The organism is Streptomyces scabiei 87.22 (genome assembly GCF_000091305.1).
Lineage (GTDB): Bacteria > Actinomycetota > Actinomycetes > Streptomycetales > Streptomycetaceae > Streptomyces > Streptomyces scabiei.
In genome coordinates this window covers 7,108,546-7,163,698 of record NC_013929.1, presented here as the reverse complement: position 1 = coordinate 7,163,698, position 55,153 = coordinate 7,108,546, and the positions used below count along the sequence as shown (strand labels likewise).

Here is a 55,153-nt window from a genome sequence, read left to right as displayed (position 1 = left end):
GCGGTCGGCCAGCTGCCACTCCCGAGCGGCCTCACCGAGGGCGCGGACGCTGTCCGTCAGGTGCTCGAACCAGGGCGCGCCCTTGGGCGCCAGGTTGTACGTCACTTCGCACCCCCGTCGTGCACGACGCGGCCGTCGCGGACGATCGTCAGCCGATGCGGTTTGGCCTCGAACCAGGGGGCGTACAGCGGGTCATCGGCGGCCTCGGCCTCGTAGCAGCCCGTCAGGTTCTTGACGTCGTCCTCGGGCGTGGAGTCGGGCAGGGTGTGCGCGAGCAGCACCATGCTCAGCAGCCGCGGCACGGGGTCGCCGGGCGTGCCGGCGTCTCCGACGATGTACGTCTCGCCGAACGCGGCCGGCACGCCGGCCAGGCCCGCCTCGTAGTGGATGTGGACCAGATCGCCCGGGCGCAGCGGGTACCAGCGGGCAGACGGCATCCAATCCGTCTCGGCCGGGTCCAGCGGGCTGACCTCGGTCTCGGTGCGGGGGCGGCCGTACAGGGCGGTGAACTGGCGCTCGGCGACCTCGTCGGGGCGGCCGGTCCAGGTGTGCTTGTGGGGTTGTCCGTCGTGGCCGGCGGTGCCGGGCAGCGTCTCGGTGACCGTGACGGTCAGGAATGCCGGCGTCGAGCCGGGGACCAGGCTCTCGATGGCCTTGGTCATGGTCTCAAGGCGTGGGTCGGTACGACGCACGGTGGGGCGACGCATGGTGTCTCCATGTCGGTGGTGGGTGGCCGGGCGGGCGGGACGGGTGTCAGGTCACGTCCGCCCGCCCGGCGGATCGAGGGCGGGTCAGGCCGGGTCGTCGACGGCGTCCGGGAGGGCGCGGTGGGTGCCGCAGAGCACGCAGGTCGCGCCGCCGTCGCCGGTGATCTCGTGCGCTTTCCTGCCGGGGCAGTGGCCCTCGCACTCCAGCTGCACGAACTCCCCCGTACCGGCGTCACGGGCGCCGGACTGGAAACCCGCGTACGGCTCCTCGGACGGCGGGCGCTGGTAGCGGTGGCGCCGGAGGATGCTCAGGGCCGCGATGACGGCCACGCCGACCGCCAGGCCGAGGAGGACGTTCACGATCTGCACGCTGGGGTCGGTCGTCATGCGCTGTCACCTCCGTCGGCGGCCCGCGGGCGGATCCACCCGGCGGCCACCGCCAGGGCGACCGCGTGGGTGATGTTCAGGGCACCCAGCCGGTCCAGGGCCCGGGCCCGGGTGCTTCTGAGCGTGCCGAGGGGCATGTCCAGGCGGGCGGCGGTCTCCTCCGGCCGCTCACCGATCGCGGCGCCCGCCAGCACAGCGAGCTGGCCGCCGCTCAGCGGACAGTCGGCGGCGTGGCGCTGCACGGCCCGCACCGCGGCCTTCCGGACCTCGCGGGCGGTCCGGTGAGGCGTCCCGTGGCGCATGCGGCCCAGCTCGGCGAGCAGCTGCTGCCGCGCACGGTCCAACCGGCGGGACTCGGCCAGGAGATGGGTCTCCGCGTCGGTGCGCGGCGCCCACGGACGGCCCGGGTAGGGGCCGCGCGGCAGCACCAGGCCCGCGGTACGCAGCTGCGCCAGCACCTGGGCCGTGAGCGCCGGCGCCGGGTGAACTCCGCCCGCCGCGGTCGGCTGGCCGCCGCCCGCGTGGGTGTCCTTCCCGGCCTCGGCGGCCGCGGTCGTCTCCTCGATGGCGCTCACTCGCCAACCCCCGCCGTCTGCGCCTCGGCCTCGACGGCCTGGCCCTGCTCAGCGCGCCAGACGGCCGCCTCGTCATCGGTGAGCCGGGTGTAGCCGCGCACGGAGACCTCGATGTCAGCACCGAGGCGACCCTTGGCCTTGGCGTGTTCCACAACGGCGCCGTACGGACCGGGTGTGTCACTGTGGCGGGAGGTGAACTCGGCGCCGATGCCGGCCGCGACCTCACGCACAGCGTCCGCGCTGGCGGCCTGGATCTCCAGCTGGGTGCTGCCGTCGGTCTCGGCGTAGGCGATACAGACGATGCTGGAAATCGTCAGGCCGGCGTCCGGGTGCCGGGACATCAGACGCCGGAACAGGCGGGACACGTCCCAGGTGCGGGCGTCCAGAGCCTCGGACGCCGCGAGCGGTCCCGGCCCGGGCTGTCCGGCGGGGTCCGGGTCCGGGTGGGGTTCCTGGTGGAGGAGTTCGCCGAGGTGGAACAGGCCGGTCACGGGTGACACACGGTCGGTGCCGCAGGCGAAACAGGGCTGGACCAGGTCGAAGGCCACCTCGACGGATTCGACGGAGTGGTCCAGGCGGTAGCGCAGATAGTCGGGGCGCCCCGGGGCAAGGACCGCGCGCGCTTCCTCCACCTGGTCCGGCAGGCCCTCGGTGACGTACTGCCAGACCAGTTCGCCGGCGGCCTCGGACAGGGTCATGGCCGCGTGCGACCGGGCGTACTGCAGGAACCGCTCCCTCTCCTCCGCGGCGGTGCCGTTGTCCGGGTCCGCCAGGGCAGCGGTGCCCTCGGTGAAGGTGGCCAGGGCGAGCTGGACCAGGTTCATCGCCTCGCTCATCGGGCACCGCCCATCCAGCGGCGGCCGTGGGCCTGGCCGTCGAGGAGGTAGGCCACGAGCGCGAACAGCACCCAGCCGCCGAGCATCCCGAGAATGAGAGTGATCACGCGTCGGCCCCCTGCCCGCCCTGCGGCCGGGACGCGCCGTACGCCAGCTCCTGGGGCGACGCGCAGGACGAGCACACGACGATCAGGGCGGCATTGAGCACCCAGTAGCAGCCGCCCGGGCACCGCTGCCGCGCGGAGCAGCCGCACCGCGCGCAGTGCGCCTCGCCGTCGTCGGCCATCCCCTCGGCCTCGGCGGGCACGGCGGGGGCCTGCTGGGCGGGGTCGACCGCGCTCAGCTGGTCGGCGGCCGCCAGCCCGGCGCCGGCGGTGTTCATCGCGGCGATCGCGCAGGCCGGGGAGCACCACCAGCACCTGCCGCCGGTGGTGCCGACGACGTCGAGGACGATGCCACCCCACAACTTCGGGTCGGACTCGACCAGGTCGCGGGTCGGGGTCCCGCAGCACGTGTTGCCGCAGCGCACGGCAGCGGGCACCGTGGCGAGGAGCCGCACCGCGAGGTCTACGCGCTGGTCGTCGTCGAGGGCCAGGACCGCGGACCCGCCGAGCGCGGCGGTGCAGCCCACGAGCGTGGCCTCACCCGGCCGGTCCTCTTCGGAGCCGGACACCTGGCCGTCCCAGGTGACGGTGAGCGGAACCGAAGCGGGCGCCTTGCCCTCGACCGCCCGCAGGACCTCGGACACGGACAGCCAGTCATCGAGGCGGCGGCCCGCGATCAGCTGTCGCACGGCCCGGTAGCCCTCCTGCAGGGGCGCGGTGGCAAGCCAGGCGGCGTGGAACCAGTCCCCCGCCTCCGCGGCCTCGGCGGCGTTGCTGAGTTCGGCACGCATCTCGGCGCGCTCCTGGGCGCGAGCCGACTGCGCGATCGCCTCGACGGTCGCCGCGTCGTACGTGCGGGCCACGTCCGCCTCGGGCGCCGGCGTGACCGGCGGCCGGGGCTGCGCGGCCGGAGGGCCGGCCAGCAACGCGGGCTCCAGCGGGCCGGGCGTGCAGTCACGGGAGGCACAGATGAGGACCTCCGCGCCGAAGTCGTACAGGTCACCGCGCGGGACGAGGGGGCCGCGCCTGCCGCCGCAGGTCACGCACACGGGCAGCGGCTCCCGGTGGATAGGCGGGGTGGCGACCGGTACGGCCACGGCGGCCTGCGCGGCCGGGGCCTGGTGCAGCGGTACCGGTGCCGGCATCGGGCCGGGCATGTGGAACCCGAACGGATGGGAAGATGTGGTCAAGGTGATCCACTCCTGAGAAGGGTTTTGGGTGTGGATGTGCCGTAGGGGTCGTGCTCCGGGTAGGGCCGGGGCCGGCCCCGACTTGCTGTACTCAGGCGGCCTTGGCGGGCGAGGCGATCTCGTCCGCAGCGATCGCCTTGGCGGCGGGGGCGAGAATCGGCCGGAGCCTGTCGATCAGCTCCCGCGGGATACCGACCGTGCTCACCGCCCGCCGGGCCTGGCCCTGGGCGTCCGCGATCTCAGCGGGGCTGAGGATGCGGTGCCGCTCCTCGCGCGTCACGCCGCGCTCCCGGACATGGCATCCGGCTGCATGACGTGCCCGAAGTCGCTGACGTCAAGCTCAAGGAGCTCCGCCAGGAGGGCACGCAGCTTGGGACGCGGCGTATAGATCCCGCGTTCGATTCGGCTGATGTGCGACTCGTCCACGTGCACGCCAGCCTCCGCGCACTTATCGGCCAGATCCTGCTGAGTCATCCCCCGCATCAGCCGCTGCTGCTTCACTCGACTTGTGGTTCCACTGGGCATGAACCACAAGTTAGCGCAGGTTTACGCAGACGCACAAGCCTCCGAACGCAGGTTTACACAAGTTGAGGCAAGTGCAGGCTGGCGACGGGTTGCGCTATCCTGCGTTTCGCTGGTCAGAAGGGGTGCCAATGCCGGAACCGCACGAGCGGCTGGACGAGGCGATGAATCAGCGCCGCCTCGAACTGCGGCTGAAGTGGCGTGACCTCGCGGAAGCCGCGGGCATCACGTACGAGGCACTGCGCGCAATCCGTCGTGGTGAATCGCGACCGACCGAGTTCACCGCGAGGGCACTCGATGCCGTTCTCAAGTGGGCCCCGGGGAGCGTCTACGCCATCCTCGCCGGGGGCGATCCCAGCTCCCTTCAGCCAGCCACCGGTGAAGGCCAGGCAGAGACGCCGCTGGCAGCCGAGGCGCTTTCCCCCAGCGAGGCCCTGCGTCGCGTGGTGCGCTCCTCAGCGAGGGAACTCGGCGTCAGCCCCGAGGGCTTCGATGAAGCCATGCGCCTCGCGCGCCAGGACCTCGAAGAGGCTGCGCCGCCCGCCGACGCCACGCGCACGGACCTCTCCGACTTGCTGCGCGCCCGTCGCACCGAGGTGGGGTTGAGCCTGGAGGCCGTAGCGGCGGCCACGGTCGACCCTCGCCGCGAGGAACGGCTCGTCGAGGCCGATTGGCTGGACCGTCTGGAGCGGGCCGCGCTGGACCCGTCGGAGCATCCGGAGTATCCGCAATTGGAGGCACTCGCCAACGCCCTGGACCTGGACCCCGGCGAGGTCCAAGAGGCGGCCGGCGCCCAGTTCATGGATGTCCATACGGTCTGGAGCGAGGACGGTCAGGTGAGAGCGGTTGTCACCGGCGAGCTGGACGCCGAGGACATGGCGAAGGTGCAGAACCTGATGCGCCTGTACCGCCAGGCCCCACGGCGCTGATGGCGGAAATTCGTCCGTAGCGCAACTACCCGCGCGCATAAGGCCAGTTGAAAGACCCGTCATCTGCTCCCAGTGACTAGACTGTGGCCAAAAGTAACCGCCCTGTGCATGATGGTTCCTCGCCTGGCAGCGACGGACGCAACATAGGAAAGCGCTGCCCGCACTCGGGCAGTGGCGCAGGGGGTGGACCGCCGTGTCCTACACGCCACAGCAGCAGCACGCGCTCTACAGGCTGGCGAAGCCTGGGGAACTGGACGAGGGCAGGCTGGCCGACATCAGGGACCAGCCGGGCCAGCCGGGAGAGCCGGGCCGCATCGAGTTCATCCTCCACCCGGATCACGCCGAGGAGCCGCTCCTCGACCAGTTCACCAGGGTCACCAACCACTGCGTCGTGCATGGGCTGTGGCGACAGCGGTGGACTGATGACGGGCGTATGGCACGGCCCGCGCAGGGCCTCCGGCTATGCGTCCTGCGCTGGGAGACCGTGCCCGCGGACCTGATGCCCTCGGGGCGCGCGGTCATGCCGACCGAGGACGACGGCTGGTGCATACACCTGGTCAGCGACCGCTACTGCACCAGCCAGCTGCGGGACGCCATGAACGACCTGTTGCTACGTCTCGGCGGCGACGGGCTCTGGATTCAGATCTGGTTCAAGCGCCGCCCGTTCCCTCCCGCGCCGGCCCCCGACCCGCTGCTCGCGGCGCCGACGCTCCCCATGGCGCTGGCGTAGCTACTGCTTGGCCCGGTTGCCGCCGACCGGCTTGAAGCCGGGCTCGCCGACGTACGACAGCGTGATCCGGCCCGGCTCTATGGCGCGAACTCCTCGGCTGCCGGCCTTGAAGAGGCGGATGGTCACGACCATGCGCAGGATCATGCGGCGCTGCGGCAGCGTGAGCGCCTCGTTCCAGGCCCGGTCGACGTCGGCCCGGGGCTTGCCGAGGAGATCCCGCAGCAGGGCCGGCACGTGCAGGGACCGGGATTCCTGCCTGGCCTTGTCGATCTGGGGGGTGAGTTCGGCTTCGAGGCCCGCGAGGGAGTCGATGGACAGCAGCATGCCCATGCCGTCAGGGCGCAGCGTTCTGGCTTGCTTCTGGGCCGCCTCCAGCTGCTCCTCCAGGACCTTCAGCCGGATCCGGGCCTTACGGGTCCTCTCGTCGTCGGTGTTGTCCTCGAACGCGGCCACGGCTTCGTCCGAGGCGAGCCAGGTGATGACCGACTCCTCGACGAACGCGTCCATCCGGTCCTCGCGCATCGCGACGTCGTACCGGGTCGAGCAGTTGTAGTTGGTGCGGCCGCGGACCGTGACCGACCGCAAGGGCGGTTCGTCGGGGTGCTCGCCGCACAGGGCGATGCCGGTCTGGAGATGCTGGGCCTCGGGCCCGGGGGAGAGCTGGCGGCCGGGGAGCGACAGGATCTCCTGGACGGCCTGGAAGGTCTCGGCGAAGTCCTCGTCGTCGCAGATGGGTGCCCACATGCCCTTGCCCGTGTCGACACCCAGATGCCGGCGGTGGCCGATGTAGGCGGGGTTGCGCAGGATGGCGTGCAGGTGGTGCCGCTGCCACGCCTTGCCGCGGTGCGTGGTCTCGCCGCGCTCGTTGAGGTCACGGCAGATGGCGGCCAGGGGTTCAGCCGCAGCGGCGCGCCGGAAGATCTCCGTGATCAGTCCGGCGCGGTCGGGGTGGGGGATCTGGTCGACCAGGTCGCCGGAGTCGGGATCGTAGCGGCGTTTGTAGCCGTCCGGGACGGGCCCGTGGGCGCCGCCGCGCTTGGCGTTCAGGCGAGTCGTGCGCAGATTCCGCTCGCGGATGTCGTCGGCTTCACCCTCTGCGTTGACCGCGTCCTGGGCCGTGGCCTTGCGGTCCGCGCTCTTGGAGAGGTCGTAGACCTGGCCGTTGTAGCAGAGCAGCACGCCGGCCTCTCTGCAGACGCGGCGCAATCGTACGTACGCCTCCAGATCGCGGTAGTACCTGCTCGCCTCGAAGGCGACGAGGATGCGGCACTCGCCGGCCTGTATGCCTGCGATCATCTCCTCGAACTCGTCGCGCGTCCGGCGGGCGTACGCCGAGGCCGATCGGTCGACGTCCTTGAACTCGCCGGCGATCGGCCAGCCGGCGTCGAGGCACGTGGCTCGGCCCTCGTCGAGTTGGGACTGGACGCTGCGGCCTTTGCGCTTCGGGTCGCGGGAGGCGCGGCCGTACAGGTAGGCGGGGAACTCCTGACCTGGGTAGGCGAGGCTCAGGAACTCAGGCGCGATGGGCATGCCGAGACCATAGCCAAGAGCAGTGCCTTGCAGAAGTTCTCGGGCGAAGAGCTACTCCCCTTCTGCGCCGTCCATAGTACGCGGCGCAGAATCGGGACGGCCGCACGGGTGACGCAACGCCCTCGGAGCGGCCGCGCGGGCGGCGAAGCGCCAGAACGGCCGAAACGGGTGGCGAAGCGCTCTCGGGGCGGCCGCACGGATGGCGAAGCACCCACAGGGCGCTGGCTCGGGCGGCAAGGATCCGCGGGGCGCCGCACGGGGGGCAAGCATCCGTGGGGCGGCTGCACGGGCGGCGAAGCACCCTCAGGGCGCTCGCTCGGGCGGCAGGCATCCTCGGGGGCGCTCGCTCCGTCAACAAGCATCTGAGACACACCCGCACGGGCGGCGAAACCGGAGGCGGCGCGACCGGCAGCCGCTTCCCGGCCCACAGGACCCGACCCCTCAGGGGCGCGGGGAACTGCGCGACCGACCCCCACCGGACCCGCGGCCACAGAACACCCCCGCACGGGCGGCGAACCGGAAGCGGCGCGACCCGCAGCCGCTACCCGGCCCACAGGACCCGACCCCTCAGGGGCGCGGGGAACTGCGCGACCGACCCCCACCGGACCCGCGGCCGCAGGACAGACCCGCCCGCCCGGAGGCCCCCGGCGGCACAATCACCGCCACACCCCTTGTCCTGTCATGCCCACGTCACTAGCTTCTCACCAGACGCACATCCGCCGGTAACACGACGACGCGACCCTTCATTCGCGCGCCCCCAACGCCCCGCCCAACACCCCCGGCCCCACAAGGAGTTCACATGCGCAGGTTCTACGCGCGTCGACGAGTCAGCATACTCGCGACGCTCAGCGGATTGATAGCCTCCGTCGCGCTCTTCAACGCCCCCACCGCCTCCGCCGCGCTCCCGACCCCCGTCAGCGCCGCCACCGCCCGCTCCTACCTCGCCACCCTCACCGTGGCGACCGAGGACCGCACCGGGTACGACCGGGACCTGTTCAACCACTGGATCACCATCAGCGGCACCTGCAACACCCGCGAGACGGTCCTCAAGCGCGACGGCACGAACGTCGTCACCAGCTCCGCCTGTGCCGCCACCAGCGGCAGCTGGTACTCCCCGTACGACGGCGCCACCTGGACCGCCGCCTCCGACCTGGACATCGACCACCTGGTGCCGCTGGCCGAGGCGTGGGACTCCGGCGCGGACGGCTGGACCAGCGCCCAGCGCCAGAACTTCGCCAACGACCTCACCCGCCCGCAGCTCATCGCCGTCACGGACAACGTGAACCAGGCCAAGAGCGACCAGGACCCGGCCGAGTGGATGCCGTCGCGCACGGCGTACCGCTGCACCTACGTCCGCGCCTGGGTCCAGGTGAAGTACTACTACGACCTCTCCGTCGACTCCGCCGAGAAGAGCGCCCTCACCAGCTATCTGGCGAGCTGCTGAACCGTCCGCCCGGCGAGTCGCCCGCCCCGCCCGGACAATATGGTCCGGAACCTCGCCGATCGCCTCCGTCGTTCCGTACCGTACGGGGCGACGGAGGAAGGTGATCGCGATGACCGGGCTTCGCCTGGGACCCCTGCTTCGCTATGTGGACGGCTCGTCCGCGACCGTGTGGATCGAGGCGAGCCGTCCGTGCGCCGCCGAGGTGCGGTGCGCCGGCGGCGGGCGCGGCGAGGCCCGCACGTTCCAGATCGCCGGGCACCACTACGCCCTGGTCACGGTGACGGGCCTCGCGCCGGGCACGGCGTCGGCGTACGAGGTCCTGCTGGACGGCACGCCCGTATGGCCGGAGCCCGGCTCCCCCTTCCCGCCCCCGGAGATCCGCACCCCGTCCGAGGGCGACACCGTCCGGGTCGCCTTCGGTTCCTGCCGCTGGGCCGCGCCGCCCGCCGGGGAGCCCGACCCGGTCGGCCCCGACGCGCTGGACACCCTGGCGGTCCGGCTGGCCGCCGAACCGGACGCCGAGCGCCCCGACGTCCTCCTCCTGCTGGGCGACCAGGTCTACGCGGACGAGACCTCCAAGGCCACCCGCCGCTGGCTCGCCGCCCGCCGCGACCTGACGGAGCCGCCGGGCGACCAGGTGGCGGACTACGAGGAGTACACCCACCTCTACTACGAGTCCTGGCTCGACCCCCAGATCCGCTGGCTGCTCTCCACCGTCCCCAGCTGCATGATCTTCGACGACCACGATGTCATCGACGACTGGAACACCAGCGAGTCCTGGCTCGCCGACATGCGGGCCACGCCCTGGTGGCGCGAGCGGATCCTGAGCGGCCTGATGTCGTACTGGGTGCACCAGCACCTCGGCAACCTCTCCCCCGCCGAACTGGCCGCCGACCCCCTCCACGCCGCCGTGCGCGCCACCCCCGACGGTACGGACGCGCTGCGCGCCCACGCCGACGCGGCCGACCGGGACCCCGCCTCGGTCCGCTGGAGCTACCGGCGGGACTTCGGGCGCGTCCGCGTCCTGATGCTCGACAGCCGGGCCGCCCGCGTCCTCGACGAGCGGAACCGCTCGATGCTGGACCCGGGCGAGGCGCAGTGGCTGCGCACCCAGGCGCTCGACGCCCGCGGGTCGTACGACCATCTGCTCATCGGCACCTCGCTGCCCTGGCTGCTGCCCCACCTCGTGCACGACGCCGAGGCGTGGAGCGCGGCACTGTGCCGGGGCGAGCGCGGTGAGCGCTGGGCGCGGTTCGGGGAGAAGCTGCGCCGGGGCGCCGACCTGGAGCACTGGGCGGCCTTCCCCTCCTCCTTCGAGGACCTGACCCGGCTGATCGCCGAGGCCGGTTCGGGGGCCGACGCCCCGGCGACGGTGCTGGTGCTCTCCGGGGACGTGCACCACGCGTACGTCGCCGAACCGTCGTGGCCGAAGGACACCCGCGACGGCGTTCCGGGGCGTCCGGCGGTCCCCGACGCGCGCGTCCTCCAGCTCACCTGCTCCCCCGTGCACAACTCCATCCCGCTCACGATAAAGCTGGGTTTCCGCTTCGGCTGGAGCGGGACGGGGCGGGCGCTCGGCCGGTGGTTCGGGCGGCACGGGCGGGGCGCGCGGCCGTCGATCGACTGGCGCCGGACGGACGGCCCCTGGTTCGGCAACCACCTCATGACGCTGACGCTGCGCGGCCGTTCGGCACGGCTGCGGCTCGACCGCGCGCGGGCCGGGCGGAACGGCGGGGCACGGATGGAGACGGGATCGGATTCCGCCCTCACCCCTTGAACCCTCCTTGGGCCCTTCTGGGGCCCTCCCGGAGCCCTCGTCGGACCCTCCTGGTTCCCCAATCGACCGTTTCCGGGCGGTTGTTGCCCCTGTTGCCCGAGATGCTCGTGAGGCATCCCACACCTGGCGTGCCCGAGGGGCCAGGAGCCCTGTTCCCGTGTCGTCCGGCGGCATGATGAGGCGGACCGTCCGCTTCCCGGCGGGCGGTCCGCCGCGCCGCGCCCCACCAATGCGCCCCACACGCACGGGAGTTGCCCCCTTGCCGGACATTCCAGGTTTCCCAGGGACCAGCGACATCGGCATCGCTCTCGTCGGCGCCGGCCCGCGCGGCACCAGCGTCCTGGAACGCCTCTGCGCCTCCGCCCCCGAACTGCTCGGCCCCGGCACCCGGCTGACCGTCCACGTCGTGGACCCGGCACCGCCCGGTCCCGGCCAGGTCTGGCGCACCGCCCAGTCCCCGCACCTGCTGATGAACACGGTGGCCTCCCAGGTCACCCTCTTCACCGACGACAGCGTGGACTGTTCGGGCCCGATCCGTCCGGGCCCGAGCCTGTACGAGTGGGTCACCTCCCGGGTACGGGACACGGACGGAGCGGGTGAGCCGGGCGGGCGGGAGGCCCTGGGTCCCGACGACTATCCGACGCGGGCGCTGTACGGGCGTTATCTGGAGTGGGTCTTCGCCGAGGTGGTGCGCGGCGCCCCGCCCGGGATCCGGGTCGAGGTGCACCGCACCCGCGCGGTCGGTCTCGACGACGACCCCGGGGACGCGAGCGGCGGACAGCGGCTCACGCTCGCCGGCGGGCGCGTGCTCACCGGCCTCGCCGCGGTGGTCCTCGCCCAGGGCCATCTGCCCACCGTCCCGGACCGGCCGGAACGGGAGACGGCCGGGTACGCCGCCCGCCACGGCCTGCGCCACGTCCCGCCGGCCAACCCGGCCGACCTCGACCTCTCCCCCGTCGCTCCCGGCGAACCGGTCCTCCTGCGGGGTCTCGGCCTCAACTTCTTCGACCACATGGCGCTGTTCACGACCGGTCGGGGCGGCCGCTTCGCGCCCGACGCCGGCCGAGGGGGTCTGCGGTACGTCCGCTCCGGCCGGGAGCCGCGGCTGTACGCCGGTTCCCGGCGCGGTGTCCCGTACCAGGCACGCGGGGACAACGCCAAGGGCCCCTACGGCCGCCACACCCCGCTCGTCCTGACACCGGAGGTCGTCGCCTCGTTCCGCAAGCGCGCGGACTCCGGCGAGGCGCCCGACTTCCTGGCGGAGATATGGCCGCTGGTGGCGAAGGAGGTCGAAACGGTCTACTACGAGGGGCTGTTGAGGGCGTCGGACCGGCGGGGGGCGCTCGGCTCGCCCGCGTACGGCCCGTCCCCCCTCCCCTTCCGCGACCGGTTCCTCGCCGCACCCCACTGCTCGGCCCGGGAGGCGGCCGTTCTGGACGAGTTCGGGGTCGCGGAGGCGGACCGGTGGTCGTGGGAGCGGATCGCGCGGCCGTATACGGGACGGGAGTTCGCGGACCCCGCGGAGTGGGAGCGCTGGCTGCTGGAGTACCTGCGCGAGGACGCGGCGCGGGCCGCCCTCGGGAACGTCCACGGGCCGGTGAAGGCCGCCCTGGACGTCCTGCGGGACCTGCGCAACGAACTGAGGCTGATCGTGGACCACGGCGGGCTGGCGGGAGTGTCTCGCCGCGACCATCTGGACCGCTGGTACACGCCGTTGAACGCCTTCCTCTCGATCGGTCCGCCCCGCAGCCGTGTCGAGGAGATGTCCGCGCTGATCGAGGCGGGCGTGCTGACCGTGCTCGGCCCCCGGCTCGACGTACGGCCGCACGACGGGGCCTGGCTGGCCCGCTCCCCCGACGTGCCGGGGTCGGCGGTCCGGGTGACGACGGTCGTCGAGGCCCGGCTCCCCGAGGCGGATCTGCGCAGGACCGCCGACGAACTGCTCGCCGGACTGCTCGCGACCGGAGCATGCCGCCCGCACCGGACGGACGGGTACGAGACGGGCGGACTGGACGTGACGCCTCGGCCCTACCGGCTGATGGACCGTCAAGGTTGCGCGCACGCACGGAGGTTCGCGTTCGGTGTGCCCACGGAGGGAGTGCACTGGGTGACGGCGGCGGGCGCCCGGCCGGGCGTTGATTCGGTCACACTTTCGGACGCGGATGCCGTGGCGCGAGCGGTTCTACGTGCGGCGACACCACCTGGAAGGGCCGGCGGACCCGTTCAGAGCTGGCCAGATGTTGAACTTGTAAGTATCGAGCGGCCCTGCCTACCGTGGGTGACTCACCGGTAAGAACCGTCCCCACTGGTCCCACAAGGACCGGGTCACTACCGAAGGAGTCCCCCACATGACCGGACGCCTCAACCGCGCCCAGCCATACGTGCTCGGACTGTTCCGCATCGTCATCGGCCTGCTGTTCGCCTGCCACGGAGCCAAGAGCCTCTTCGGCGTCCTGGGCGGCGTGGACGGGCAGGGCGCCACCGCCGCCGCGGGCAGCTGGCCCGGCTGGTACGCGGCCGTCATCCAACTGGTCGGCGGCACACTGGTCCTGCTCGGCCTGGGCACCCGCGCGGCGGCGTTCATCGCCTCCGGCTCCATGGCGTACGCGTACTTCAAGGTCCACCAGCCACAGGCCCTGTGGCCGTCCCAGAACGGCGGCGAGGCCGCGGCCCTCTACTGCTGGGCCATGTTCCTGCTGCTCTTCACCGGCTCCGGCGGTCTCGGCCTCGACCAGCTGCTCACCCGGCGCCAGCGCGCGTCCGAGGGCAGGACCAGCTCGGGCAAGGCCCCCGTGGCCGCCTGATCCACCCGTCACCACCGGCACGACGGGCCGCCGGAGGATGCCACGCACCCCCGGCGGCCCCACCCGCTCCCTCCCCACCCGCTCCCGCCCCGCTCCCTCCCCGCACCCCCCACTCCCGCCTCGCCCGCTCCCATCCCGCACACCACCCGAACCAACACGGTGTGACGGACACATGAGCCCCAGGGGTCCTTCCGTGCCACCCGGGGCGTACGCTGTTCGGCTGTCACGGGTTACGTGACACCGGGGGAAAACAGGAGAGTGCGCGGTGCTGGAGAGTCTGGGCTGGCTGGCCGTCGGCCCATGGATCTATGCCGTCGTGGGCGTGTCCATCGTGCTGGACGTGTTCCTCCCCGTGCTGCCGAGCGGAGTCCTGGTCGTCGCGGTGGCCACGGCCGCCGCGGCCGAGACGGCGGCGGGCGCGATGGCCCGCGAGGTCCCCGACATCCTGGTGCTGATGCTCTCGGCGGCGACCGCGTCCGTACTCGGCGACCTGGTGGCCTACCGGCTCGCCTGGCGGGGCAGCGCCTGGCTCGACCGCGCCGTGGCCCGTTCCCGACGCCTGACCACGGCGCAGGAACGTCTCGGCGCCGCGCTCGCCCGGGGCGGCGGTCTGCTGGTCGTCGTCGCCCGGTTCGCCCCGGCCGGCCGTTCCGTCGTCTCTCTCGGCGCCGGCGCCGCCCGTCGCCGCGTCCGCGACTTCCTGCCCTGGTCCGCCGTCGCCGGCCTCGCCTGGGCCGCCTACAGCGTCGCCCTCGGCTGGCTCGGCGCGCAGTGGCTCGGCGCGACCTGGCTCGCGACGGCGGTGTCCCTGGCGGCCCTGTTCGGCGCCGGAGCCGCGGCGGCGTACTTCATGCGCCACCCTCGCGCCGCGGACTGACGCCCGGCCGCCGACGGACACGGGACAGCAGGGCTACCCGGCCCGTCGCGGGACGCCCCGCACCTCCAGGCCGTCCAGCAGCTCCGTCGTGGCCGCCGCGATCGCCTCCACCGCATGGTCGAAGACCTCGCGGTTGTGGGCGGCGGGCGCGCGGAAGCCGGAGACCTTGCGGACGTACTGCAGGGCGGCGGCACGGATGTCGTCCTCGGTGGCCTCTTCGGGCAGGACGGGCGGGCGAAGGGTCTTGATGCTGCGGCACATGCCCCCAGTCTCGCGCGTACGACCGCGCAACCCCGGGCCGACCGCCCAGGTCACCGCCTCTCCCCAGCATTCCCTTGGGTATCGGCAAGGTCACCCGAGGATTGACTCCCCCTCCACACCTTGTGATCATCACCGGGCCGCTGCGAACCGCCCGGCAGAAACGAGGGACCATGACGAACGATCGGCTCACGGTGGCGGTACTGGGCCCCGGCGGCGTGGGCGGTCTGCTCGCCGCGCTGCTGGCCCGTGCCGGGAACCGGGTGATCTGTCTGGCCGGGGAGGCCACCGCACAGGTCCTGGACCGGGACGGCATCGAGGTGAGGAGCGCCCGCTTCGGCGAGTTCACCGCCCGCGTGGAGACCGCGCCGCGACTCGCCGAACCCGTCGACGCGGCCCTGGTCGCGGTGAAGCACACCACCCTGGCGGCCGCCCTGGACCGGCTCCCGGCAAAGACCCTGGGCCCGGGCACCCTGGTCGTGCCGTTCCTGAACGGCGTCGAGCACCCGGCGTTCCTGCGTGCCCACTACGGCGACGCCGTCCCGGTCGCCCCCGCCACCGTCCGCGTCGAGTCCACCCGCGTGGCCCCGGGCGTCATCGAACACGGCAGCCCCTTCGCGGAGGTCGACCTGACCGGCGACGCGGTCCCCCCGGGCCGTCTCAACTCCCTCGCCGGCGCCCTGGAATGGTCCGGCGTGAGCGCCCGTGTCCTGGCGGGCGAGACGGCGGTGCTGTGGGCGAAGATGTCGTTCCTGGCCCCGTTCGCCCTGCTGACGACCCGTCACGGTCTGCCCCTGGGCGAGGTCCGCGCGCACCACCGCGCGCGACTGGCCGCGCTGGTGGAGGAGACGGCGGCGGTGGCCACGGCGGCCGGCGCCCCCGTGGACCCGGCCGAGGTGCTCGCCCGCTACGACGCGTTCCCGCCGGCCACCAAGTCATCCATGCAGCGCGACGCCGAGGCAGGCCGCCCCCTCGAACTGGACGCGATCGGAGGCGCGCTGCTCCGCGCGGCCGAGCGGCACGGCGTCCCCGTCCCCGTGGCGGCCGAGGTGGTGGCGGACCTGCGGGCGGCAGGTCACTGAACGGCACCCGCCCCGCGTCCGTCCCGCCGGGAGCCGGGGTTCCTACACGCCCCGCACCCCGCCGCCCACCCGCACCGCGTGCCGGGCCACCGTGTCGGCGAAGGCGCGGGCCGGAGGGGACAGTGCCTCCCAGCGCCGGACGGCCCATCCGACGGTGAGCGGCGGCAGGTCGGGGACCGGGACGAAGCGCAGCCCGGGCCGGCCGGGGCCCGTCCAGCCCGGGAGCGCGGGGACCACGGCGGGTCCGACGCCCAGTTCGGCGAGGAGGATCGCGGTGTCCCAGTCGGCGACCCCGGCACCGGAGGAGCTGACGGAGATGTCCAACTCCCGGTAGGCGGCGTGAAGATGGGCGTAGGAGGTGGAGTTCTCCGGCAGTCCGATGAGCCGCATCCCGTTCAGGTCCGCACCCTCGACCCGCTCCCGTGCGGCGAGTTCGTCGTCGGCGCGCACCGCGAGCACCCAGGGCAGCTCCGCCACGGCCCGCTGCTCGATGCCGCGCACGGCGGGTCCGAGGGTCAGCCAGGACAGGTCGAGGTCCCGCGCCGGGTCGGCCAGCGCGTCCCGGCACCCGGCGCTGGACCGCACGGTCTGGAACTCCAGGCCCACGTCCGGGTACGTGCGCCGGAAGTCGACGATGCCCTGGGCCATGAAGTGCCGCACGGTCGTGCCGCCGGTGGCGATCCGTACGACACCGCCGTCGCCCCGCACCATTTCGGCCAGCCGGCGCAGCGCGAGGTCGAGGCCGGTGATGCCCTCGGCCGCCGCTTCCTGGAGCACCCGTCCGGCCCGGGTGGGCACGACCCCGCGGGCCTGCCGCTCCACGAGTCCGACGCCGGTCTCGCGCTCCAGCCGCCGTACGTGCTGACTCACCGCCGACTGGGTGCAGCCCAGGTCACGGGCCACCGCGCTGAGGCTCCCGGCCCGGCAGACGGCGACGAAGACGCGCAGATCGTCGAGGGTCACACGGGCACCGTACCCAAGGCCGGACTTGGGTACGAAGCCCGGTCCTTGAGGTTCCGCTTCGTCGCGTCACCCGTCCGCGTGAAGCCCGCCCCGAAGTGCCGGAAGGAACTCGCATCCCAAAATCGAACAGGCGTAGCATTGCCGCGTGGCTAAGACCTATGACTTCCCCAGCGACCTCCTCGCCGGTCAGGAGGAGCTGCATCAGGTCCGGGCCGAGCTCCTGGCACTGCTGAAGCGGCTGCCCTGGTCGGTCGAACCCCTGGACGGTTTCAGTGACGACAACGGCTGGCGGAAGATCGAGCGTCCCGCCTCCCCGGGCTGGACTCCCGACGAACAGGCCGAGGTGGAGAAGCTCCGCGAGCGCGAGCGCGAACTCGCGGTCTTCGTGAGCTGCCACCGCTTCTGGGCGGAGGTCGCCACGGAGGAGAAGGTCGACGCCCGGACCCGGCTGAAGCACACCCGCGAGTCCTGAACACGACGAAGACCCCGGCCGGTCGGCCGGGGTCTTCGTCGTCCGCGGTGGGCATGGACGGTTTCGAACCGCCGACATCCTGCTTGTAAGGCAGGCGCTCTACCCCTGAGCTACACGCCCGAGTACGAGTCGACAGCCTACATCGCGCGAGGCAGTGCCCCGCAAACCGATTGCCGGGGGTTATCCCCACCCTCGTTCCGGGAGCCGCCCGGATCCCGGCGAGGACGCCCGCTCCGTACGGTCGAAGGACGACGGAGGTCCGGAAACCCCAGGGGGAGATCGTCATGACACGCACCGCGCGCACGGCCCGTACGGATCGCGGCTCACGCAGGGGCACGGCGGTCGTCGCCGGCCTCGCCGTCGCGCTCATGGCGTCCGTCGCCGCGTGCGGGGCCGACGCCGGGGAGGACAGGGACCCCGAACACCGCAGCTTCGCCCTGGAAGGGAAGACGCTCACGGTCGACTCGGACGACTCGGCGCTCGAACTGGTCCCGTCGGACGGGGACGAGGTGGAGGTGACCCGCTGGTTCGAGGGCCGGGTCGTGGTCGGCGGAAAGCCGCGGGTGACCTGGGCGATGAAGGACGACCGGCTGAAGCTGCGGCTGGAGTGCTCGGGCATGGTCGCCGACTGCGCGGCCAGGCACCGCATCGAGGTGCCGCGCGGGGTCGCCGTCAGCGTGACGAGCGACGACGGCAGCGTGACCGCCGAGGGCTTCGCGGACCCGCTGGAGGTCCGGTCGGCCGACGGCGGTGTACGGGTGACCGACGCCACCGGGCCGCTGGAGCTGCACACCGACGACGGTTCGGTGCGCGCGCTCGGGATCGGGTCACGGAGCGTCAGGGTGAGCACGAAGGACGGTTCCGTCGCGCTCGAACTCGGCGTCGTACCGGACCTGGTGGAGTCCCGCAGCGACGACGGCTCGATCAGCATCGGGCTGCCGCGCGAGGCGTCGTACCGCGTGGAGACCGGCAGCGATGACGGCTCCGTGAAGGTGTCGGTGCCCCGTGACCGGGACAGCTCCCACGTGGTGAGCGCCCACACCGAGGACGGCTCGGTGACGGTGCGGAACTCGGACTGAACCGGGCCCGGGAAGCCCGAACCGAACGCCCCGTGTTTTCGTCCTCGACGGGTGGGAGAATGGCAACCGGTCAGGGTGGATGACAGCACGGGAGAGGGAAGTGACGGCGACACCTGCAGAGCCGTACACACCGATGGTGCCGGGCGCACCACAACCCCGCAGCCGTGCACCACGACCGGCCGGAGCGCGGTCGGCCGGCCGGGACGCGCTCGCCCTGATCGCCCTCCCCCTCCTCGCCGTGCTCGTGCTGCCCGGCGCCTTCGCCGGCGGCGGTACCCGCCGGTGGTTCGGAGGACGCGCCGAGGGACAGCGGGCCGAGGCGCAGGCGGCGAAGGACGCGGCGGCGGCCGCGTTCTACGAGCTGGACACCGCCCAGCGCGACCTGCGGATCTCGATAGAGACGATCACGGCGGTGGACGACTCGCCCGGCGCCCGCCGGGCCGTCGACGGCTTCGAGGCGCTGGGGCGGCGCATCAACGAGGTCAGCCAGCAGTACATCAACGCCGTGGACGCCCACGACCTGGACCGGGACGACCTGGAGGCGTCCGTCGCCGCCCGGGCCCGGACCGAGCTGACCGCCGCCAGGGACGAGCTGGGGCGGGTCAAGCAGGAGCTGGACCGGTTCGCCCAGGGGCTCGGGCCGCTGCTCGGCACGGCCGAGACCCAGCTGGCCCGGCTGGTCCCGGCGGTGGAGCGCGCCCGGCAGGGTCTGCGCGCCGCGTCCGACGCCCTGGACGCCGTACGGGCCTCGGAGCTGAAGGCGGACGACCTCGCCGCCCGGCTGGCGGCGCTCGCGCCGGAGCTGACCAAGCTCAACCAGGGCGCGGGGCAGCACGGCGTGCGCGAGACGCTGGAGCGGGCCGACCGGGTGGTGCGCGAGGCGGAGGCCGTGCGGGCGGAGGCCGAGCGGCTGCCGGAGCGGGCCGCCGAGATCGATCACCGGCTGGTGTCGCTGCGGACCCGCGCGGAGGCGCTGGGCACCCGGGCGGAGCAGGTGCCGCAGGTGCTGAGCGAGCTGCGGCGGCGGTTCGTGGCGGCCTGCTGGCAGGACCTCCAGCAGGTGCCGGACCAGGCCGCCCGGGACGTCGGGCAGGCCCAGGCGAAGCTGCGCGAGGCGCGGGCCGCGCGGGACGCCCAGCGCTGGCCGGACGCGACCTCGCTGCTGTCGACGGTACGGGCGCTGCTGAACCACACCGACGAGGCCGTCTCGGCGGCCGGGGACCGGCTGCGGCGGCTGAACGCCGTGCAGAAGGATCCTCAGCAGGAGATCGACCGGACCCGGTTCGCGATCCGGGACGCCCAGCGGCTCGCCATGACCGGCCGCTCCACCCCGGACCCGCGCCACGCCCGCCCCCTGGACGACTCCGTGGGCCGGCTGGACCGCGCGATCGCCTCCCTGGAGGGCCGCCACCCCGACTACTGGCACTTCCTGACCGAGACCGAGGCCGTGCGGCAGAACGTGGCCCGGGTCGTCGACCAGATCCGCAAGGAGCGCGGCGCGGGCACCGGCTGAGGCGTCCGGCCCCTCGCGCGGGGCCTAGGTTGCCCGGCGCCCCCGTGCGACGGATGCTGAAGGAGTACGCAGGCCACCGCTCACACCGGATGGAGGCGGACATGGCCACGCACGCCACGCACACGCTGCGTCCGAAGGGCCGGCACGCGGGTCCCCGGCGGCGGATCAGCATCGACGAGCATCTGCCCGTCGACCACCGGCTCAGCCGGGTCTACCGGTTCGGGGCGGGCCTGATGGGTCTGTTCCTGCTCGTCTTCGGCATCCTGGGCCTCATCGACAAGGTGGGCTGGTTCGACACCCGGGGCGACCATGTCGTGGGGCTGAACACCAACGGCACGCTGAGCGTCCTGTCGATCGCCGTGGGGCTGCTGCTGCTCGTCGGCATGGTGATCGGCGGCAACTTCGCCTCCACCCTGAACATGACCCTGGGCGTGCTGTTCATCCTGAGCGGCTTCGGCAACCTGGCCCTGCTGGACACCGGCTCCAACTTCCTGGCGTTCCGCATCCAGAACGTCCTGTTCAGCTTTGTCGTCGGCGTCCTGCTGATGACGTTCGGGATGTACGGCAGGGTCGGCTCGGCGCTGCCGCACGACAGCCCGTACTGGCGGGCCCGCCACCCGGAGGAGGCCGAGCGCGAGATGCGGCGCAAGGCCGGTGTGGGGATGGCGAAGCTGGAACGCGCCGACGCCCTCCCCGGGTCCGGGCCGGGATCCGCATCGGGATCCGCGTCGGACGGGAAGGGCGCCGGCTGACACCTGCTGAGGCCCGGGGGCCGTGGATCAGGTGCGGTACGCGTAGTAGTACGAGTTCGGGTACGAGGCGATGATGCTCTGCACCGAACGGCGGTACGTGTCCGCGTCGTGGTACGTCAGGTACGGGACGCCGCTCGGGCTGCGGTAGGTCGTCATCATCGAGTGGTCCTTGTCGCCATCCCGGTTGAAGTCGACCTGGAGCACGTCACCGACGTCCATCTGGTAGACGTTCGCCAGCGGGGTGGTGCGCTTGGCGGTCTGGGTGAACCAGGACCACTCGTTGACACCGATCCACGCGTCCGCCGTACCGTTGGAGGCGTAGTACCAGGTGTCGTACTCCTCCGGCGTGACCTTCGATATCTGCGTCCAGCCGCCCGCCAGGAGGCCCTGGCTGAGATAGTTGGTGCAGTCGCCGCCGAGCGAGTTGTACTTGCGGTACGCCGGGTTGTAGTTCTTCCAGTACTTCTCGGTGTACGCGGCCATCGCCGTGTAGTTGTACTTGCCGCCGTTGATCGTCTTCGGCGCGGCGGCCGCGGGCCAGCTGGTGGCCGCCTTCGGCGCCTGGTAGACGGCCATCGGCGAACGGCCCAGCTTGGCGTCCGCCGCGGGGACCGCCGGGTCGTTGATGCGCGAGGCACCGCCGTCGGTGGAGCGCATGGCGGTCAGCTGCCACGTGCCACCGGCCTGGGCGGTGAAGGTCAGCACGTGGTGCGCGTCGAAGCCCGTCGAGGAGGGCTCGTCGCCGCGGATCTTCTTGTACTTGAGGCTCGTGGTCTCGGTGATCTTGACCGTGGCCTTCTTGCCCTTGAGCGTGGAGCTGTCGACGCTGACCTTGGTGTCGGCCGAGCTGTAGGCCTCACCGAGGGCGTCGAGACGGGCCTTGGTGCCCTTCAGGGCGGACAGCTTGCCGTCCTCGGCCTTCTTCTGGCCGGACGACAGCGACACACCGCCGGTGGGCTTCAGCGCCTTGCGGGCGGTCTTGCCGCCGAGCAGCACGGCCGTACGGTCGGTCAGCACGTTGTCCGCGACGCGGCCGAAGGCGTCCTTGGTCGCCTTGGTGACCTTGGGCGTCGACGCGGCGGCGTTCGCGGCGGCGACGGGCAGCAGCGCGGAGGCCACCACGGCCGCTGCGAGGGTCGAGCCTGCGAGGCTCAACGTCCTTCTTCTCACTGGGAATCTCCTTGACCCCGAGTTGGACTTACCCGGGAACGAATCTTTACATGACCTCCTCAACCGAAGTGAGGTCGGGGGGTGTAACAAGTGAGCAACGTGGGTATCTGTGGGGCTATTTCACGACCGAGGCCCAGTCGGACGGTGCCTGCGCGGGGTCGAGGCCGCGCAGGTTCGCCAGGGTCTGCGGCGACTGGACGTCCATCCAGTCGGCCAGCTCCTCGAAGGACACGCACTTGACGTCCTTCTTCACGCACACGTTCTTGATGACCTCGTCGACGGCGTTCATGTAGATGCCGCCGTTCCACTGCTCGAAGTGGTTGCCGATGAGCAGGGGTGCCCGGCTGCCGTAGTAGACGCGGTTGAAGCCGGCCATGTAGGTGTCGATGGTCTTCTGCTGCCACGTCGGGTACATGGCGGGGTCGCCCTCGGTGGAACCCTTGGACTGGTTGTGGAGGAAGTTGAAGTCCATCGACAGCGCCTGGTACTCGTCGCTGTACGGGAGCAGTTGCAGCGGGAAGTCCCAGATGCCGTTCTTCTTGCCGGGCCAGACCTGGAAGGCGCCCGGAGAGCTGGCGTCGTAGCGGTAACCGAAGTCCTTGACGGCCTTCAGCAGGTTGTCCTGGCCCTCCAGACAGGGGGCCCGGCCGCCCTTGACGGCGTCGACGGTGAAGGGCAGCGGGTCGAGGTCGGTGTCCCCGGTGTTCGTCTTCCAGTTGGCGAGGAAGTCGTTGAACTCCTTGATCTCCTGCTTCCACTCCGCGACACTCCAGTCGCCGCCGCCCTTCGGGCCGCAGAAGTGTCCGTTGAAGTGGGTGCCTATCTCGTTCCCCTCCTTCCACGCCTTGCCGAGTTCCTCCAGCGTGGTGCGGACGTGCTCGTCGGTGGGGTAACTGATCGCGGCGGCGCCCTTGTCGTGCTGGGGCGGGTCGTACAGGTCCCGCTTGGACTTGGGCAGCAGGTAGATGCCGGTCAGGAAGAACGTCATGTGGGCGTCGTACTTCTTCGCCATCTGCCGGTAGTGGTCGAAGAGGTTGTCGTCGCCCGCGAGCGCGCCGTCCCAGGAGAAGACGACGAACTGCGGCGGCTTCTCACCCTTCTTGAGCGGTACGGCCTTCAGCCGCCCCTTCTGCGGGCCGGTGTAGGAGGTGGAGCCGTCCCCGACCACCTTGGTCTTCCCGTCCCACACGAACTCCTTCTTCGTGGACCCCTTGGTGTTCCCGCTGCCGGCCGAGGAGGCCGTCGGCGCGGTGCCGCCCGTGCGGTTGAGCACCATGTACCCGCCGACGAGCGAGGCGACGACGAGGAGCGCGGCCAGGGTCAGGAACTGCGGGCGCGTGGTGCGGCGGCGCTGCGGGCGCGCCTTGCGTCGGCGGCCCTTGTGCGGCTTGCTGCCAGAGGTCATGTGCGGCTCATTCTGCGAGGGTGGCGGGTGCGGATGCTCATCGGTGGTCAGCCGATATTCATCGCACGGGACCAGATGTCGTAGGGGACGCCGGAATTGGGTGTTCCGGCGATCCCGCCGAGCCGCAGCGGCTCCAGGCTCTTGGTGAGGTCGATGCGGTAGACGACCACGGCGGTCGACACGTTGGCGGCCGTACCGACGTACCAGGCGGCCTTGTCGTCCTGGGTGGTCCCGCCCTTGGCGGCCACCTCGTAGGACGCGGCACCGGGCGAGTCGGGATGGGCCGTGCGGAAGGCGTCCGTGAGCGCCGAGGTGACCTCGGCGGCCACGTCGGCGCCCACCGCGCGCTCGGGCCCGGGGGTCTTCAGGGGGACCCGGTACCCGTTGTGGGTCATCTTGCGCACGGAGTACGGCTCGGTGTGCTTGCCCTGGGCGGCGAAGGTGCTGTAGCCGCTGGCCATGCGGATCGCGCTGGGCGTGGCGCTGCCCACGGAGAACGCGGGCACCTGGGCCCCGAAGCTGGAGGGCAGGAACCCGGCCGCCTCGGCGGTCTTGCGCACCTTGGCCAGCCCGGTGTCCATGCCGAGCTGCATGAAGGGCGTGTTCACCGATCCGGCGAGGGCGTTGTGCAGGCTGATCGGGCCCCAGGACTTCTTGCCGTCGTTGTGGGCGGAGACCCGGTCGCCGTCCCGGTCCCAGTACGGCCCCTCGGGGGTCGTCACCGGGACGGCGTCGTTGCCGTCGTAGACCGTCTGCGGGGTGACAGGTGTAGCCGCGCCGCCGCGCTCCTTGACGACCCCGTGTTCCAGCCCGGCGGCGTACACGAACGGCAGGAAGGCCGAGCCGGACGGGACGGTGGTCGCGTTCGACTCGTTGTAGCCCTGTCTGCGGTGGTCGGGGCCGCCGTAGACGGCCAGGATCCGCCCCTTGGAGTCGACCGAGGAGGCGCCGAAGTGGGCGGTCTTCGCCTTCTTCGGGTTCTTCTCGGTCACTTCCCTGCGCGCCTTGGTGACGGCATCGGTCAGCTCGGTCTGCCGGTCCTTGTCGAAGGTCGTGTAGATCTGGTAGCCGCCCCGGTCGAACTCCTGGGCGGTGATGTTCGCGGCCTTCTTCGCGTACTGGGAGGCCAGCTCCACCAGGTAGTCGCTCTGCTTGCCCGTGTCGTACTGGTTGGACGGGTCGAGCGGCTCGGGGAACTTCGTGTACTTGGCGCGCTCGGCCTTGGACAGCTTCTTGATGGCCACCATGCGGTCCAGGATCCACTCCCAGCGCACGACCGTCCGCGCGTGGTTGGCCCTGCTGAGGGAGGGGTCGTAGAGGCCGGCGCCCTTGAGGAGGGAGGCGAGGGCGGCGGCCTCGCTGACGTTCAGCTCGCTGACGTCCTTGCCGTAGTACGCCTGGGAGGCGCGCTGGATGCCGTAGGTGCCGCGGCCGAACCAGCTGGTGTTGAGGTAGCCCTCCAGGATCTCGTCCTTGCTCATCTGGTTGTCGAGCTTGAGGGCGATCATCGCCTCGTCGAACTTGCGGCCGAGCGAGCGGTCCTGGGAGAGGTAGACGTTCTTGACGTACTGCTGGGTGATCGTCGAGCCACCCTGGGTGTCGCCCTCGCCCACCGTGCGGACCAGGGCGCGGGTGATGCCGCTGAAGGATATGCCGGGGTCGGAGTAGAAGCTCGAGTTCTCCGCGGCGAGCACCGCCCAGCGGACGTCCTCGGGGACGTCCTTCAACGGCATCGCCTGCCGCCGCACCCAGCCGGTACGGGCCATGGGAGTGCCGTCGGACCAGAAGTACACGTTGTCCTGCTGGGTGGCGAAGGTGTTGAGGTCGGCGGGTATGTCCGTGGCGGCGTAGGCGACGGTGAGGAACATGCCGCTGGCGCCCACGGCCAGACCGGCGGCGCCCAGCGACTGCCGCCAGGACGGCACCCAGCGGCGCCAGTCCGTCCGGCCCGGACGCGGGTATTCCGGACGCATCCGGCTGACGAACGGCGCGAAAGGCGCCAGCCGCGCCCCCGCGGCGGCGGTGAATCTGGCCAGAACCGACGGCCTCGGCGCCTTGCGCCGGCCGCGTCCGCCCGTTTTCGGCTGCTCCTCCGGCAGGTCGAACGTACCCGGCTCGGGCAGCCGCAGCTGCATGGTCTCGTCCGGCGGGGCAGGCGGGAGCTTCAGCTGCATGGTGAGGTCGGACTCCCGGACCTCCTCCGTCCGTCCCTCTCCCGGGGCGCGCGGGGCACGCCGACGGCGTGCGCGGTCCTCGCCCTCGGAACCGGCCGGGTTGCCCTGGCTAGTCAAGACGGACCCCCTCGTACGGGCGGTCCGGGCGATGCGCGGCAACGATGCGGCGGTGCGCGGCAACCTTTCGCCCACGCACGGCAACTGTTCGACCGGGAGACGTGGCTCCCGATCGGCAAAGGACAGCGGTCATGACTGTCCCCCCTCCCCACTTGGCATCGCCCGTGTGGTAGGTCACAGCCGCCACTCGCGCGACCATGAGCCCCCTCTTCCCCCAGCCTTACCGGCCTCCACACAGCGACCACAAATTATCAGTCACTTTCACAACTGCTTCTGTCAGGAGCGTGAAAATCTGGCCAGTGTGACCGACCAGCCATTGTGCAGGCTCCTTGCCACGGCACGGACGGCGGTTAGCCTGGGCCCATGCCTCGCTACGAATACCGCTGCCGGACCTGCGGCGACACCTTCGAACTGAGCCGCCCGATGGCCGAGTCGTCCGCCCCCGCGGACTGCCCCGACGGCCACTCCGACACGGTCAAACTCCTGTCGACGGTCGCCGTCGGAGGCTCGGCCGCCGCGTCCGCACCCGCGCCCCGGGCGGGCGGTGGTGGCGGATGCTGCGGCGGCGGATGCTGCGGTTGATCAACACACTCCGATCAACGGCCGCCACCCCGGAAGCGTTCATCGGACCCCCGCGGCACGGGCCCGTTTAAGCATACTTTCAGCCAGGACCCCGGGGGCCCACCGCCCCCTCAGGCTCTCTTCAGCTTCGCTCACCTAGCGTGCCCCCATGACAGCCATGCACGAGGAGTCGATGAGCGGCGCGCCCCTGTGGATCGTCGGTCTGATGGATCTGCTGGGCGCGCCGGGCGCCGGCATCGCCGTCGCGCTGGAGAACCTCTTCCCGCCGATCCCCAGCGAGGTCATCCTCCCCCTCGCCGGGTTCGCCGCGAGCACCGGGCAGATCAGCCTCCTGGCGGCCCTGCTGTGGACCACCGCGGGTTCCGTCGTGGGCGCCCTCGCCCTCTACGGCGTCGGCGCCCTCCTCGGCCGCGACCGCACGGTCGCCCTCGCCGTCAGGCTGCCCCTCGTCAAGGTCGCGGACATCGAGAGGACGGAGGCGTGGTTCCTCCGGCACGGCACCAAGGCGATCTTCTTCGGCCGGATGGTCCCCGTCTTCCGCAGCCTGATCTCCGTGCCGGCCGGCGTGGAACGCATGCCCCTGCCCGTCTTCACCCTGCTCACCACCCTGGGCAGCGCCCTGTGGAACACGGCCTTCGTCCTGGGCGGCTACTTCCTCGGAGCGAACTGGACCGAGGTGACGGCGATCGCCTCGACGTACTCGAAGATCGTCCTGGCTGGGGCGGCCCTTGCGGTCCTGGCATGCGCACTGGTCCGCTTCCTGAGAAAGGACCGCGGCAGCCAGGGTCAAGGGGCGCGGGGCGCTGACACATGCGGCTCCGCCGCGCGGGCGCGACAAGCCACGGACGACCCGCGGCCCGAAACGCACCGCACCCCCGCCCCCTGACCGGCACGGCCGACAGCCTCACCGCTCGCGCGCGGCCCTCAGGAACTCCCGAAGAATCCGCTCCCCGGCCAGCACCCCCCGCTCGGGCAGCGCGCTGACCCCGGGCCCCATGAACCCCTCGTCCGCCAGCTCCCCGTGCCCCGGCCGCCAGGCCCGGTCCGCCGCGAGCAGCAGATCCGCGTCCAGCAGCGAGTCCCCCGCGGCCAGGGTCAGCTCCACCCCGGTTCGCCGCGCGACCTCCCGCATCGCCGCCGACTTGGTGAGCGGCTTCGGCACGGCGTAGATCTTGCGTCCCTGGAGGGAGACGGTCCATCCCCGGTTCTCGGCCCAGACCGCGAGATCCTTCACCCATTCCTCGGGCAGCAGCTCACGCTCGACGACGAGGTAGACGAACAGGTCCTCCGCGACCCGGTGCTTGCGGACCCACACCGGGTCCGCCGTGGCCTCCAGATGGGCCCGCACCTCGGCGAGCGGCGCGCACTCGTCCGCGAGCCGGGCGGTGACCCGCCCGTGCCAGGCGGCGTCCGTCACCCCGTCCACGAGGAGATGGCCGCCGTTGGCGCAGATCGCGTAGGCGGGTTGCGGCCCCGGCAGACTGATCCGCTGGTACTGCTTGCGCGTCCGGGTCGTCGTCGGCACGAACACCGCCGCGTCCCCCAGCTCGGCGAGCAGCCCCGCGGCCGTCTCCGTCATGTACGACAGGGGTCTGCTCTCGTGCACCTCGACGGTGAGCAGCCGGGGCGCCCGCGCGTCCGGCATGGTCAGCGCGAGCGCGGCGGCCGAGTAGATGAGCGTGCGGTCGAGATCGCTCGCGACGAGAACGCGGGGACCGGGCATCAGACCGTCACCGCCCTGCCGTCGGCGCCGGTCGCGCCCCGCGTGTACTGCGGGTGGATCAACCCCACGCATGTGTACGGCAGTTCGGCCACCTCTTCCACCGGTACCCCTCTCTGTTCGGCGAGCAGACGTACGTGGTCGAGGTCCGCGCCCGCCCCGGCCCGCGCGAGGATCTTCCACGGTACCCGGCGCAGCAGCACCCGAGTGGTCTCGCCGACACCGGGCTTGACCAGGTTCACGTCGTGGATGCCGTACTCCTCGCTGATGCGCTCGACGGCCGCCCAGCCCTCCCAGGTGGGCGTGCGGTCGGCGGCGAGCAGTTCCCCCACCCGGGCGTCCACGGTGTCCGTGACGTCCCCGAAGCGGTCGGAGACGGCGTCCAGGAAGGCCACCGACACATCGGCGCCGGCCAGCTCCCGGTAGAACTTGGCCCCGTGGAAGTCGTCGGGCCCGACCAGGTCCGCGCGCAGCACGGTCCGCGATATCAGCCCGGAGACGGTGGAGTTGAGGCAGGCGGACGGGATGAGGAAGTCCTCCCGGGTGCCGTACGTCCGCACGCACGAGCCCGGGTCGGCGAGCACGGCGATCTCCGGGTCGAAGCCGGTGATGCCGTCGGACTTCTCGAACTCCAGCAGTGCGGCGGCGAGTTCACGGGTGATCGCGCCCTTGCCGGTCCAGCCGTCGACGAACACGACGTCGGCGGGGTCGTGACGGGCCGCCAGCCAGCGCAGCGCGTTGGCGTCGATGCCGCGCCCGCGCACGATGGACACGGCGTAGTGCGGCACGTCGATGCCGTGCCGGTACCGCGCCCACCGCCGCATCAGCACGCCGACCGGGGTCCCGGCCCGGGCCAGCGACACCAGCACGGGCCGAGGGGACCGCTCGGCGAGCACGGACTCGGTCACCACGCCCACGGCCGCCGCGATGCGTTCGGCGGAGGTGTCGAGGGCGCTGTGGAAGAGGGCCTGGTAGTGCTCGCTCGGCTGGTACTCGACCGGCAGGGACTCCGCGTAGTGCGCGCCCCCGCTCTGGATCGCCTCCTCCCGCTCCTCGGTGGGCGCCTCCAGCGTCACGTCCGAGAGGTCCCGCAGCAGCCAGCCCACCTCGTCGGCCGCGTAGGAGGAGAAGTCGGGACCACGCAGGGGGTCGGGGAGCATGGAGGGCCTTTCGGTGAGATGCGGGGCCGGCGGGACGTACGACGGCACCACGGCGAGCAGCACGGCGGGGGTGTGGGCGGCGAGGGCGGCCAGCAGGCCGTCGGGGGCGTGCAGGGCGGGTGTGTCGGCCACCGAGTCGACGACGGCGACCACGGCGTCGAAGCCGCCGCCGGCCACGTTGTAGGCGTACCGCTCCCCCGGCCCGTCCGCGGGGTCGTCGTGGGCGGGGAAGACGAGGCGGCTGCGTATCGCGTAGCCGGGGTCGTCGACGGCCAGGACGGGGGAGCGCGTGGTGGTGGAGAACCGGACCTCCGTCCCGTCCTCCCGTTCCCGCACCAGGAGTTCCAGTTCGCGGGCGAGTGCCAGCGGCGCGTACATCAGCTCCTCGAAGCCGAGCACGAGCACCCGCCGGGCCGTGGGCGGCAGGGCCCCGGCCAGGCGTGCGGCCATGCCGGGCAGCGCGCTCTCCAGGCGGGCGCGGTGCGCCGGGGTGAAGCCGTGCCGCCCGCCGTCGGGCACGCCCTCGGGCCATCCCAGCCCGACGCGGGTGACCCGTGAGGCGCCGTCCGTGCCGGCCGGGCCGGGGGCGGCGGTCTCGTACCGCGCGACCAGCGCCTGCCCCTTCTCCAGGACGCCGTCCGGCAGCCGCACCGTCCCCTTCGCCGCGGTCACCAGGTCCACCCGGGCGCCGATCTCCCGGGCGAACTCCGTCAGCCGCCCCTGGTCGGCGGCCGAGCGCATGTCGACCAGCGCCACGACGACGTACCGCTCACGGGGATAGCGGTCGTGCAGCGCACGGATGGTGTTGAGGACCGTGTTGCCGGTGGAGAACTCGTCGTCCACGAGCACCAGCGGCCCCCGTCCCGCGAGCAGGGCGGGGTCCTCCGGCAGCAGCAGGTGCGAGGTCGCGTGGGAGTGGGACTCCTCGAAACCGCCCGCCCGGTCCACGCCCTCGACCGGGCGCCGGGTGGAGTGGAGATAGGGCGCCTCGCCGAGCCCGTCCGCGACCGAGTGCCCGAGACCGGTGGCCGTCTCGGCGTACCCGAGGACGACCGCGGTCCGCGCCCCGCCCTCCCCCAGCAGCTCCCGCACCCGGCGGCCCAGCGTGAACCCGTGCCCGTGGACGACGGCCGGCGACTGCGGCACGTGCTTGCCGAGCACGTTCGACACCAGCAGATGGGCCCGCTTGGGGTTGCGGCGCAGCGCCAGGCCCAGCAGCCCGCTCAGCTCCTCGTCCCCGACCAGGTCGACCCCGAGCCGGGCGCGGACCCAGGCCCCGGACCAGACCCCGCCGGACGGGCCGGGCGTACCTGTCGTGTCGTTCGCTGCGTTGATCATCGATTCCTCAGTCGTGGCGGTCACTCGGGCAGGCCCGCGGCCAGCAGGTCCACGAACCCGATGTCCTCGTTGGCGACACCGAACACCTCGGCACGCTGCAGAACCCTTTCTGCCCAGGCGCGGTGCGGTTTGACCTCGTTCATCTTGTTCCGGGACGCGGACCGCAGGACACCGCCCCCGTGCCGGTCGGGCCGCACGATGTCCTGGGCGTCGTGGAACTCCTCGTGGCTGACCACGGACAGCGCGTGCACGGGCAGCACGTGCGAGGGGTGGATGCAGGTCTTGCCGAGCAGCCCGTTGGCCTGGTCCAGGGAGATCTCGCGCAGCAGACCGTCCAGCGCGTGCTCGATGAGCGACTCCCGCAGCTCCCCGGCCCGGTTCGCCAGGAAGGGACTGGTGCGCAGCTGCGGCTTGAACATGCGCTCCTGTACTCGAAAGTACTCCCACACCGGCCCGGTCACCGTGAATCCGGTGCCGTCGGCCCGTCCGAGCACGTTCACCACGTCCGCGATCACGGAGGCGACGATCTGGACGTCGTAGGCGGTCATGTCGGGGGCCCGGCGCAGGGCGTAGGAGGAGCAGAAGTCGGTGACGCCGAGGCGCAGCGCGAGGACCCGGTCGCGGTACTTGTCGACGGTGTGGGCGATGCCCTGGAGCGCCTCTACGCGCGTCTCCCTGTACATCAGCTCGGGTGACTCCAGCACCGGCATGCCGAACAGCCGCCGGCCGCTCGTGGCCTCGGCGGCGGTGAGCGCCTCCAGGAACGCCACACCCCGCTCCTCGGTGAACTTGGGGAAGACGAACCCCGACAGCAGGCGCGCGGCCGGGCCGAAGCGGCGCACCAGGTCGGGTATCTGCTCGGGGAGGCGGACCCGGATGAACAGCAGCGGAAGGTCCACATCCGGCCGCTCGGCGAGGTCGGCGAACTGGCGGACGAGATTCTCCTCGGCGCCCGGAACCTCCGCGTCGCCGATGGAGTCCTCCAGGCACAGCACCATGGAGACCACACCGCGTCCGGCCTGCTTCACGACGTCGTCGGCCAGCCGTTCCCGGGTGGCCGGGCTGTAGAGCGTGGCACCGAGCGCGGCGGCGAGGATCCGGGCCGGGGAGTCCGCGTGGAAGGCTTCCGGCTCCCGGTAGAAGAGACGCCGGCGCTGCTCAGGGGCGATGTGCCCGAAATGACGCATGTGGTTCCCCCGTGGCTGCTGGGCGTCCGGTCACGATCGTGGCCGGTAATAGTACGTACAAATGTGTGACATCAGTTCCCACCGGGCGTGAAGTTCTGGTAACCCGGCCGTGTCGGGTGCTGAACGTTTCCACCGGCGGTTCACCGCCCCCGCGTTGTCGTGATCAGGACCGAGAGGGCAGGATGACCGCATGACGCACGCGATGCTGAAGGGGTCGAACATCCCGATCGAAGCCACGGCGGTCCGCGCCGTGCTGCGCTGGGCGCCCGGGCAGGGCGTCCCGGTGGTCGACGCCTCGGCGCTGCTCCTCGGTCCCGACGGCCGCGTACGGTCCGACGAGGACTTCGTCTTCTACAACCAGCCCCGCCACCCCTCCGGCAAGGTGTGGCGGCTCGGCCAGAAGCGGGTGGCCGAGGGCCCCACCGACACCATCCAGACCGACCTGGCCGGTGTCGAGTCAGCCGTCGGCCAGATTCTCCTGGTGGCCTCCGCGGGGGACGTCACCTTCGACCGCGTTCCGTCCCTGCGCATCCTGCTGTACGACGCCACGGTCGCGGACGCCGAACCGCTGGCGTACTTCGACGTCAAGCCCGAGACCGGCGAGGAGACCGCCCTGATCTGCGGCGAGCTGTACCGCCGCGGCGGCGGCTGGAAGTTCCGTGCCCTCGGCGAGGGATACGTCAACGGCCTGGAGGGCCTCGCCACGAACTTCGGCATCATGGTCGACGAGTCGACCGCCGCCGGGGCCGACCAGAACGCCACCACGCGGACCCCGTCCCCCGAGACCTCCGCGCCGCTGCCTCCCGAGCGGCCCCCGGCCGGCGTCCCGGCCCAGCCCGGGTACGGCTACCCCCCGGCGGCCGTCACACAGCAGTCCGGCTACGGCTATCCGCACCCCCAGCCGACCCCGGCCACCACCAACGGGCCGGCGTACGGCTACCCCCAGCCCACGGCGGCGGCCCTGGACCCCGACTTCCGCCTGCCGCCGCAGGGACCGCAGTTCATCGGCCGCTGAGCGGCGGAGGCGTCAGGAACGCTCGGCCTTGCTCTTGTACCCCCGCCCCCACTGCAGCCCCCACCCGTACAGGCGGTCGAGTTCGGCCTGGAAGCCGTAGACGAACTTCACCTCCCGGCGGACGGTGATCTCCCCCTTGATGTTCTCGATCATCACCACGGCGCACGACCGGGCCTGCGGGTGCCGCTCGTCCAGACCTATCTCGATCCGCGGGCCGTTGCTGGGGTACAGGGTCACGATCGCGTGCGTACGGTCGAACGCGGGCGTCTGGTCGTAGATGTAGACGAACACCAGCATCCGCCGGAACGCCTCGCGGTGGTCCAGGTTGATGTACATCGTCTCGCCGGACCCCGACCCGAACCGGTCGTCCCCGCTGAGCCGCATGTACGGCGGCTCGTTGATGTCCCCGAGGAAGCCGCCCAGCGGCTGCACGACCCCCTTCGTCCCGTCGGCCAGCTCGTACAGACAGCCGAGGTCGAGGTCGACGTTCACCATGCTCTGGCTGTGCGCCTGGACCTCCTCCGGCCGGAGCGCCCTGAAGGGGTGCCGCAGCACGCTCTGCCGCTTGGGTCCGCCGATGTCGGAGGTCCGCATCCGCCAGGACAGATTGACGCGCAGATGGCCCGCCGCCGCGTTCTGCTTGGACAGGGACACCTTCTGGTGCCGCTTGGTCAGCTCGATCGCGTTGGTCGCCGCGTTGCCCGCGTCGAACTCCGAGGCCCGCCCCCGCCAGAGGTTGTCCAGGAAACTCATGCCCGCCCCACACCCGCCGTCTCGTCGCGTCAACCACCAGCGGGGCGGCCGACGAGGACGCATCCTCGTCGGCCGCCCCGCTCAGAGCCTGCCCTCACCCCACGGGTGGTCACACCCCGGAGGAGACCTCCGCCTTGTCGGCGGCGTCAGCTTTTCCCTCCTCCGCCTCCAGCGCCTTGTTGCGGCGGACGGAGGACCAGAAGGACCAGGCGATCAGGATGACACCGATGGAGCCGGTGATGAACTCGTTGATCTCGTACTGGATGGTGACGAGGAGGATCGCCGCGAGCGCGCCGATCGCGTAGTGCGCGCCGTGCTCCAGGTAGACGTAGTCGTCGAGGGTGCCCTGACGGACCAGGTACACGGTCAGCGACCGGACGTACATGGCGCCGATGCCGAGGCCCAGCGCCATCAGGACGATGTCGTTGGTGATGGCGAAGGCGCCGATGACACCGTCGAAGGAGAAGGACGCGTCCAGGACCTCCAGGTAGAGGAACATGAAGAACGCGGCCTTGCCGGCGAGGGCCACGGCCGAACGCGGCTTGCCCGCGCGCTCCGCCGCCTCCTCCTCCTCGTGCTCGCGCTCCTCTTCCTCCTCCAGCTTGTTCTCGAAGAAGCCGGAGAGACCACCCACGATGAGATAGGTGATGAGACCCGCGAGTCCGGAGATCAGGACCGTCTGCGCCTTGTCGACATGGGCGCCGCCGTGCTGGTGGGCGTTGGTGGCGAAGGTCATCGAGGTGACCAGCAGAACGATCATCGCGATGCAGGCCGACAGCATGTCGACCTTGCCGAGCTTGGCCAGCGGACGCTCCAGCCAGCTCAGCCACTTGATGTCCCGGTCCTCGAAGATGAAGTCCAGGAAGATCATCAGCAGGAACATACCGCCGAAGGCCGCGATCGACGGGTGGGCGTCGGTCACGTACTGCTGGTACTGGTCCTTGTCGGTGAGCGCGAGGTCGACGGCCTCGATGGGGCTCACCTTGGCGCTGATGGCGACGATGACGACGGGGAAGACCAGCCGCATACCGAAGACGGCGATCAGGATGCCGACGGTGAGGAAGATCTTCTGCCAGAAGGCATTCATCTTCTTCAGGATCCCGGCGTTGACCACCGCGTTGTCGAACGACAGCGAGATCTCCAGGACGGACAGGATCGCGACTACACCGAACGCCGTCCATCCGTCGTAGAGAACCGCTGCTACCAAGCCGAGCGCGGTGACCGCGAACGACCAGCCGAAGGTTTTCAGAACCACTGGCTACCCAATCGTGTGTGTACGGGGTTCCCCCGCGCCGCGCGCGGCTTTGCGAAACTTTGAACCCGAAGTGTAGTCGGGCACCCCGCGCGCCCCACACGGCCCCGGTTTTTGCGCATAAAGCGCTACGACACGTTCACACCGAAGTCGAGTGCGATGCCCCGAAGACCGGACGCGTACCCCTGCCCCACCGCCCGGAACTTCCATTCCCCGCCATAGCGGTAGACCTCACCGAAGATCATCGCGGTCTCGGTGGAGGCATCCTCGGAAAGGTCGTAACGAGCGAGTTCCTGACCGTCGGCCTGGTTGACGACGCGGATGAACGCATTGCTGACCTGGCCGAACGCCTGGCCGCGGTTCTCGGCGTCATGGATGGAGACCGGAAAGACGATCTTGTCGACGGTGACCGGCACCCGGGAGAGGTCGATGATCAGCGACTCGTCGTCGCCGTCGCCCTCACCGGTGAGGTTGTCGCCGGTGTGCTCGACCGAGCCGTCGGGGCTCTTGAGGTTGTTGTAGAAGACGAACCACTCGTCGCCCAGCACCCGGCCGCCCTGGCACAGCAGAGCGCTGGCGTCGAGGTCGAAGGGTGCTCCGGTGGTGGTTCTGACGTCCCAGCCGAGACCGACCAACACGTGCGTGAGGTTCGGCGCGGCCTTGGAGAGGGAGACATTGCCTCCCTTGGCGAGTGTGACGCCCATGGTGCTGGTCCTCCCCGATTTTCGAGCTTCAGTGGCTCAACTGTTCAGTTGTGTGCGGACGCGCCGGTGGTGTGCGTACGCGTCGGAGCGCCCGCCCCCGTCGTACGAGCGCGTCCGGCGCCGCCGTCGGTGACGACAGCGGCGCCGGACGTGGTGAGTCGGCAGGTCCAGGGGGCTACTTCCCCCGTGACTCAGACGTTCACACCGAAGTCCTGGGCGATGCCGCGCAGACCCGAGGCGTAGCCCTGGCCGATGGCGCGGAACTTCCACTCGGCGCCGTGGCGGTACAGCTCGCCGAAGACCATGGCCGTCTCGGTGGAGGCGTCCTCGGAGAGGTCGTAGCGGGCGATCTCCGCCTCGCCGGCCTGGTTCACCACGCGGATGAAGGCGTTGCGGACCTGGCCGAAGGACTGCTGGCGGTTCTCGGCGTCGTAGATCGAGACCGGGAAGACGATCTTCTCGATCTCGGCCGGGACGGTCGCGAGGTTGACCTTGATCTGCTCGTCGTCGCCCTCGCCCTCACCGGTGAGGTTGTCACCGGTGTGCTCGACGGAGCCGTCCGGGCTCTTCAGGTTGTTGAAGAAGATGAAGTTGGCGTCGCTGCTGACCTTGCCCGACGCGTCCAGCAGCAGGGCACTGGCGTCCAGGTCGAAGTCGGTACCGGTCGTGGTGCGGATGTCCCACCCCAGTCCGATGATGACCGCGGTCAGGCCCGGCGCCTCCTTGGTCAGCGATACGTTGCCGCCCTTGCTGAGGCTGACTCCCACGAGGTCCTCCGTTTGGTCTCAGGGGCGTGGAGCCCCTGCGTTGCGTTGGTGTCGGATCAACGTGTCGATCCTAGTGACGGGTTCCCGATCCCCGTAGGGCTTGGAACCGAGAATCACAGGGTGTCGAGGGCCGCGAGGTACTCGTTCAGGTCGCGGGCGTCCGGCAGGGCGTTCACGACCGACCAGCGGACGACGCCCTCCTTGTCGATGATGAACGTGCCGCGCACCGCGCAGCCCTTGTCCGCGTCGAACACGCCGTACGCCCGGGACGCCTCACCGTGCGGCCAGAAGTCCGACAGCAGCGGGTAGTCCAGGCCCTCCTGCTCGGCGAAGACCCGCAGCGTGTGGATCGAGTCGTTCGAGACCGCCAGGAGCTGCACGTCGTCGTTGACGAACTTCGGCAGGTTGTCCCGCAGCTCGCACAGCTCGCCGGTGCAGACGCCGGTGAACGCGAACGGGTAGAAGAGGACCACCACGTTCTTCTCGCCGCGGAAGTCCGCGAGCCGCACGGTGGCCCCGTGGTTGTCCTTCAGCTCGAAGTCGGGTGCCTTGTCGCCGACCTGGATCGCCATGATGTTCCTGAGTCCCTTCATGGACCGTTCGGGTGGCCCAGCCTACGCAGGGGAAACACCGCGCCCCCGGAAGGGGTGGCCCCGAGGGGCCTCGCTCCGGGGGCGCGGGTTCACGTCACTACTTCTTCGACTTCGCCGCCTTGGGCGTCACCAGCCGGCTCCCACTCCAGTCCTTGCCGACACTGACGCTCTTCGACGCGGACAGCCCCGCGGTCGTCGCGGCTTCGGAGATGTCGCTGGGCTCCACATAGCCGTCCCGCCCGGTCTTGGGCGTCAGCAGCAGGATCGAGCCGCCTTCCTCGATGTACGTGGTGGCGTCCACCAGTACGTCGGTCAGGTCGCCGTCGTCGTCTCGGAACCACAGCACGACGGCATCGGCCACGTCGTCGTAGTCCTCGTCGACGAGCTCACTGCCCACGACTTCTTCGATGGACTCGCGGAGCTCCTGGTCGACGTCGTCGTCGTAGCCGATCTCCTGGACCACCTGCTCGGGCTGGAACCCCAGCCTTGCGGCAGGGTTCGTCCGCTCCTCCGCGTGGTCCGCGGTCGCGCTCACGGGTTGCCTCCTGATCATGTTCGGGTGGGGTCGCCCCCTGGGGAATGAGCCACGCGCGTGCGCGAAGCAATGGCCGTAGTCCACACGGGCGGGACCGATCGCGCAAGTACCCAGCCTTCCAGACCGCCGAAACGGTGACGATCCGGGCCGTGTCACCGCAACTCTCTGCGGCGTTTCACCGCCTCACGTGACGCACACCACACCGCTATGCCCGTTTTGCGCATTCGGCAACCATCCGGGGGTACGAGCATCGAATACCTTTACTACCTTTGTCGAGCGGGCGGCCACCCTGGTTACTTCTCGGTAGAGGTGACGTATACGTCCTTGAGGTACACGATGGGGGGCGGTGCAGGCACCTAGAGAACACCCTTGCAGAACCCCTGAAGAGCGGCCCTCTCACAGCTAAGGAACAGCGTGGCTTCCGGATCCGATCGCAATCCGATCATCATTGGCGGCCTTCCGAGTCAGGTCCCTGACTTCGATCCCGAGGAGACCCAGGAGTGGCTCGACTCGCTCGACGCCGCCGTGGACGAGCGCGGCCGTGAGCGCGCGCGCTACCTGATGCTCCGGCTCATCGAGCGGGCCCGTGAGAAGCGCGTGGCCGTGCCCGAGATGCGCAGCACGGACTACGTCAACACCATCCCCACCAAGGCCGAGCCGTTCTTCCCCGGCAACGAGGAGATCGAGCGGAAGATCCTCAACGCGACCCGGTGGAACGCCGCCGTGATGGTGTCGCGCGCCCAGCGGCCCGGTATCGGCGTCGGCGGCCACATCGCGACCTTCGCGTCCTCCGCCTCCCTCTACGACGTCGGCTTCAACCACTTCTTCCGCGGCAAGGAGGAGGGCGACGGCGGCGACCAGATCTTCTTCCAGGGTCACGCCTCCCCCGGCATCTACGCCCGCGCGTACATGCTGGACCGGCTCGACGACCGGCAGCTGGACGCCTTCCGCCAGGAGAAGTCGAAGGCGCCGTACGGCCTGTCCAGCTACCCGCACCCGCGGCTCATGCCGGACTTCTGGGAGTTCCCGACGGTCTCCATGGGCCTCGGTCCGCTGGGCGCGATCTTCCAGGCGCGGATGAACCGGTACATGGAGGCCCGCGGCATCGCGGACACCTCCAGGTCGCACGTGTGGGCGTTCCTCGGTGACGGCGAGATGGACGAGCCGGAGTCGCTCGGCCAGCTCACGATCGCCGCCCGCGAGCACCTCGACAACCTGACCTTCGTGGTGAACTGCAACCTCCAGCGCCTCGACGGCCCGGTGCGCGGCAACGGCAAGGTCATCCAGGAGCTGGAGTCGGTCTTCCGGGGCGCCGGCTGGAACGTGATCAAGCTGGTCTGGGACCGCTCCTGGGACCCGCTGCTCGCCCAGGACCGCGACGGTGTGCTGGTCAACCGGATGAACACCACGCCGGACGGCCAGTACCAGACGTACGCCACCGAGACCGGCTCGTACATCCGCGACCACTTCTTCGGTGACGACCACCGGCTGCGCGCGATGGTCGAGAACATGACCGACGACCAGATCCTGCACCTGGGCCGCGGCGGTCACGACCACCGCAAGATCTACGCGGCGTACAAGGCGGCCTACGAGCACAAGGGCCAGCCGACGGTCATCCTGGCGAAGACGGTCAAGGGGTGGACGCTGGGCCCGAACTTCGAGGGCCGCAACGCCACGCACCAGATGAAGAAGCTGACGGTCGCCGACCTCAAGGGCTTCCGCGACCGCCTCCACCTGCCCATCTCCGACAAGGAGCTGGAGTCCGGCGCGCCGCCGTACTACCACCCCGGGCGGGACTCGGAGGAGATCCAGTACATGCACGACCGCCGCAAGGGGCTCGGCGGGTACGTCCCGACCCGTGTCGTGCGCGCGAAGCCGCTGCCGCTGCCCGCGGACAAGACGTACGCGAGTGTGAAGAAGGGCTCCGGTCAGCAGTCGATCGCCACGACCATGGCGTTCGTGCGTCTGCTGAAGGACCTCATGCGGGACAAGGAGATCGGCAAGCGGTTCGTGCTGATCGCCCCCGACGAGTACCGCACCTTCGGCATGGACTCCTTCTTCCCGAGCGCGAAGATCTACAACCCGCTCGGCCAGCAGTACGAGGCCGTCGACCGCGATCTGCTGCTCGCGTACAAGGAGTCGCCGACGGGCCAGATGCTGCACGACGGCATCTCGGAAGCGGGCTGTACCGCCTCCCTCATCGCGGCCGGTTCGGCGTACGCCACGCACGGCGAGCCGCTCATCCCGGTCTACGTCTTCTACTCGATGTTCGGTTTCCAGCGCACCGGCGACCAGTTCTGGCAGATGTCCGACCAGCTGGCGCGCGGCTTCGTCCTGGGCGCGACCGCCGGCCGTACGACGCTGACCGGTGAGGGCCTGCAGCACGCGGACGGCCACTCGCAGCTGCTGGCGTCCACCAACCCCGGCTGCGTCGCCTACGACCCGGCGTTCGGGTTCGAGATCGCGCACATCGTGAAGGACGGTCTGCGCCGGATGTACGGCGAGACCGCGGACGGCAAGCCGGGCGAGGACGTCTTCTACTACCTCACCGTCTACAACGAGCCGATCCAGCATCCGGCCGAGCCGGCGGACGTGGACGTGGAGGGCATCCTCCAGGGCATCCACCGCTACCGGGCCGGCGAGGAGGGGTCGATCCCCGCGCAGATCATCGCCTCCGGTGTGGCGGTCCCGTGGGCCGTCGAGGCGCAGCGGATCCTCGCCGCCGACTGGAACGTGAAGGCGGACGTCTGGTCGGCGACCTCCTGGAACGAGCTGCGCCGCGAGGCCGTCGAGGTGGAGCGGCACAACCTGCTGCACCCCGAGGAGGAGCAGCGCGTCCCCTACGTGACGAGGAAGCTGAGCGGCGCCGAGGGGCCGTTCGTGGCCGTCTCGGACTGGATGCGTTCGGTGCCGGACCAGATCTCGCGGTGGGTGCCGGGCACGTACCAGTCGCTGGGCGCGGACGGCTTCGGCTTCGCGGACACGCGGGGCGCGGCCCGGCGCTTCTTCCACATCGACGTGCAGTCGATCGTGGTCGCGGTGCTGACCGAGCTGGCGCGTGAGGGCAAGGTCGACCGCTCGCTGCTGAAGCAGGCCATCGACCGGTACCAGCTGCTCGACGTGGCGGCGGCGGACCCGGGCGCCGCGGGAGGCGACGCATAGCATCCGCTTCCCGGTCAAGGGGTGGTGAACCGGTGGGTTCACCACCCCTTCACGTTTTCTACTATGCGCCCATGAAGCAGCGAACGGTCCCGGCCCTGGTCCGGTGGGAGCAGCACACTCAGCGGCCGCTGTTCGTCCTGGCGGCCGTGTTCGCGGTGGCGTACGCCGTGCCGATCGTCCGGCCGGACGCGAGCGACGAGGTGCAGTGGTGGTGCGAGCTCGCCGAGTGGGCGGTGTGGGGTTCGTTCGCGCTCGACTACGTCGTCCGGCTCGCGCTCACCGACCGGCGCCGGGAGTTCGTGCGGACGCGGTGGCTGGACCTGGCGGCCGTGCTGCTGCCGATGATCCAGCCGCTGCGGCTGCTGCGGGTGGTGGCGACGCTGCTGCTGGTCGGGCAGCGGGCGCGGATGGCCTCGCAGATAAAGCTCACGACGTACGTCGGCGGGGCGGTGGTCGGGCTGCTGATGTTCGGATCGCTGGCCGTGCTGTCCGTGGAACGGAACGCGCCCGACGGGAACATCCACACGCTGGACGACGCGGTGTGGTGGTCGTTCACGACGATGACGACCGTGGGGTACGGGGACCACGCGCCGACGACCGGGATGGGGCGGGTGCTGGCCGTCGGGCTGATGCTGTCCGGGATCGCGCTGCTGGGTGTGGTGACGGCGAACATCGCGGCCTGGTTCATCGCGCGGTTCGAGAAGGACGACGCGGAGGAGCGGCGGCAGACCGCGGCGATAGCCGAGCTGGCGGAGGAGGTCCGGCTGTTGCGGGCGGAGGTGGCGTCGTTGAAGTCCGTCTCCGTGCCGGGAGTGCCGGGGGTGCCGGGGGTGCCGGAGCAGCGCCGTTGAGTTCGGGGGCGCGTTGCCGGGTGCGGGTGCGTCGTCGCCGGTCGCGCAGTTCCCCGCGGTTCTTCAGGGGCGCGGGGAACTGCGCGAGAGGCCCCACCGGGCCCGCGGTCAGAGCAGACCGGTACCCGGTCCGGCCGCGCCGGCGAGCCAGATGACGGCCAGGATCGTGTCGATCGCGCCCAGGACGACCGCGACGACCGCGGGGACGGAGCGGGTGCCGGACCAGGTGCGGTTCATCGCCAGCCAGCCGCAGAGGATCGCGACCGGGCCGAGGACGATGCCCAGGACGAAGAATCCCGCGACCGCGCAGATGACTCCGACGATCCCGAGGGTCGCGCGATCCGGCCCGCTCTGTGACCACGTCCGGCCACGTGCTCGGGGGTGCCTGCGCGTACCGTGTCCGAAGCCCGCCATCGTCATCAACTCCCTGAACCTCGCGGTCAGTTCGCGTACGGAACGACGGGTACCCCTGCTCGGCGGTCGAAACCAGGGGGTGTTGGCGGAGTTGGCCGCGCGCGCTGCCCCCCCCTCCGGCAGCGCGCCGCAGGCCCCCGGGTGTCCCCGTCGGCAACGACCATGCCGTGCGGAGGACTTGACCCACTGTGACCTGCGGCGCGTAACGGGGGAAAGCGGTCTTCGGCGCTGTCACCCTGATAGGCGAACACGGGCGCAAACCCGCGCGTGAGGCAGCGGTGGAGCGGTCAGATGTGCGCCGCTCCGGCGCCCGCCTCCGCGTTCTCGCCGCGCTTGGTCAGGAACGCCACGAGGACGGCGACCGCCGCCACCCCGGCGGCCACGAGGGACGCCAGGCCCATGCCCGACATGAACGTGGCGTGCGCGACCGTGGCGATCTTCGCCGCGATCTCCGGCGGGGTGCCCTCGGCCACCGGCGGGACACCGACCTGGACGGCCTCGGACGCCTTGCCGAGCTGGGCCTCGGTGAGCGGCGGCAGACCGGCGTCCGCCCAGTTGCCCGGGAGGTCGCCGTCGACCTTGGAGGCCATGACGGCGCCGAGGACCGCGGTGCCGAGGCTGCCGCCGATCTGCATCGCGGCCTGCTGGAGACCACCGGCGACACCGGACAGCTCCAGGGGCGCGTTGCCGACGATGACCTCGGTGGCGCCGACCATGACCGGGGCGAGGCCGAGCCCGAGGAGCGCGAACCACAGGGACATCACGGCGCTGCCGGTGTCGGTCTCCAGCGTCGACATGCCGTACATGGCGATCGCGGTGAGAGCCATGCCGCCGGCCAGCGGGATGCGCGGACCGGCCTTGGTGATCAGGGCGCCGGCGAGCGGCGAGCCGACGATCATCATGCCGGTGAGCGGGAGGAGGTGCAGCCCCGCGTCGATCGGGCTCATCCCGTGCACGTTCTGCAGGTAGAACGTCACGAAGAACAGTCCGCCCATGAAGGCGATGGCCATCAGGACCATCAGGACGACACCCGCGGACAGGGGGACGGAGCGGAAGAGGCCCAGCGGGATCAGCGGCTCCCTCACCTTCGTCTCCCAGAAGGCGAAGAGGCCGAACCCGACGACGGACACGGCGACGAAGGTCCAGGTCAGACCGTCGCCCCAGCCCCATTCGGGAGCCTTGATCAGCGCCCAGACCAGACAGAACATGGCGCCGGACAGCAGGGCCATGCCGAGGATGTCGAAGGAGCGCGGGGCGTTCTCGGCGCGGTGGTCCAGCAGGATCCAGGTGCCGAGGGCCAGGGCGAGGGCACCCACGGGGACGTTGATCCAGAACACCGACTGCCAGCTGACGTTCTCCACCAGGAAGCCGCCGAGGATCGGGCCGCCCGCGGTGGACGCGCCGATGACCATGCCCCAGATCCCGATCGCCATGTTCAGCTTCTCGGCGGGGAAGGTGGCCCGGAGCAGGCCGAGCGCGGCCGGCATCAGCAGCGCGCCGAACAGGCCCTGGAAGACACGGAAGGTCACCACGAAGGCGACCGAGTCCGACAGGCCGATGGCCCCGGAGGCGGCGGCGAAGCCGACCACCCCGATGAGGAAGGTCTGGCGGTGGCCGAAGCGGTCGCCCAGCTTGCCCGCGGTGATGAGGGTGACCGCCAGCGCGAGGAAGTACGCGTTGGTGATCCACTGGACCTCGGCGAAACTCGCCTTGAGGTCGTCCGCGATGACCGGGTTGGCGATCGCCACGATGGTGCCGTCGAGGGCGACCATCATGACGCCGACGGCCACGGTGAGGAGGGTGAACCAGGGATGGCCGCGCAGGCCCCGTCCCCGGCCGGTCGACGGGTCCGACGGGACGACCGGCGTGCCGTCCCCCGGTCCCGTCTTGTCGACAGTGGTCTGACTAGTCATACGCGCGAGACTAATGACAGCGACTGACAGTTGACAAACCAGTTCACAAGTCGGTAACTGTCACGTCACTCGCCGCAGGCGCGGGTGGAAACGAGGGTTCATGGAGACGGCTGCCACGGCGGCGACGGCGCACGAGCGGCCCGGGCTGCGCGAGCGGAAGAAGCAGCGCACCCACGACGCGCTGCTGCGGGCCGCCCTGGAACTGTTCACCACCCAGGGTTACGAGACGACGACGGTCGACGAGATCGCCGAGGCCGTGGACGTCTCGCAGCGCACCTTCTTCCGCTACTTCGCGGGCAAGGAGGAGGCGGCCCTCGCGGCCCTGGAGCTCACCCAGGCGCACTTCCTGGCCGCTGTGCGCGCCCGCCCGGCGCACGAGGCTCCGCTGGAGGCGATGCGCAACGCCGTGCTGGAGGGCTGGGACGCCATCGGCGAGGCCGTCGACCGGGTCGTCCCCGTCGATCTCTATCTGCGCGCCTACGGCATGATCGAGTCGACGCCCGCACTGCTGGCCGCCCATCTGCGCCGCTCGGACGAGGTCGCGCGGGAGCTGGAGCGGATCGTCGCCGAGCGCGAGGGGCTCGACGTGCACACCGATCCCCGGCCGCGGGTGGCGGTGGCGTTGTTCGGCGGGGTGATGAGGGTCACCGAGCGCCGCTGGGTCCAGGGCGGTGACCTCAGCAAGGAGGCGATGCGCGAGCTGACCGCCGCGCATCTGGACGCCGTACGGCCGACGTTGGCCGAAAAGTGGCGCACTGGCTGAAAATCGTATGGAAGGATGCCAACGGGACGTTCCGTGCGCAGTGCGCGGAAGGTGTGTGATCGAAACGTGATCCCTCTCACTTGGTTAACGCGAGACCCTTCCGTTCTCTTAGTGTGTCCTTTCAGTGACTTCCTTCGACTCCACCCCGCAACTGAACGTCTGGCGCGCACTGCTGGCGCTGGCCGTGGTTTTCGTGATGCTGGCGACCACCGGCTGGACCGCGATCCGCAGCCACCGTGAGGAGTCGCCGCTGCAGGCGTCGCTCTCCGCGTGGCAGCGCGGGCATCTCGACGGCCGCGAACTGCCGGACGCCGACGCCTCCCCGCACCGCCTGGCCGCCTTCTTCGCCTCGCTCACCGCGCACCAGCGCGACCGGCTCGCCCACCGGTACCCGCTCGCCGTCGGCAACATGGCCGGCGCTCCCGTCGAGCTGCGCTACCGGGCCAACCGTCTCGCGCTGCACCGGCAGAGCGAGCGCGAGCGCACGCGCATGCACGACCAGCGGCTCTCCGAGACCGGCCGGCACGAGGCCGGCCGCCGGATGCACCGCTTCGCCATGCTCGCCGCGAAGAAGCGCGACATCCTGGCCTTCGACCCCGAGGGCAACGGCCGGGTCGCCGAGGTCTTCGGCAGTCTCGACACGGCGGAGCGGGTCTCGGTCGTCGTCCCGGGTGTCGACACCAGCATCATCAACTTCCAGCGCACCAACCGCCGGTTCTCCGCACCCGTCGGCATGGCCGAATCGCTCTACGACGCCGAGCGCTCGGCCGACCCCGCGACGCCCACGGCCGTGATCGCCTGGGCCGACTACACCGCGCCCACCGGCCTCGGCCTCGACTCGGCCACCGCGCTGCGCGCCGAGCAGGGCTCGGTCCGGCTGAACGCGCTGGTGCGCAGTCTGCCCGTGGGCTCTACCGTGGCGCTGGTGTGCCACAGCTACGGCTCGGTGGTCTGCGGGGTCGCCGCTCCGTCGCTGCCGTCCCGGGTCACCGACATCGCGGTCGCCGGCAGCCCGGGCATGCGCGCCGACTCGGTGCGCCAACTGCGGACGGGGGCCCGGGTGTGGGCCATGCGGGACGCCGACGACTGGATCCAGGACGTGCCCTATCTGGAGGTCGGCGGGCTGGGCCACGGCGCCGACCCGGTCTCCTCGGAGTTCGGGGCACGCGTCATGTCGGCCGCCGACGCCCGGGGTCACAGCGGCTACTTCGAGCCGGGCACGGAGAGTTTGCACAACTTCGCCGAAATCGGCATCGGCGCCTACGCGTCGGTGCGCTGCGCGCGGGAGGACGACTCGTGTCTGGCGGGTCTGTCCGACAGCGCTGCGGCCTGACGCGCGTAGAAAGGGGGCAGAAGTGCGGTTCGCCACGGTCGGGACTTCCCCGCGTCGCCCGCATACGATGAGCCGCATGGGTGACGTACTGGCCGGATTGCATGCCGTCTGGGAGTTCGAGTCCGACTCCGTGCTCATCCGCTTCGAACGGGGGATCCGTACGCCGAAGCTCTTCCAGGCGCTCGGTGAGCGGCGCATCCCCCTGGAGGCGATCGCGGAGGTGACGCTGACGCCCGGGAAACGGGGCACCGTCGTGCTGCACGCCGTGCCGCGACCGGGTGCCGATCCGCTGATGGAGGCGGCGGCGGGCCAGCTCAAGGAGGGCTCCGACCCGTACCGGCTGGTGCTGCCGGCCGAGCGGGAGACGCTCGCGGAGTACTACGCCGACGAGCTGCGGGCCCGGCTGACCGGGTCGGGACCGGCCGACCGGTTCCTGGTGGCGGCGCCCGAAGTGCCCCTGCAGTTCAAGGCGTACGACGGCAAGGCGTCGTTCGACGGGCGGTCGGTGTCGTTCCGGTGGTTCTGGACGGGCGCGTCCTCCGCGAAGTGGAAGGCCGGCGACCAGAGTTTCCCGGTGAGCGCGCTCAGCGGGGTGGAGTGGCGGTCGCCGGAGCTGTTCGAGGGGTATCTGCGCCTGCTGCGGCGCGATGCCAACGGCGAGCAGCCGGCCCAGCCGGATCATGATCCGGCCGCTGTCGTGTTCGGGCTGGGGTACGGGCCGGTGCACGAGTCGCTGCCGTTCGCCGCGGCGGTACTGGCGGCGGCGCGGACCGGCTCCGCCGGGCCGGTGGAGCCGGCGACGGCCGCGGCGCCCCGGCGGGATCCGGCGGACATCGCCGACCGGATCCGGCACCTGGGGGAACTGCACGAGGCGGGGCTGGTCACCGACGAGGAGTTCAGCGTGAAGAAGGCGGAGTTGCTGGCCGAGTTGTAGCCGGTCGCCGTGCGCGGAGCGCGCGGTGCGAGCCCTACTCCCTGCCCGCCGACGTGAAGCGCATGTCCGCGTAGCGGTCTCCCGCGACCTCGGCCGCGATCGGCTCCAGCAGGGCCATGTCCTCCTCGCCGAGGACGATCCGCGTGGCCGCCGCGTTCTCCTCCACCCGGCCCGGCCTGCGGGTGCCCGGGATCGGGACGACCGGGAGGCCGTGGGTCACCGACTGCCGGTGGACCCAGGCAAGTGCTGTCTGGCCGAGGGTGGCGCCGTGCGCCTCGGCGACCTTGCGGACGGGCTCCAGCAGGGCCGCGTTGGCGGCGGCGTTGTCGCCGGTGAAGCGGGGCTGGTGGCGGCGGAAGTCGTCCGCGGTGAGGTCCTCGGCCCTGGCGAAGGATCCGGTGAGGAAGCCCCGGCCCAGCGGCGAGTAGGCGACGAGGGTGACACCGAGCTCGCGGGCGGCGGGGACGACGGTCGCCTCGATGTCGCGGCTGAACAGGGACCACTCGGACTGCAGGGCGGCGATGGGGTGCACCGCGTGGGCCGCGCGGAGTTCGGCGGCCGTGACCTCGCTGAGGCCCAGCTGCCGGACCTTGCCCTCGCGGACCAGCTCCGCCATGACCCCGACGCTCTCCTCGATCGGGACGCGCACGTCACGGCGGTGCATGTAGTAGAGGTCGATCACGTCGACGTCGAGACGGCGCAGGCTGCCCTCGACGGACTCGCGTATGTGGGCCGTGTCGTTGCGGATGATCCGGCCGGTCGGGTCGTCGGGGTCGATGGCCAGACCGAACTTGGTGGCGACGACGACCTCGTCGCGGTGCGCCTTGAAGAAGGGGGAGAGGAAGCGCTCGTTCTCCCCGGCGCCGTACGCGTGGGCCGTGTCGTAGAGCGTGACGCCCAGTTCCAGCGCGCGCTCCAGGGTGGCCCGGGACTCCGCCGCGTCCGAGGGGCCGTACGCGAAGCTCATGCCCATGCAGCCGAGGCCCTGTACGCCGACCTCGGGCCCGTCGGTGCCGAGCCGTGCCGTCGCGATCCTGCCGTCCGTCATGACGCCCTCTCCGACGCCAGGGCGGGCCCGGCGTCAGCGTAGAAGTTGATCTTTCGGTCGAGCACGCTCAGGGTGTCCTGCAGTTCGGCGATCCGGGACAGGACGTCGTCCCGGGTCGACTTGAGCAGGTCGAAGCGCTCGGTGTAGGTGTGGTCGCCCGCGCGCACCAGCTCCGCGTAGCGGACCATGTCGGCGACCGGCATGCCGGTCAGCCGGAGCTTGCCGACGAGGTCGAGCCAGTCGAGGTCGCGGTTGCGGTAGCGGCGCTGGCCGGTGTGGGAACGGTCGATGTGCGGCATGAGCCCGATCCGCTCGTACCAGCGCAGCGTGTGTGCCGTCAGACCGGTGAGGTCGACGACCTCGCTGATCGTGTACCTGTCCCGCCCGTCCGGCCGCCGCGGCTTCGGCGGCGGACCGGCGCAGCTGTCGGCACCGGCGGTACTCGCGACACTCGTCGCGCTCGTCGTACTCGTGGTCTCCATCACCGTCATGGCCCCCACGCTAAAACCTTCGAGTGTGCTCCAAGCAAGCGAATACGGTGAGAAAACACGAGGACGTGACGTGAACCCACTGGCTAGCGTGCGGACATGAGTCTCGTACGACGTGCCACGGCCGAGGACGCCCGCGAACTGCTCCGCCTGCGGCAGGTGATGATCGACTCCATGCCGGGAGCGGACCGCTCCACCGACTGGCACGCCGAGTCCCTGCCCACCGTACGCCGCCGGCTCACCGACCCGGACGGGGACTTCGCGGCCTTCGTGGCCGACCGTCCGGAGCGGCCGGGCGCCCTCGCCGCGCTGGCGGCCGGGACGGTCGACTACCGGATCGGGCGGGCCGGGAACCCGCACGGCGTGGTCGGCCACGTCTTCAGCGTCGCCACCGACCCGGACGCCCGCCGCCGGGGGTACGCCCGTGCCTGCGTGGACGCCCTCCTCGACTGGTTCCGGGAGCGGGGCGCCGGCCACGTCCACCTGACCGCCTCCCCCGAGGCCGAGCCGCTGTACGAGTCGATGGGCTTCCGGCGCAGGTCCGACCCCTTGATGCAGCTGGATCTGTGAGCGGCTTAGGCTCGTGGGCATGTCCTTGCAGAGCCTCGCGCTGATCGAGAACTGGCCCGTCCCCACCGCCGCCGCGGCCGTCGTACGGGCGGACGGCACCGTCCTCGGGACCCATGGTCCCCTCGGCCACCGCTTCCCGCTGGCCTCGGTCACCAAGCCGCTCGCCGCGTACGCCGTGCTGGTCGCGTACGAGGAGGGGGCCATCGAGCTGGACGAGGCGGCGGGCCCGGCGGGGTCGACCGTGCGGCATCTGCTGGCACACACCTCGGGACTGGCCTTCGACGAGCACCGGGCGACGGCGGCACCCGGGGAGCGGCGGCTGTACTCCAACGCCGGGTTCGAGGTGCTCGGCGACCATGTGGCGAAGGCGGCGGACATGCCGTTCGCGGAGTACGCGCGGCAGGCGGTCCTGGAACCGCTGGGGATGACGTCCACCTCGCTCGACGGCTCCCCGGCGAAGGACGGCGTCTCTACCGTCGACGACCTGGTGCGGTTCGCCGCCGAGGTGCAGGCGCCCCGGCTGCTGGACCCGCGTACGGTCGCGGCGGCGATGACCGTGCAGTACCCGGGCACGAAAGGCGTCCTGCCGGGCTACGGGCACCAGAACCCCAACGACTGGGGCCTCGGCTTCGAGATCCGGGACTCCAAGTCGCCGCACTGGACGGGGACCTCGTCGTCGCCGGGGACGTTCGGGCACTTCGGGCAGTCGGGGACGTTCCTGTGGATCGACCCCGTGGCGGGCCTGGCGTGCGTGGCGCTGACGGACCGGGCGTTCGGGCCCTGGGCGGTGGAGGCGTGGACGCCGTTCACGGACGCTGTGCTCGCCGAGGTCGGGAAGAGTGTCTGATTCGTGAAGGAAGTGACAACTCTTCGACGGAAGGCCCGGGTGTCCCGCTCGACCGGCCCCGGGTGGCGTTCCGTCGGCTAGCCTCCCCCGTGCACATCAGCCGCACAGCTTTCGGGGGAGAACGATGGGCGAGGTTCGCGCGGGCGGGCAGTTCCGGCCGTTGGAGGCCGGTGACCCGACGACCGTGGCGAGTTACCGGCTCGCGGCGCGGCTCGGATCGGGCGGCATGGGCACGGTGTACCTGTCGTACACACCGGGCGGACACCCGATCGCGCTGAAGACGATCCGGCCCGAGCTGAGCGAGGACCCCGAGTTCCGGCGCCGGTTCGAGCAGGAGGTGCGGGCCGCCCAGCGGGTGCAGGGTCTCTACACCGCTCCCGTCCTCGACCACGACACCGGGGGCGCGCAGCCCTGGCTGGCCACCGCCTACGTCCCCGGCCCGTCGCTGCACGCGGCGGTCGCCGAGCACGGCGCGCTGCCGCTGAACTCGGTCCTGCTGCTGCTCGCCGGGGTCGCGGAGGCGCTGTCGGTCATCCACGGCGCGGGCATCGTGCACCGCGACCTGAAGCCCTCCAACGTGCTGCTCGCCGCCGACGGACCCCGGGTCATCGACTTCGGCATCGCGCGCGCCGCCGACGCCACCGCCCTGACCGGCACCGGCGTCTCCGTCGGGACCCCGGCGTTCATGTCGCCGGAGCAGGCGGCCGGGAAGCCGGTCACGCCCGCGTCGGACATCTTCGCGCTCGGTCAGGTCGCCGCGTTCGCGGCACGCGGGTCCGGAGCCTACGGCGACGGCCCCTCGCACGCCGTGCTGTACCGGATCGTCCACGAGGAGCCCGACCTGAGCGGTCTCGCGGACGAACTCCGGTTCATCGAGCGGTGTCTGGCCAAGGACCCGGCGGACCGCCCCTCCCCCGCCGAGGTCGTCGCCCTCTGCCAGGAGGCGTCTCCCACGCCGCTGGTCCAGTCGGGCTCCTGGCTGCCGGAGGCGATCGGCGCCGACATCACCCGGCGGGTCTCGGCATCGGCGGAGCTGCTGGCCGCGCGCGACCAGGGCGGGGAAGCCGTCACCTCGGCGACCCAGGCCCCGCCGGCCACCGCGCCGGTGACGCAGCTGAGTTCTCCGTCAGTGGACCACGGCGCGCAGACCATGCACGCGGCTCCGACCATGCACTCCGGGCCGGCGACCCCGCCCCCGCCGGGCCCGCCCTCGGCGCCGTACCACCCGCAGCCGGGTCCGCACACCGTGCCGACCGGGCACCAGGCCCCGTACCCGCAGCCGGGGGGCTGGCAGCAGCCGTATCCCCAGGGGCATCCGCAGGGGCCTCCCCGTCCGCTGCCGCTGCCTCCGCCGCGCAGCAAGGCCGGCAAGTGGATCGGCATCGGGGTGGCGGCGGTGTTCGGCCTGGGACTGCTCGGGAGCTGCGCCACGCTCGTGAAGGGCCTGACGGATTCGTCGAGCGGCTCCTCCGGTGGTACGTCGGCCGGTACGGGCGGCGGTTCCTCCGGTTCCTCCGGCTCCTCCGAGTCGAAGCCGAAGTCCGACCCGAAGCCGGTCACGTACAAGGGCGTCAACATCCCCGGCAACTACTACGTGCGCTTCGCGGACTCCCCGCCCAAGCCGCTGGACAGCGAGATGGGGGTGTCGTACGAGGACGACGGGGACTTCTACTACTACTCGGACAGCCTGTTCGGGGAGAAGAAGCTGGGCAGCAGCAGCGAGAAGCTCGTCCTGCTGAACAACTCCCAGAAGGGCTCCCTCGAAACCTGCCGGAACGAGACCCGGTACACGGCCTCCGTCAAGCTCGGCCAGGTCGCCAAGGGCTCGCAGATGTGCGTGCGCACCAACTCCGGGCACATGGGGCTGGTCACCTTCCAGGGCGCGCCGGCGAGCGGCGACCCCAGCGACTACGTCTCCGTGGACATCACGGTGTGGCGCAACGCGGAGGAACCCACCACCGAGAACTGACGGGACGTCACTCCCCCAGCTCCCACACCAGCACCTCGGCCGGGACGGAGACGGCGACCAGCTCCAGTTCCTTCTCCCCCGCCGCCCGCACGGAGTCCCCGGGCCCCAGCTCGTACGGCCCGAGCCGTACGGTGCCGCGGACGACGTGCACGTACGCCCGTGCCGCGTCCGGCACCTCGGCCCGCTCCCCCGCCGCCCCGAGCCGTCGGACGTGCAGCATCGCGCCCGCCTCGGGGACGGCGTACGGGGTGGAGTCGGCGATGCCGCGGACGATCTCGTACGCGGGGTCGCCGCCGGGGTCCAGAGGGGCGAGCCACATCTGCACGAAGGTGAGGGGCGCGGAGCCGTCGTTGCGTTCGACGTGCCGTACCCCGCCGGCCGAGCTGAGCCGCTGGACGTCCCCGGGGCGGACGAGCGTCTCGTGGCCGGCGGTGTCGCGGTGGGTCAGCTCGCCCTCGACGACCCAGGTGACGATCTCGGTGTGGCTGTGCGGATGCTCGTCGAACCCGGCGCCGGGTTCGAGCCGCTCCTCGTTGCAGGCGATCACCGCGCCGAAGCGGAGGTTGTCGGGGTCGTAGTGCGCACCGAAGGAGAAGGCGTGCAACGAGGCGATCCCGGCCTCCGGATCTCCCCCGGGGTAGCGCGCACCGGCGCGCCGCAACTCCATCACCCGCCCACGGTATCCCTCCGGCTCGCTTCGAGGGTCCCGCCCGCCCGGCGCTTGCCCCCCCCCAGCCCGTCCGGCGTTTGAGGACGAGGCCGCAGGCCGAACGGCGGGGGGGCGAGGGGCGGCAGCCCTCGGTACACGCACCCCGGGGGCAGACTCGCGCCCCCGGCCCACACCCTCCGGCACGAGCGAGCGCAGCGATAAGGCAGTCTTGTTCCGTGCCCGAACCCGAAACCAGCAGGCCCGCATCCGTACCGCCCGTCCACGCGCACGTCGCGACCCTGAGGCGGCTGGAGAAGTCGTCCGGCAGCCTCGCCGCGCAGGCCATCGCGAGGATGGACGAATCGCTGCCCTGGTACCGGGCGATGCCGCCCGAGAACCGGTCGTGGATCGGGCTGGTCGCCCAGGCAGGTATCGCCGCGTTCACGGAGTGGTTCCGGCATCCCGACGCCCCGCAGGCCATCTCGACGGACGTGTTCGGGACCGCGCCGCGCGAGCTGACCCGGGCGATCACGCTGCGGCAGACCGTGGAGATGGTGCGCACGACCATCGAGGTCATGGAGTCCGCCATCGACGAGGTGGCCGCGCCCGGCGACGAGGGCGTGCTCCGCGAGGCGCTGCTCGTCTACGCGCGGGAGATCGCGTTCGCGACGGCGCAGGTGTACGCGCAGGCCGCCGAGGCCCGCGGCGCCTGGGACGCCCGGCTGGAGTCGCTGGTCGTGAACGCGGTGCTCAGCGGGGAGGCCGACGAGGGTGCGGTGAGCCGGGCCGCCGCGCTCGGCTGGAACTCCCCCGACCATGTCTGCGTCGTCCTCGGCACCGCCCCGGACGGCGACAGCGAGTTGACCGTGGAGGCCATCCGGCGCGCGGCCCGGCACGCGAAGCTGCAGGTCCTGACCGGTGTGCTGGGTGACCGGCTGGTGGTGATCGCCGGCGGCGACAACAACCCGCTGCAGGTGGCGAAGTCACTGATCGGCCCGTACGCGGCCGGACCGGTGGTGGCCGGGCCGATCGTCCCCGACCTGCTGGCCGCCACCCGGTCCGCGCAGGCGGCGGCCGCCGGACTCAAGGCGTGTACGGCGTGGCAGGACGCGCCCCGGCCCGTTCTGGCGGACGATCTGCTTCCGGAGCGCGCGATCGCGGGGGACCCCAGTGCGCGCGAGCAACTGGTGGAGGAGATCTACAGACCGCTGGAGGAGGCAGGCTCCGCTCTCCTGGAGACGCTCAGTGTCTATCTCGAACAAGCCTCAAGTCTTGAGGGCGCGGCCCGCATGCTGTTCGTCCATCCCAACACCGTGCGCTACCGGCTCCGACGTGTGACTGACGTCACCGGCTGGTCGCCCTCAGATGTACGCTCGGCCTTCACCCTGCGGATCGCGCTGATCCTCGGGCGTCTGGTCGACGGGGATCCCCAGCTCTAGGGTTTTGTCGGGGTGCTACAAAACCCCTACGTGTTCTTCGTCCCTGTCCCCACGGGCGGCCCGAGCCGTCCTCAAGAGAGAGTGTGAGAGTGCTCGTACTCGTCGCTCCCGGCCAGGGCGCTCAGACGCCCGGCTTCCTGACTCCCTGGCTCGACCTCCCCGGCGCCGCCGACCGCCTCGGCGCGTGGTCGGACGCCATCGGGCTGGACCTCGCCCGCTACGGCACCGAGGCCGACGCCGACGCGATCCGCGACACCGCCGTGGCCCAGCCGCTGCTCGTGGCGGCCGGACTGCTGTCCGCCGCCGCCCTGGGCGACGTGACGCCCGGCGCGGTCGCCGGCCACAGCGTCGGCGAGATCACCGCCGCCGCGTTCGCCGGTGTTCTCGACGACACGGCCGCGCTGACCCTCGTCCGCAAGCGGGGCCTGGCCATGGCCGAGGCCGCCGCGATCACCGAGACCGGTATGTCCGCGCTGCTCGGCGGCGACCCCGAGGTGACGATCCCGCACCTGGAGAAGCTGGGGCTGACCCCGGCCAACGTGAACGGCGCGGGCCAGATCGTCGCCGCCGGCACCCTGGAGCAGCTGGCCGCCCTGGAGGCGGACAAGCCCGAGGGCGTACGGCGCGTGGTCGCCCTCAAGGTCGCCGGCGCCTTCCACACGCACCACATGGCCCCCGCCGTGGACACCCTCGCCAAGGCCGCCGAGGAACTGTCGCCCGGGGACCCCACGGTCACCTATGTCTCGAACAAGGACGGGCAGGCCGTCGCCACCGGCGCCGAGGTGCTCTCCCGTCTCGTCGGTCAGGTCGCCAACCCGGTCCGCTGGGACCTGTGCATGGAGACCTTCAAGGAGCTGGGCGTGACCGCGCTGATCGAGGTGTGCCCCGGCGGCACACTCACCGGTCTGGCCAAGCGTGCCCTGCCGGGCGTGCCGACGGTCGCGCTCAAGACGCCCGACGACCTCGACGCCGCTCGCGCGCTCATCGCCGAGCACCAGAATTAGGAGCCCTGGACCTATGTCGAAGATCAGGCCGAGCACGGGCGCCCCGTACGCACGCATCCTCGGCGTGGGCGGCTACCGCCCGGTCCGGGTGGTGCCCAACGACGTGATCCTGGAGAAGATCGACTCGTCCGACGAGTGGATCCGCTCCCGCTCCGGCATCGAGACCCGGCACTGGGCGAACGACGAGGAGACCGTCGCCGCCATGTCGGTCGAGGCGTCCGGCAAGGCCATCGCCGACGCCGGCATCTCCGCCGAGCAGATCGGCGCGGTCGTCGTCTCCACCGTGTCCCACTTCAGCCAGACCCCGGCCGTCGCCACCGAGATCGCCGACAAGCTCGGCACGGCCAAGGCCGCCGCCTTCGACATCTCTGCCGGCTGCGCGGGGTTCGGCTACGGCCTCACCCTCGCCAAGGGCATGGTCGTCGAGGGCTCCGCGGAGTACGTCCTCGTCATCGGGGTCGAGCGGCTGTCCGACCTCACCGACCTGGAGGACCGGGCCACGGCCTTCCTCTTCGGTGACGGTGCCGGCGCGGTCGTCGTCGGCCCCTCCCAGGAGCCGCACATCGGTCCGACCGTGTGGGGTTCCGAGGGCGACAAGTCCCAGACCATCAAGCAGACGGTCCCGTGGGACGAGTACCGGATCGGCGACCTGGAGAAGCTCCCGCTGGACAGCGAGGGCAACGTCAAGTTCCCCGCGATCACGCAGGAGGGCCAGGCGGTCTTCCGCTGGGCCGTGTTCGAGATGGCGAAGGTCGCGCAGCAGGCG

53 protein-coding genes, 1 tRNA gene and 1 pseudogene (2 of these 55 running past the window's edge) are annotated in these 55,153 nt (G+C 71.3%); 26 read left to right on the top strand and 29 right to left on the bottom strand.

What is annotated here, in order from left to right; translation table 11 throughout:
- The 8 genes from SCAB_RS30885 to SCAB_RS30850 all read right to left on the bottom strand — a co-directional run.
- Nucleotides 1-105, bottom strand: the 5' portion of a protein-coding gene (locus SCAB_RS30885) for a hypothetical protein (RefSeq protein WP_013004030.1). It extends 660 nt beyond the left edge of the window; only the first 105 of its 765 coding nucleotides appear in the window; its start codon is at nt 103-105; its stop codon lies off the left edge, out of view.
- The gene (locus SCAB_RS30880; RefSeq protein WP_148274238.1) at nt 102-707 is read right to left on the bottom strand and encodes a hypothetical protein; all 606 of its coding nucleotides are present in this window, start codon (nt 705-707) and stop codon (nt 102-104) included. The genes SCAB_RS30885 and SCAB_RS30880 overlap by 4 nt, the downstream gene beginning before the upstream one ends.
- 84 nt (nt 708-791) lie before the next feature.
- On the bottom strand, nt 792-1,094 hold the full coding sequence (locus tag SCAB_RS30875; RefSeq protein WP_013004028.1) for a hypothetical protein: 303 nt from the start codon (nt 1,092-1,094) through the stop codon (nt 792-794).
- A complete protein-coding gene (locus SCAB_RS43860; RefSeq protein ID WP_013004027.1) occupies nt 1,091-1,669 on the bottom strand; it encodes a helix-turn-helix domain-containing protein in 579 nt (192 codons plus the stop codon). The genes SCAB_RS30875 and SCAB_RS43860 overlap by 4 nt, the downstream gene beginning before the upstream one ends.
- On the bottom strand, nt 1,666-2,505 hold the full coding sequence (locus SCAB_RS30865) for a hypothetical protein (protein WP_013004026.1): 840 nt from the start codon (nt 2,503-2,505) through the stop codon (nt 1,666-1,668). The genes SCAB_RS43860 and SCAB_RS30865 overlap by 4 nt, the downstream gene beginning before the upstream one ends.
- Before the next feature lie 103 nt (nt 2,506-2,608).
- A complete protein-coding gene (locus SCAB_RS30860) occupies nt 2,609-3,799 on the bottom strand; it encodes a hypothetical protein (protein WP_013004025.1) in 1,191 nt (396 codons plus the stop codon).
- 91 nt (nt 3,800-3,890) lie between these two features.
- Nucleotides 3,891-4,079: a hypothetical protein gene (locus SCAB_RS30855; protein ID WP_013004024.1), complete on the bottom strand. Its 189-nt coding sequence runs from the start codon at nt 4,077-4,079 to the stop codon at nt 3,891-3,893.
- Nucleotides 4,076-4,300 carry a helix-turn-helix transcriptional regulator gene (locus tag SCAB_RS30850; RefSeq protein WP_013004023.1) on the bottom strand — a complete coding sequence of 75 codons (225 nt, stop codon included), beginning with the start codon at nt 4,298-4,300 and terminating at the stop codon, nt 4,076-4,078. The genes SCAB_RS30855 and SCAB_RS30850 overlap by 4 nt, the downstream gene beginning before the upstream one ends.
- A gap of 152 nt (nt 4,301-4,452) precedes the next feature.
- Between SCAB_RS30850 and SCAB_RS43855 the strand changes: the two genes are divergently transcribed.
- Both SCAB_RS43855 and SCAB_RS30840 read left to right on the top strand, forming a co-directional pair.
- Nucleotides 4,453-5,250, top strand: a complete 798-nt coding sequence (locus SCAB_RS43855; RefSeq protein WP_013004022.1) for a helix-turn-helix domain-containing protein — start codon at nt 4,453-4,455, stop codon at nt 5,248-5,250.
- Between the two features lie 193 nt (nt 5,251-5,443).
- Complete coding sequence (locus SCAB_RS30840; RefSeq protein ID WP_013004021.1) at nt 5,444-5,980, top strand: hypothetical protein; 537 nt, start codon at nt 5,444-5,446, stop codon at nt 5,978-5,980.
- Here the strand turns inward: SCAB_RS30840 and SCAB_RS30835 are convergent, their stop codons facing one another.
- Complete coding sequence (locus SCAB_RS30835; protein ID WP_013004020.1) at nt 5,981-7,510, bottom strand: recombinase family protein; 1,530 nt, start codon at nt 7,508-7,510, stop codon at nt 5,981-5,983.
- Nucleotides 7,511-8,309: 799 nt separating this feature from the next.
- On the opposite strand from SCAB_RS30835, the gene SCAB_RS30830 reads away from it, so the two are divergent.
- The 5 genes from SCAB_RS30830 (at nt 8,310) to SCAB_RS30810 (ending at nt 14,412) form a co-directional block, all read left to right on the top strand.
- Entirely contained in the window at nt 8,310-8,954 is a 645-nt protein-coding gene (locus SCAB_RS30830) for an HNH endonuclease family protein (protein WP_013004019.1), read from the top strand.
- A gap of 109 nt (nt 8,955-9,063) precedes the next feature.
- Complete coding sequence (locus SCAB_RS30825) at nt 9,064-10,731, top strand: alkaline phosphatase D family protein (RefSeq protein ID WP_013004018.1); 1,668 nt, start codon at nt 9,064-9,066, stop codon at nt 10,729-10,731.
- A 259-nt stretch (nt 10,732-10,990) separates the two neighbouring features.
- The gene (locus SCAB_RS30820) at nt 10,991-13,024 is read left to right on the top strand and encodes an FAD/NAD(P)-binding protein (protein ID WP_013004017.1); all 2,034 of its coding nucleotides are present in this window, start codon (nt 10,991-10,993) and stop codon (nt 13,022-13,024) included.
- A 55-nt stretch (nt 13,025-13,079) separates the two neighbouring features.
- Entirely contained in the window at nt 13,080-13,535 is a 456-nt protein-coding gene (locus SCAB_RS30815; protein WP_013004016.1) for a DoxX family protein, read from the top strand.
- A gap of 265 nt (nt 13,536-13,800) precedes the next feature.
- Nucleotides 13,801-14,412, top strand: a complete 612-nt coding sequence (locus SCAB_RS30810; protein WP_013004015.1) for a DedA family protein — start codon at nt 13,801-13,803, stop codon at nt 14,410-14,412.
- Between the two features lie 33 nt (nt 14,413-14,445).
- Here the strand turns inward: SCAB_RS30810 and SCAB_RS30805 are convergent, their stop codons facing one another.
- Complete coding sequence (locus SCAB_RS30805; protein ID WP_013004014.1) at nt 14,446-14,673, bottom strand: DUF2277 domain-containing protein; 228 nt, start codon at nt 14,671-14,673, stop codon at nt 14,446-14,448.
- Nucleotides 14,674-14,843: 170 nt separating this feature from the next.
- Between SCAB_RS30805 and SCAB_RS30800 the strand changes: the two genes are divergently transcribed.
- On the top strand, nt 14,844-15,752 hold the full coding sequence (locus tag SCAB_RS30800; RefSeq protein WP_037725268.1) for a ketopantoate reductase family protein: 909 nt from the start codon (nt 14,844-14,846) through the stop codon (nt 15,750-15,752).
- 42 nt (nt 15,753-15,794) lie between these two features.
- On the opposite strand, the gene SCAB_RS30795 is transcribed toward SCAB_RS30800, so the two are convergent.
- Nucleotides 15,795-16,715, bottom strand: coding sequence for a LysR family transcriptional regulator (locus SCAB_RS30795; protein WP_013004012.1), 921 nt, complete (start codon nt 16,713-16,715; stop codon nt 15,795-15,797).
- A 145-nt stretch (nt 16,716-16,860) separates the two neighbouring features.
- Between SCAB_RS30795 and SCAB_RS30790 the strand changes: the two genes are divergently transcribed.
- Nucleotides 16,861-17,187 carry a hypothetical protein gene (locus SCAB_RS30790; protein WP_013004011.1) on the top strand — a complete coding sequence of 109 codons (327 nt, stop codon included), beginning with the start codon at nt 16,861-16,863 and terminating at the stop codon, nt 17,185-17,187.
- 48 nt (nt 17,188-17,235) lie between these two features.
- Here SCAB_RS30790 and SCAB_RS30785 read toward each other — a convergent pair.
- A tRNA-Val gene (locus SCAB_RS30785) sits at nt 17,236-17,307 on the bottom strand.
- Between the two features lie 164 nt (nt 17,308-17,471).
- Between SCAB_RS30785 and SCAB_RS30780 the strand changes: the two genes are divergently transcribed.
- The 3 genes from SCAB_RS30780 (at nt 17,472) to SCAB_RS30770 (ending at nt 20,531) form a co-directional block, all read left to right on the top strand.
- A complete protein-coding gene (locus SCAB_RS30780; RefSeq protein WP_013004010.1) occupies nt 17,472-18,266 on the top strand; it encodes a DUF4097 family beta strand repeat-containing protein in 795 nt (264 codons plus the stop codon).
- 100 nt (nt 18,267-18,366) lie between these two features.
- A complete protein-coding gene (locus SCAB_RS30775; protein WP_037725191.1) occupies nt 18,367-19,779 on the top strand; it encodes a hypothetical protein in 1,413 nt (470 codons plus the stop codon).
- 101 nt (nt 19,780-19,880) lie between these two features.
- Nucleotides 19,881-20,531, top strand: coding sequence for a DUF4383 domain-containing protein (locus SCAB_RS30770; RefSeq protein WP_041671075.1), 651 nt, complete (start codon nt 19,881-19,883; stop codon nt 20,529-20,531).
- A 27-nt stretch (nt 20,532-20,558) separates the two neighbouring features.
- Here SCAB_RS30770 and SCAB_RS30765 read toward each other — a convergent pair whose 3' ends face one another.
- The 3 genes from SCAB_RS30765 to SCAB_RS30755 all read right to left on the bottom strand — a co-directional run bounded on the left by SCAB_RS30765 (nt 20,559) and on the right by SCAB_RS30755 (nt 25,280).
- A complete protein-coding gene (locus SCAB_RS30765) occupies nt 20,559-21,701 on the bottom strand; it encodes an amidase domain-containing protein (RefSeq protein ID WP_013004007.1) in 1,143 nt (380 codons plus the stop codon).
- Nucleotides 21,702-21,816: 115 nt separating this feature from the next.
- On the bottom strand, nt 21,817-23,106 hold the full coding sequence (locus SCAB_RS30760) for a polysaccharide deacetylase family protein (protein ID WP_013004006.1): 1,290 nt from the start codon (nt 23,104-23,106) through the stop codon (nt 21,817-21,819).
- 47 nt (nt 23,107-23,153) lie between these two features.
- Complete coding sequence (locus tag SCAB_RS30755) at nt 23,154-25,280, bottom strand: transglycosylase domain-containing protein (RefSeq protein ID WP_041669847.1); 2,127 nt, start codon at nt 25,278-25,280, stop codon at nt 23,154-23,156.
- 480 nt (nt 25,281-25,760) lie between these two features.
- Between SCAB_RS30755 and SCAB_RS30750 the strand changes: the two genes are divergently transcribed.
- Both SCAB_RS30750 and SCAB_RS30745 read left to right on the top strand, forming a co-directional pair.
- The gene (locus tag SCAB_RS30750) at nt 25,761-25,979 is read left to right on the top strand and encodes an FmdB family zinc ribbon protein (RefSeq protein WP_037725186.1); all 219 of its coding nucleotides are present in this window, start codon (nt 25,761-25,763) and stop codon (nt 25,977-25,979) included.
- A 148-nt stretch (nt 25,980-26,127) separates the two neighbouring features.
- On the top strand, nt 26,128-26,865 hold the full coding sequence (locus SCAB_RS30745; protein WP_408054975.1) for a DedA family protein: 738 nt from the start codon (nt 26,128-26,130) through the stop codon (nt 26,863-26,865).
- Between the two features lie 18 nt (nt 26,866-26,883).
- On the opposite strand, the gene SCAB_RS30740 is transcribed toward SCAB_RS30745, so the two are convergent.
- Genes SCAB_RS30740 through SCAB_RS30730 form a run of 3 tightly spaced genes read right to left on the bottom strand, consistent with a single transcriptional unit; the run spans nt 26,884 to nt 31,384 of the window.
- Nucleotides 26,884-27,702 carry an HAD family hydrolase gene (locus SCAB_RS30740; RefSeq protein ID WP_013004003.1) on the bottom strand — a complete coding sequence of 273 codons (819 nt, stop codon included), beginning with the start codon at nt 27,700-27,702 and terminating at the stop codon, nt 26,884-26,886.
- On the bottom strand, nt 27,702-30,197 hold the full coding sequence (locus tag SCAB_RS30735; RefSeq protein ID WP_013004002.1) for a phosphoribosyltransferase: 2,496 nt from the start codon (nt 30,195-30,197) through the stop codon (nt 27,702-27,704). Before SCAB_RS30735 ends, SCAB_RS30740 begins: the two co-directional genes overlap by 1 nt.
- 20 nt (nt 30,198-30,217) lie before the next feature.
- Entirely contained in the window at nt 30,218-31,384 is a 1,167-nt protein-coding gene (locus SCAB_RS30730; protein ID WP_013004001.1) for an HpcH/HpaI aldolase/citrate lyase family protein, read from the bottom strand.
- A 190-nt stretch (nt 31,385-31,574) separates the two neighbouring features.
- On the opposite strand from SCAB_RS30730, the gene SCAB_RS30725 reads away from it, so the two are divergent.
- On the top strand, nt 31,575-32,399 hold the full coding sequence (locus SCAB_RS30725; protein WP_013004000.1) for a TerD family protein: 825 nt from the start codon (nt 31,575-31,577) through the stop codon (nt 32,397-32,399).
- Between the two features lie 12 nt (nt 32,400-32,411).
- On the opposite strand, the gene SCAB_RS30720 is transcribed toward SCAB_RS30725, so the two are convergent.
- The 6 genes from SCAB_RS30720 to SCAB_RS30695 all read right to left on the bottom strand — a co-directional run bounded on the left by SCAB_RS30720 (nt 32,412) and on the right by SCAB_RS30695 (nt 37,003).
- The gene (locus SCAB_RS30720) at nt 32,412-33,152 is read right to left on the bottom strand and encodes a TerD family protein (RefSeq protein WP_013003999.1); all 741 of its coding nucleotides are present in this window, start codon (nt 33,150-33,152) and stop codon (nt 32,412-32,414) included.
- A gap of 109 nt (nt 33,153-33,261) precedes the next feature.
- Nucleotides 33,262-34,407 (bottom strand): DUF475 domain-containing protein, encoded by a 1,146-nt coding sequence (locus SCAB_RS30715; RefSeq protein ID WP_013003998.1) that lies wholly within the window; start codon nt 34,405-34,407, stop codon nt 33,262-33,264.
- Nucleotides 34,408-34,532: 125 nt separating this feature from the next.
- Nucleotides 34,533-35,108, bottom strand: coding sequence for a TerD family protein (locus tag SCAB_RS30710; protein WP_005478759.1), 576 nt, complete (start codon nt 35,106-35,108; stop codon nt 34,533-34,535).
- 191 nt (nt 35,109-35,299) lie between these two features.
- Entirely contained in the window at nt 35,300-35,875 is a 576-nt protein-coding gene (locus SCAB_RS30705; RefSeq protein WP_005478762.1) for a calcium homeostasis/redox stress adaptation protein, read from the bottom strand.
- Between the two features lie 113 nt (nt 35,876-35,988).
- The gene (locus SCAB_RS30700) at nt 35,989-36,447 is read right to left on the bottom strand and encodes a peroxiredoxin (RefSeq protein ID WP_037725180.1); all 459 of its coding nucleotides are present in this window, start codon (nt 36,445-36,447) and stop codon (nt 35,989-35,991) included.
- Nucleotides 36,448-36,565: 118 nt separating this feature from the next.
- Nucleotides 36,566-37,003, bottom strand: a complete 438-nt coding sequence (locus SCAB_RS30695) for a DUF3052 domain-containing protein (RefSeq protein ID WP_020115348.1) — start codon at nt 37,001-37,003, stop codon at nt 36,566-36,568.
- A gap of 414 nt (nt 37,004-37,417) precedes the next feature.
- Between SCAB_RS30695 and aceE the strand changes: the two genes are divergently transcribed.
- Both aceE and SCAB_RS30685 read left to right on the top strand, forming a co-directional pair.
- The gene (gene aceE, locus SCAB_RS30690; RefSeq protein WP_013003995.1) at nt 37,418-40,165 is read left to right on the top strand and encodes a pyruvate dehydrogenase (acetyl-transferring), homodimeric type; all 2,748 of its coding nucleotides are present in this window, start codon (nt 37,418-37,420) and stop codon (nt 40,163-40,165) included.
- 71 nt (nt 40,166-40,236) lie between these two features.
- Complete coding sequence (locus SCAB_RS30685; protein WP_013003994.1) at nt 40,237-41,016, top strand: potassium channel family protein; 780 nt, start codon at nt 40,237-40,239, stop codon at nt 41,014-41,016.
- Between the two features lie 108 nt (nt 41,017-41,124).
- Here SCAB_RS30685 and SCAB_RS30680 read toward each other — a convergent pair whose 3' ends face one another.
- Complete coding sequence (locus SCAB_RS30680; RefSeq protein WP_037725337.1) at nt 41,125-41,430, bottom strand: hypothetical protein; 306 nt, start codon at nt 41,428-41,430, stop codon at nt 41,125-41,127.
- A 274-nt stretch (nt 41,431-41,704) separates the two neighbouring features.
- A pseudogene (locus SCAB_RS30675) lies at nt 41,705-43,343 on the bottom strand (MFS transporter); the annotation flags it as partial.
- Between the two features lie 100 nt (nt 43,344-43,443).
- Here SCAB_RS30675 and SCAB_RS30670 point away from each other — a divergent pair.
- The 3 genes from SCAB_RS30670 (at nt 43,444) to SCAB_RS30660 (ending at nt 46,373) form a co-directional block, all read left to right on the top strand.
- Nucleotides 43,444-44,106 (top strand): TetR family transcriptional regulator, encoded by a 663-nt coding sequence (locus SCAB_RS30670; protein WP_013003991.1) that lies wholly within the window; start codon nt 43,444-43,446, stop codon nt 44,104-44,106.
- Between the two features lie 124 nt (nt 44,107-44,230).
- On the top strand, nt 44,231-45,439 hold the full coding sequence (locus SCAB_RS30665; RefSeq protein WP_013003990.1) for an alpha/beta hydrolase: 1,209 nt from the start codon (nt 44,231-44,233) through the stop codon (nt 45,437-45,439).
- A gap of 76 nt (nt 45,440-45,515) precedes the next feature.
- Nucleotides 45,516-46,373 carry a DUF4429 domain-containing protein gene (locus tag SCAB_RS30660; RefSeq protein ID WP_013003989.1) on the top strand — a complete coding sequence of 286 codons (858 nt, stop codon included), beginning with the start codon at nt 45,516-45,518 and terminating at the stop codon, nt 46,371-46,373.
- Nucleotides 46,374-46,407: 34 nt separating this feature from the next.
- Here the strand turns inward: SCAB_RS30660 and SCAB_RS30655 are convergent, their stop codons facing one another.
- The gene (locus tag SCAB_RS30655) at nt 46,408-47,421 is read right to left on the bottom strand and encodes an aldo/keto reductase (protein ID WP_013003988.1); all 1,014 of its coding nucleotides are present in this window, start codon (nt 47,419-47,421) and stop codon (nt 46,408-46,410) included.
- On the bottom strand, nt 47,418-47,912 hold the full coding sequence (locus SCAB_RS30650) for a MerR family transcriptional regulator (RefSeq protein ID WP_013003987.1): 495 nt from the start codon (nt 47,910-47,912) through the stop codon (nt 47,418-47,420). Before SCAB_RS30650 ends, SCAB_RS30655 begins: the two co-directional genes overlap by 4 nt.
- Before the next feature lie 96 nt (nt 47,913-48,008).
- Here SCAB_RS30650 and SCAB_RS30645 point away from each other — a divergent pair, with 96 nt between their 5' ends.
- The 3 genes from SCAB_RS30645 (at nt 48,009) to SCAB_RS30635 (ending at nt 51,295) form a co-directional block, all read left to right on the top strand.
- Nucleotides 48,009-48,479 carry a GNAT family N-acetyltransferase gene (locus SCAB_RS30645; protein ID WP_013003986.1) on the top strand — a complete coding sequence of 157 codons (471 nt, stop codon included), beginning with the start codon at nt 48,009-48,011 and terminating at the stop codon, nt 48,477-48,479.
- Between the two features lie 19 nt (nt 48,480-48,498).
- Nucleotides 48,499-49,326 (top strand): serine hydrolase domain-containing protein, encoded by an 828-nt coding sequence (locus SCAB_RS30640; protein ID WP_041669846.1) that lies wholly within the window; start codon nt 48,499-48,501, stop codon nt 49,324-49,326.
- Nucleotides 49,327-49,450: 124 nt separating this feature from the next.
- A complete protein-coding gene (locus SCAB_RS30635; RefSeq protein ID WP_013003984.1) occupies nt 49,451-51,295 on the top strand; it encodes a serine/threonine-protein kinase in 1,845 nt (614 codons plus the stop codon).
- Nucleotides 51,296-51,302: 7 nt separating this feature from the next.
- On the opposite strand, the gene SCAB_RS30630 is transcribed toward SCAB_RS30635, so the two are convergent.
- The gene (locus tag SCAB_RS30630) at nt 51,303-51,962 is read right to left on the bottom strand and encodes a pirin family protein (RefSeq protein ID WP_086022896.1); all 660 of its coding nucleotides are present in this window, start codon (nt 51,960-51,962) and stop codon (nt 51,303-51,305) included.
- A 218-nt stretch (nt 51,963-52,180) separates the two neighbouring features.
- On the opposite strand from SCAB_RS30630, the gene fasR reads away from it, so the two are divergent.
- The 3 genes from fasR to SCAB_RS30615 all read left to right on the top strand — a co-directional run.
- Entirely contained in the window at nt 52,181-53,383 is a 1,203-nt protein-coding gene (fasR, locus tag SCAB_RS30625; RefSeq protein ID WP_013003982.1) for a fatty acid biosynthesis transcriptional regulator FasR, read from the top strand.
- An 89-nt stretch (nt 53,384-53,472) separates the two neighbouring features.
- Nucleotides 53,473-54,387, top strand: a complete 915-nt coding sequence (locus SCAB_RS30620) for an ACP S-malonyltransferase (protein ID WP_013003981.1) — start codon at nt 53,473-53,475, stop codon at nt 54,385-54,387.
- Between the two features lie 13 nt (nt 54,388-54,400).
- Nucleotides 54,401-55,153, top strand: the 5' portion of a protein-coding gene (locus tag SCAB_RS30615; protein ID WP_013003980.1) for a ketoacyl-ACP synthase III. It continues 279 nt past the right edge of the window; the window shows 753 of its 1,032 coding nt (coding positions 1-753); the start codon lies at nt 54,401-54,403; its stop codon lies beyond the right edge, outside the window.

What these genes read in the sequence shown, in the direction of transcription:
- SCAB_RS30655 (WP_013003988.1), bottom strand. Translation starts at nt 47,421, where the DNA reads ATGACGGACGGCAGGATCGCGACGGCACGGCTCGGCACCGACGGGCCC.
- SCAB_RS30660 (WP_013003989.1), top strand. Translation starts at nt 45,516, where the DNA reads ATGGGTGACGTACTGGCCGGATTGCATGCCGTCTGGGAGTTCGAGTCC.
- SCAB_RS30875 (WP_013004028.1), bottom strand. Translation starts at nt 1,094, where the DNA reads ATGACGACCGACCCCAGCGTGCAGATCGTGAACGTCCTCCTCGGCCTG.
- SCAB_RS30780 (WP_013004010.1), top strand. Translation starts at nt 17,472, where the DNA reads ATGACACGCACCGCGCGCACGGCCCGTACGGATCGCGGCTCACGCAGG.
- SCAB_RS30710 (WP_005478759.1), bottom strand. Translation starts at nt 35,108, where the DNA reads ATGGGCGTCACACTCGCCAAGGGAGGCAATGTCTCCCTCTCCAAGGCC.
- SCAB_RS30630 (WP_086022896.1), bottom strand. Translation starts at nt 51,962, where the DNA reads ATGGAGTTGCGGCGCGCCGGTGCGCGCTACCCCGGGGGAGATCCGGAG.
- SCAB_RS30700 (WP_037725180.1), bottom strand. Translation starts at nt 36,447, where the DNA reads ATGGCGATCCAGGTCGGCGACAAGGCACCCGACTTCGAGCTGAAGGAC.
- SCAB_RS30650 (WP_013003987.1), bottom strand. Translation starts at nt 47,912, where the DNA reads ATGACGGTGATGGAGACCACGAGTACGACGAGCGCGACGAGTGTCGCG.
- SCAB_RS30805 (WP_013004014.1), bottom strand. Translation starts at nt 14,673, where the DNA reads ATGTGCCGCAGCATCAAGACCCTTCGCCCGCCCGTCCTGCCCGAAGAG.
- SCAB_RS30740 (WP_013004003.1), bottom strand. Translation starts at nt 27,702, where the DNA reads ATGCCCGGTCCCCGCGTTCTCGTCGCGAGCGATCTCGACCGCACGCTC.
- SCAB_RS30730 (WP_013004001.1), bottom strand. Translation starts at nt 31,384, where the DNA reads ATGCGTCATTTCGGGCACATCGCCCCTGAGCAGCGCCGGCGTCTCTTC.
- SCAB_RS30735 (WP_013004002.1), bottom strand. Translation starts at nt 30,197, where the DNA reads ATGATCAACGCAGCGAACGACACGACAGGTACGCCCGGCCCGTCCGGC.
- SCAB_RS30645 (WP_013003986.1), top strand. Translation starts at nt 48,009, where the DNA reads ATGAGTCTCGTACGACGTGCCACGGCCGAGGACGCCCGCGAACTGCTC.
- SCAB_RS30760 (WP_013004006.1), bottom strand. Translation starts at nt 23,106, where the DNA reads ATGACCTCTGGCAGCAAGCCGCACAAGGGCCGCCGACGCAAGGCGCGC.
- SCAB_RS30825 (WP_013004018.1), top strand. Translation starts at nt 9,064, where the DNA reads ATGACCGGGCTTCGCCTGGGACCCCTGCTTCGCTATGTGGACGGCTCG.
- SCAB_RS30755 (WP_041669847.1), bottom strand. Translation starts at nt 25,280, where the DNA reads ATGCAGCTGAAGCTCCCGCCTGCCCCGCCGGACGAGACCATGCAGCTG.
- SCAB_RS30835 (WP_013004020.1), bottom strand. Translation starts at nt 7,510, where the DNA reads ATGCCCATCGCGCCTGAGTTCCTGAGCCTCGCCTACCCAGGTCAGGAG.
- SCAB_RS30720 (WP_013003999.1), bottom strand. Translation starts at nt 33,152, where the DNA reads ATGAGTTTCCTGGACAACCTCTGGCGGGGGCGGGCCTCGGAGTTCGAC.
- SCAB_RS30865 (WP_013004026.1), bottom strand. Translation starts at nt 2,505, where the DNA reads ATGAGCGAGGCGATGAACCTGGTCCAGCTCGCCCTGGCCACCTTCACC.
- SCAB_RS30880 (WP_148274238.1), bottom strand. Translation starts at nt 707, where the DNA reads ATGCGTCGCCCCACCGTGCGTCGTACCGACCCACGCCTTGAGACCATG.
- SCAB_RS30640 (WP_041669846.1), top strand. Translation starts at nt 48,499, where the DNA reads ATGTCCTTGCAGAGCCTCGCGCTGATCGAGAACTGGCCCGTCCCCACC.
- SCAB_RS30830 (WP_013004019.1), top strand. Translation starts at nt 8,310, where the DNA reads ATGCGCAGGTTCTACGCGCGTCGACGAGTCAGCATACTCGCGACGCTC.
- SCAB_RS30815 (WP_013004016.1), top strand. Translation starts at nt 13,080, where the DNA reads ATGACCGGACGCCTCAACCGCGCCCAGCCATACGTGCTCGGACTGTTC.
- SCAB_RS30745 (WP_408054975.1), top strand. Translation starts at nt 26,128, where the DNA reads ATGACAGCCATGCACGAGGAGTCGATGAGCGGCGCGCCCCTGTGGATC.
- SCAB_RS43855 (WP_013004022.1), top strand. Translation starts at nt 4,453, where the DNA reads ATGCCGGAACCGCACGAGCGGCTGGACGAGGCGATGAATCAGCGCCGC.
- SCAB_RS30670 (WP_013003991.1), top strand. Translation starts at nt 43,444, where the DNA reads ATGGAGACGGCTGCCACGGCGGCGACGGCGCACGAGCGGCCCGGGCTG.
- SCAB_RS30635 (WP_013003984.1), top strand. Translation starts at nt 49,451, where the DNA reads ATGGGCGAGGTTCGCGCGGGCGGGCAGTTCCGGCCGTTGGAGGCCGGT.
- SCAB_RS30685 (WP_013003994.1), top strand. Translation starts at nt 40,237, where the DNA reads ATGAAGCAGCGAACGGTCCCGGCCCTGGTCCGGTGGGAGCAGCACACT.
- SCAB_RS30680 (WP_037725337.1), bottom strand. Translation starts at nt 41,430, where the DNA reads ATGGCGGGCTTCGGACACGGTACGCGCAGGCACCCCCGAGCACGTGGC.
- SCAB_RS30750 (WP_037725186.1), top strand. Translation starts at nt 25,761, where the DNA reads ATGCCTCGCTACGAATACCGCTGCCGGACCTGCGGCGACACCTTCGAA.
- SCAB_RS30770 (WP_041671075.1), top strand. Translation starts at nt 19,881, where the DNA reads ATGGCCACGCACGCCACGCACACGCTGCGTCCGAAGGGCCGGCACGCG.
- SCAB_RS30800 (WP_037725268.1), top strand. Translation starts at nt 14,844, where the DNA reads ATGACGAACGATCGGCTCACGGTGGCGGTACTGGGCCCCGGCGGCGTG.
- SCAB_RS30725 (WP_013004000.1), top strand. Translation starts at nt 31,575, where the DNA reads ATGACGCACGCGATGCTGAAGGGGTCGAACATCCCGATCGAAGCCACG.